Origin of the sequence: Idiomarina sp. T82-3 (assembly GCF_001577655.1) — a bacterium.
Lineage (GTDB): Bacteria > Pseudomonadota > Gammaproteobacteria > Enterobacterales > Alteromonadaceae > Idiomarina > Idiomarina baltica.
The window spans coordinates 1-57,671 of the sequence record NZ_LSBQ01000001.1 but is presented as its reverse complement, the minus strand read 5'-3'; the positions used below and the strand labels follow the sequence as shown (position 1 = coordinate 57,671).

The 57,671-nt window shown below is 48.5% G+C and carries 42 protein-coding genes (1 of these 42 running past the window's edge); 34 read left to right on the top strand and 8 right to left on the bottom strand.

The features are described 5' to 3' along the window. The 7 genes from gspI to AWU56_RS00180 form a co-directional block, all read left to right on the top strand. On the top strand, positions 1–120 hold the 3' portion of the coding sequence (gene gspI / locus AWU56_RS00210; protein ID WP_286681444.1) for a type II secretion system minor pseudopilin GspI. It extends 282 nt beyond the left edge of the window; 120 of the gene's 402 nt are visible here — the last part of the coding sequence; its start codon lies beyond the left edge, outside the window; its stop codon occupies positions 118–120. Continuing rightward, the gene (gene gspJ / locus AWU56_RS00205; protein ID WP_006956919.1) at positions 110–778 is read left to right on the top strand and encodes a type II secretion system minor pseudopilin GspJ; all 669 of its coding nucleotides are present in this window, start codon (positions 110–112) and stop codon (positions 776–778) included. The genes gspI and gspJ overlap by 11 nt, the downstream gene beginning before the upstream one ends. Next, the gene (gene gspK, locus AWU56_RS00200; RefSeq protein ID WP_286681443.1) at positions 771–1,739 is read left to right on the top strand and encodes a type II secretion system minor pseudopilin GspK; all 969 of its coding nucleotides are present in this window, start codon (positions 771–773) and stop codon (positions 1,737–1,739) included. The genes gspJ and gspK overlap by 8 nt, the downstream gene beginning before the upstream one ends. 1 nt (position 1,740) lies before the next feature. Continuing rightward, on the top strand, positions 1,741–2,958 hold the full coding sequence (gspL, locus tag AWU56_RS00195) for a type II secretion system protein GspL (RefSeq protein WP_286681442.1): 1,218 nt from the start codon (positions 1,741–1,743) through the stop codon (positions 2,956–2,958). Next, entirely contained in the window at positions 2,955–3,485 is a 531-nt protein-coding gene (locus tag AWU56_RS00190) for a type II secretion system protein M (protein ID WP_286681441.1), read from the top strand. The genes gspL and AWU56_RS00190 overlap by 4 nt, the downstream gene beginning before the upstream one ends. Next, positions 3,482–4,219, top strand: a complete 738-nt coding sequence (locus AWU56_RS00185) for a type II secretion system protein N (protein ID WP_286681440.1) — start codon at positions 3,482–3,484, stop codon at positions 4,217–4,219. The genes AWU56_RS00190 and AWU56_RS00185 overlap by 4 nt, the downstream gene beginning before the upstream one ends. A gap of 105 nt (positions 4,220–4,324) precedes the next feature. After that, positions 4,325–5,149: a mechanosensitive ion channel family protein gene (locus AWU56_RS00180; protein ID WP_006956914.1), complete on the top strand. Its 825-nt coding sequence runs from the start codon at positions 4,325–4,327 to the stop codon at positions 5,147–5,149. Positions 5,150–5,180: 31 nt separating this feature from the next. Here the strand turns inward: AWU56_RS00180 and AWU56_RS00175 are convergent, their stop codons facing one another. Together AWU56_RS00175 and AWU56_RS00170 are read right to left on the bottom strand one after the other, a co-directional pair. After that, the gene (locus AWU56_RS00175) at positions 5,181–6,455 is read right to left on the bottom strand and encodes an O-acetylhomoserine aminocarboxypropyltransferase/cysteine synthase family protein (RefSeq protein ID WP_286681439.1); all 1,275 of its coding nucleotides are present in this window, start codon (positions 6,453–6,455) and stop codon (positions 5,181–5,183) included. Then, positions 6,452–7,402 carry an alpha/beta fold hydrolase gene (locus tag AWU56_RS00170; protein WP_286681438.1) on the bottom strand — a complete coding sequence of 317 codons (951 nt, stop codon included), beginning with the start codon at positions 7,400–7,402 and terminating at the stop codon, positions 6,452–6,454. The genes AWU56_RS00175 and AWU56_RS00170 overlap by 4 nt, the downstream gene beginning before the upstream one ends. Before the next feature lie 123 nt (positions 7,403–7,525). Here AWU56_RS00170 and xseA point away from each other — a divergent pair, with 123 nt between their 5' ends. The 5 genes from xseA to AWU56_RS00145 all read left to right on the top strand — a co-directional run bounded on the left by xseA (position 7,526) and on the right by AWU56_RS00145 (position 14,977). Continuing rightward, the gene (xseA, locus tag AWU56_RS00165) at positions 7,526–8,845 is read left to right on the top strand and encodes an exodeoxyribonuclease VII large subunit (protein ID WP_286681437.1); all 1,320 of its coding nucleotides are present in this window, start codon (positions 7,526–7,528) and stop codon (positions 8,843–8,845) included. 67 nt (positions 8,846–8,912) lie between these two features. Beyond that, a complete protein-coding gene (gene guaB, locus AWU56_RS00160; protein ID WP_006956910.1) occupies positions 8,913–10,382 on the top strand; it encodes an IMP dehydrogenase in 1,470 nt (489 codons plus the stop codon). A gap of 69 nt (positions 10,383–10,451) precedes the next feature. Beyond that, positions 10,452–12,029 carry a glutamine-hydrolyzing GMP synthase gene (guaA, locus tag AWU56_RS00155; RefSeq protein WP_272977373.1) on the top strand — a complete coding sequence of 526 codons (1,578 nt, stop codon included), beginning with the start codon at positions 10,452–10,454 and terminating at the stop codon, positions 12,027–12,029. A 107-nt stretch (positions 12,030–12,136) separates the two neighbouring features. Then, positions 12,137–14,593 (top strand): ATP-binding protein, encoded by a 2,457-nt coding sequence (locus tag AWU56_RS00150; protein ID WP_286681436.1) that lies wholly within the window; start codon positions 12,137–12,139, stop codon positions 14,591–14,593. Positions 14,594–14,599: 6 nt separating this feature from the next. Continuing rightward, on the top strand, positions 14,600–14,977 hold the full coding sequence (locus AWU56_RS00145) for a response regulator (RefSeq protein WP_006956907.1): 378 nt from the start codon (positions 14,600–14,602) through the stop codon (positions 14,975–14,977). A 31-nt stretch (positions 14,978–15,008) separates the two neighbouring features. Here the strand turns inward: AWU56_RS00145 and AWU56_RS00140 are convergent, their stop codons facing one another. Next, positions 15,009–16,202 carry an endonuclease/exonuclease/phosphatase family protein gene (locus AWU56_RS00140; RefSeq protein WP_416361480.1) on the bottom strand — a complete coding sequence of 398 codons (1,194 nt, stop codon included), beginning with the start codon at positions 16,200–16,202 and terminating at the stop codon, positions 15,009–15,011. A 429-nt stretch (positions 16,203–16,631) separates the two neighbouring features. On the opposite strand from AWU56_RS00140, the gene AWU56_RS00135 reads away from it, so the two are divergent. The 3 genes from AWU56_RS00135 to AWU56_RS00125 all read left to right on the top strand — a co-directional run bounded on the left by AWU56_RS00135 (position 16,632) and on the right by AWU56_RS00125 (position 24,630). Beyond that, the gene (locus AWU56_RS00135) at positions 16,632–19,835 is read left to right on the top strand and encodes a TonB-dependent receptor (RefSeq protein ID WP_286681434.1); all 3,204 of its coding nucleotides are present in this window, start codon (positions 16,632–16,634) and stop codon (positions 19,833–19,835) included. 129 nt (positions 19,836–19,964) lie between these two features. Further along, positions 19,965–23,120, top strand: coding sequence for a TonB-dependent receptor (locus AWU56_RS00130; RefSeq protein WP_006956904.1), 3,156 nt, complete (start codon positions 19,965–19,967; stop codon positions 23,118–23,120). Between the two features lie 118 nt (positions 23,121–23,238). Beyond that, positions 23,239–24,630 carry a Na+/H+ antiporter NhaC family protein gene (locus AWU56_RS00125; RefSeq protein ID WP_286681433.1) on the top strand — a complete coding sequence of 464 codons (1,392 nt, stop codon included), beginning with the start codon at positions 23,239–23,241 and terminating at the stop codon, positions 24,628–24,630. Here AWU56_RS00125 and tadA read toward each other — a convergent pair. Continuing rightward, complete coding sequence (gene tadA, locus AWU56_RS00120; protein ID WP_286681545.1) at positions 24,589–25,086, bottom strand: tRNA adenosine(34) deaminase TadA; 498 nt, start codon at positions 25,084–25,086, stop codon at positions 24,589–24,591. The two genes, AWU56_RS00125 and tadA, sit on opposite strands and share 42 nt — an antisense overlap. Positions 25,087–25,201: 115 nt before the next feature. Between tadA and AWU56_RS00115 the strand changes: the two genes are divergently transcribed. Next, complete coding sequence (locus tag AWU56_RS00115; RefSeq protein ID WP_416361484.1) at positions 25,202–26,464, top strand: amidohydrolase; 1,263 nt, start codon at positions 25,202–25,204, stop codon at positions 26,462–26,464. Next, complete coding sequence (gene mltF / locus AWU56_RS00110; RefSeq protein ID WP_006956900.1) at positions 26,465–27,838, top strand: membrane-bound lytic murein transglycosylase MltF; 1,374 nt, start codon at positions 26,465–26,467, stop codon at positions 27,836–27,838. Between the two features lie 6 nt (positions 27,839–27,844). Here the strand turns inward: mltF and rfaH are convergent, their stop codons facing one another. Both rfaH and AWU56_RS00100 read right to left on the bottom strand, forming a co-directional pair. Continuing rightward, complete coding sequence (gene rfaH, locus AWU56_RS00105; protein WP_006956899.1) at positions 27,845–28,342, bottom strand: transcription/translation regulatory transformer protein RfaH; 498 nt, start codon at positions 28,340–28,342, stop codon at positions 27,845–27,847. Positions 28,343–28,545: 203 nt separating this feature from the next. Then, positions 28,546–28,689 carry a hypothetical protein gene (locus AWU56_RS00100; RefSeq protein WP_006956898.1) on the bottom strand — a complete coding sequence of 48 codons (144 nt, stop codon included), beginning with the start codon at positions 28,687–28,689 and terminating at the stop codon, positions 28,546–28,548. 146 nt (positions 28,690–28,835) lie between these two features. Here AWU56_RS00100 and purL point away from each other — a divergent pair, with 146 nt between their 5' ends. Next, positions 28,836–32,726, top strand: coding sequence for a phosphoribosylformylglycinamidine synthase (gene purL, locus AWU56_RS00095; RefSeq protein ID WP_286681430.1), 3,891 nt, complete (start codon positions 28,836–28,838; stop codon positions 32,724–32,726). A 134-nt stretch (positions 32,727–32,860) separates the two neighbouring features. Next, complete coding sequence (locus AWU56_RS00090; RefSeq protein WP_242603679.1) at positions 32,861–33,364, top strand: porin family protein; 504 nt, start codon at positions 32,861–32,863, stop codon at positions 33,362–33,364. A 33-nt stretch (positions 33,365–33,397) separates the two neighbouring features. On the opposite strand, the gene AWU56_RS00085 is transcribed toward AWU56_RS00090, so the two are convergent. Next, positions 33,398–36,346 carry a zinc-dependent metalloprotease family protein gene (locus AWU56_RS00085; RefSeq protein ID WP_286681429.1) on the bottom strand — a complete coding sequence of 983 codons (2,949 nt, stop codon included), beginning with the start codon at positions 36,344–36,346 and terminating at the stop codon, positions 33,398–33,400. Between the two features lie 211 nt (positions 36,347–36,557). On the opposite strand from AWU56_RS00085, the gene AWU56_RS00080 reads away from it, so the two are divergent. The 12 genes from AWU56_RS00080 to AWU56_RS00025 all read left to right on the top strand — a co-directional run bounded on the left by AWU56_RS00080 (position 36,558) and on the right by AWU56_RS00025 (position 50,133). After that, positions 36,558–36,908 (top strand): hypothetical protein, encoded by a 351-nt coding sequence (locus AWU56_RS00080; RefSeq protein WP_286681428.1) that lies wholly within the window; start codon positions 36,558–36,560, stop codon positions 36,906–36,908. 96 nt (positions 36,909–37,004) lie between these two features. After that, a complete protein-coding gene (locus tag AWU56_RS00075; RefSeq protein ID WP_272977578.1) occupies positions 37,005–37,742 on the top strand; it encodes a YjbF family lipoprotein in 738 nt (245 codons plus the stop codon). Continuing rightward, complete coding sequence (locus AWU56_RS00070) at positions 37,742–38,596, top strand: capsule biosynthesis GfcC D2 domain-containing protein (protein ID WP_286681427.1); 855 nt, start codon at positions 37,742–37,744, stop codon at positions 38,594–38,596. The genes AWU56_RS00075 and AWU56_RS00070 overlap by 1 nt, the downstream gene beginning before the upstream one ends. A 5-nt stretch (positions 38,597–38,601) precedes the next feature. Further along, positions 38,602–40,746, top strand: a complete 2,145-nt coding sequence (locus tag AWU56_RS00065) for a YjbH domain-containing protein (RefSeq protein WP_286681426.1) — start codon at positions 38,602–38,604, stop codon at positions 40,744–40,746. A gap of 19 nt (positions 40,747–40,765) precedes the next feature. Further along, positions 40,766–41,932: a nucleotide sugar dehydrogenase gene (locus tag AWU56_RS00060; protein WP_286681425.1), complete on the top strand. Its 1,167-nt coding sequence runs from the start codon at positions 40,766–40,768 to the stop codon at positions 41,930–41,932. A gap of 74 nt (positions 41,933–42,006) precedes the next feature. Continuing rightward, a complete protein-coding gene (galE, locus tag AWU56_RS00055) occupies positions 42,007–43,029 on the top strand; it encodes a UDP-glucose 4-epimerase GalE (RefSeq protein ID WP_006954166.1) in 1,023 nt (340 codons plus the stop codon). Positions 43,030–43,043: 14 nt separating this feature from the next. Continuing rightward, complete coding sequence (gene pgi / locus AWU56_RS00050; protein ID WP_286681424.1) at positions 43,044–44,546, top strand: glucose-6-phosphate isomerase; 1,503 nt, start codon at positions 43,044–43,046, stop codon at positions 44,544–44,546. Next, on the top strand, positions 44,546–45,301 hold the full coding sequence (cysQ, locus tag AWU56_RS00045; RefSeq protein ID WP_272977572.1) for a 3'(2'),5'-bisphosphate nucleotidase CysQ: 756 nt from the start codon (positions 44,546–44,548) through the stop codon (positions 45,299–45,301). The genes pgi and cysQ overlap by 1 nt, the downstream gene beginning before the upstream one ends. 133 nt (positions 45,302–45,434) lie before the next feature. Beyond that, positions 45,435–47,657 carry a S8 family serine peptidase gene (locus AWU56_RS00040; RefSeq protein WP_286681423.1) on the top strand — a complete coding sequence of 741 codons (2,223 nt, stop codon included), beginning with the start codon at positions 45,435–45,437 and terminating at the stop codon, positions 47,655–47,657. Between the two features lie 23 nt (positions 47,658–47,680). Continuing rightward, positions 47,681–48,166: a serine protease external chaperone gene (locus AWU56_RS00035; RefSeq protein ID WP_286681422.1), complete on the top strand. Its 486-nt coding sequence runs from the start codon at positions 47,681–47,683 to the stop codon at positions 48,164–48,166. Between the two features lie 122 nt (positions 48,167–48,288). Further along, on the top strand, positions 48,289–49,596 hold the full coding sequence (locus AWU56_RS00030) for an alkaline phosphatase (protein ID WP_286681421.1): 1,308 nt from the start codon (positions 48,289–48,291) through the stop codon (positions 49,594–49,596). Positions 49,597–49,734: 138 nt separating this feature from the next. Then, positions 49,735–50,133, top strand: coding sequence for a hypothetical protein (locus tag AWU56_RS00025; RefSeq protein WP_286681420.1), 399 nt, complete (start codon positions 49,735–49,737; stop codon positions 50,131–50,133). A gap of 25 nt (positions 50,134–50,158) precedes the next feature. Here the strand turns inward: AWU56_RS00025 and AWU56_RS00020 are convergent, their stop codons facing one another. Beyond that, positions 50,159–51,334: a DcaP family trimeric outer membrane transporter gene (locus AWU56_RS00020; RefSeq protein WP_272977567.1), complete on the bottom strand. Its 1,176-nt coding sequence runs from the start codon at positions 51,332–51,334 to the stop codon at positions 50,159–50,161. Between the two features lie 158 nt (positions 51,335–51,492). Between AWU56_RS00020 and acs the strand changes: the two genes are divergently transcribed. From acs to AWU56_RS00005, 3 genes are read left to right on the top strand one after another with little or no spacing between them, the layout of a single operon-like run. After that, entirely contained in the window at positions 51,493–53,433 is a 1,941-nt protein-coding gene (gene acs, locus AWU56_RS00015; protein WP_286681419.1) for an acetate--CoA ligase, read from the top strand. Positions 53,434–53,445: 12 nt separating this feature from the next. Continuing rightward, the gene (locus AWU56_RS00010; protein WP_286681418.1) at positions 53,446–54,078 is read left to right on the top strand and encodes a response regulator transcription factor; all 633 of its coding nucleotides are present in this window, start codon (positions 53,446–53,448) and stop codon (positions 54,076–54,078) included. Between the two features lie 51 nt (positions 54,079–54,129). Then, positions 54,130–57,576, top strand: coding sequence for a PAS domain-containing hybrid sensor histidine kinase/response regulator (locus AWU56_RS00005; protein WP_286681417.1), 3,447 nt, complete (start codon positions 54,130–54,132; stop codon positions 57,574–57,576). Positions 57,577–57,671: the final 95 nt, after the last annotated feature.

Sequence of the window (57,671 nt, the reverse complement as noted above, 5' to 3'; positions counted from 1 at the left end):
GTGGTGGCGGTGACTATTGAAGTCACACAGGGGGAGCAGGATTACCAATGGGCGCGACTGACCCAATATGTTCGTAAACCTCAATTAGCCGATACCGACGGAGGCGATAATGCGCTCTGAACGCGGTTTCACCTTAGTTGAGATCATGGTCACCATGGTTATTTTTACTTTGATAGGGCTCGCAAGTTACACGGTGCTCGATCAAATGTCGCGTACCAAAAGCTTGTCAGAAGAATCCTCCGAGCGTATCGAACAACTGCAATTCACTTGGCTGCTTATCCAACAAGACATGCGCCAAGCGGTGCCTAAGCCGACGCGTCCCAATGGTTTAGAAGTCGCACAACAGCTGATTACTAACGACGAACGCATTATTGAATCACAAAGTGGCGTCTTAGGATTTGTGCGCAGCGGTTACGATAACCCTGGCTTAATGTTGCCACGCAGTGAACTTCAGCCGGTGGTCTATCGCGTGCAAGATAATGTTTTACAGCGTATGACCTACCCGTATGTGAACGACCGCAGTGGTGAGCCTGTGGTGCAAGATCTGCTGGAGGGGGTAAAGTCCTTTCAAGTACGCTTTTATCGTTCGTCTCAACAGTCGCAATCGAATCAAGGCATTGAAGCCGGCTGGCGCACCAGCTGGGAAACACCGGATGACTTCCCAGCTGCCATCGAGTTAACGATTAACAGTGAAGACTACGGCGAAATTAGACGGCGCTTTTTAACCGGTGTTGAGCCGGCACAAACGGTCAAGAAAGAGGGTGATAACAATGCGTAAGCAGCAAGGTGTCGCTCTTATTACCGTGTTGTTGGTGATGGCTATCATCGCTGTCATTGCAACGAACTTGGGTACTCAATTACAACGCCAAGTGACGCGCACGGCCAGCTTTGAACAATCAGAACAAAGCTATTGGATGTGGCTAAGCGGCGAAGCCGTTCTCAAGGAAGTGCTGCAACAGGAAATCGAACGCGATGACGGTATCGTTCATGCCAGTCAGAACTGGGCACAACGCGCCGGGCCGTTCCCGGTGGAAGGCGGACAGATAGCTGCGCAAGTAAAGGATTTACGTAGTTGTTTCAACCTCAACAGTTTAGCTGGCACTGAGCAGCAAGGTCTTAGCCTTGAAAAACGCCGCAAGCAGTTTCAACAACTACTCGTCAGCCTAGAGCTTGATGCCTTCCAAGCCGAGAGTTTGGCAGGCGCACTGACCGACTGGCTCGACAGCGACAGTGAACTGTCGCAAAGTGGCGCTGAAGACCCTGATTACGAAGCGTTACCACACCCTTATCAAACCGCCAATGGGTTGTTATTTGATGTCAGTGAGTTGCGCATGATTAAAGGTTTTACGGCTGAAGTTGTGCAACGTATTAAGCCCTACGTATGTGCTATTCCCGGTAACGCAGAGTTACGTATTAACGTCAACACGCTCGATGAAGAGCGCGCGGTTTTGCTGGTGGCGGCGACTCAAGGTAAGCTAACCTTGGATGGTGCAAAACAATTGATTCAAGCACGCCCTGAACAGGGCTATGAAAGCCGCGAAGAATTGCTGCAAGATAGTTTACTAACGGGGGCGCAGGACGGTGAAACCGGCTCGCTCGATGAACTCGCTGTTAGCAGTGAGTACTTTTTACTACAAGCTTATATACAATGGGGGTCGTTAGAGACCACCGCTCGCTCAGTGCTACATGTGACAGCAGGTCAAGCGCGTGTTGTGTACCGAGCCATGGGAGAAGATTGATATGCAAGAACGCTTACTCATCAGGTTACCGGCCTCCGATGCCGAGCCAAGAATAAGTTGGCTGATTTGGCAGCCCTCAGGTGCCGAAGTGATTGCTAGTGGTGAGCTCAATGATCCAGCTGAACTGACGCAGTTAACCGAGCAGGCAAAGCGCTGTCAGGTGACCCTGTTGTGTCCGGGGCAAGCGATTTCGATGCGTAAAGTCACCATTCCTAACAGTGGCAAACGTCACCTCGATAAGCTAATTCCTTATGCGTTGGAAGATGAACTGGCAGATGACATCGATAGCCTGCATTTTGCTTGGGCGGAAAACGGCATTAAAGAAGGCCAGATCCCCGTCGCGGTTGTCCGTCATAGTGAAATGCAGCAGTGGCAGCAATGGTTAGCCGCAGCACATCTTGAAGCCGATGAGTGGGCGGTTGACTACCTGATGCTTCCAGAGCCTGAGAGTGAGCAACAGTGGACAGGTGTGCAAATTGCTGACGACGTACTCATTCGTATGGGACGTTGGGATGGTTTGGCCGTTGAACAAACATTGGCGGACGCCGTGGTCGGGTTAAAACAGAGTGAGTACCCACAAACCAACCAAGTGGTGGCTTATTCCGATATCGCGCTCAACGACAGTGCGCTAGCGCTCGAATTTGCCAACAGTGAACTGCCGATGGTAGCGTTTGCCAAACAGCGGGTGAGTCTCGATATTCGCGGTCAACGGTATGCTCCCAAGCGAGCCAAACGAACCCTTGAAATACGTTGGCAGCCGCTGGCGTGGGCGGCGGGTATTGCGCTCGCAGTGACACTGGCCAGTAGCTGGGTCAAAACGGCTTATTTAAACCACCAAGCAGAGCAGCTACAGCAGCAAGCCGAAACGTTATACAAAAAGACGTTTCCGAATCAAACACGCATCGTTAACCTACGTGCGCAAATGCGTCAGCAATTACAATCCTTAGGTATCGATGATCAAGCCATGCCATCGGCATTAGCGATGCTGGACCAGTTGGCGCCGGCATTTTTACAACAACCACAGCTGAGCCTTGAGTTGCTGCGTTATCAAGATGGCGCACTGCGGATGCAAGCAGTGGCACAAAACTTCTCACAATTCGAGGCCTTCCAGAACCAAGCACAACAACTCGGTTTTGAGGTGCAGCAGGGCGCGCTGAATAATCGTGGTGACGGTGTCGCAGGCACCTTGACTATTGCCTATCAAGGAGGTCGTTCATGAGTCGTCTTACACCATTACTACAAAAACTCACGCAAACGCCCCTAGTACAAAGTGCGCAACAGCGCTGGGCGCAACTTGCGGTACGTGAGCAAAACCTCGTGAAAGGGCTCGGTGCTGTTATCATCGTTGCCATAATCTACTTTGCCATCTGGCAACCCACCTATAGCGCCCAGCAATTAGCTGAACGGCGCTTAGAGGGGCAACAGCAACAGTTACTCTGGCTGCGTGAACAAGTGGCACGCTATCAGTCATTGTCTGCAACCCAAGCACAATCCGAGGTCAGTGGGTCGTTGTCGCAGCGCGTCAACGAAGCGGCTGCCAGCAATAAGATCCAAATTGCACGGATGCAGCCGCAAAACAATGGACTCATCGTCAGTGTCGATGAAACCTCGTATCAACAAGCGATGAGCTGGTTATATGCGCTTGAACAGACCTATCAATTGCAAGTGACAACACTCGATTTAGCGCGATTAGACGAGCCCGGCAAAGTACGTGTGCGACAAGTGTTGGTAACGGAGAAATCATGAAGAAGTGGTTGTGGTTAATTCCAGTCTATCTCATTGCACTGATTGCCTATATGCCGGCGGCAGTGGTGCATTGGTTGCCAATGCCAGCCGGCATTTATGTTGAGCAAGTATCGGGCACGTTATGGCAAGGCCGGATTGGTTATGCGGTGGTTAATCATACCGCTTTTCATAACGTCAGCTGGTCACTGGCACCGAGTCAGCTGATTACCGGTCAACTCGGCTTTTCAGTGACGGTACCGAGCAAAAATAATCCACTGGCCGCGCAAGCATCAGGCAGTGCGTCATTGAGTTCGATTGAATTGACTCAACTGCGTGCGACAGGTGAGTTGGCGCCGCTGATGCAACTGGTTAATTTTAATATGCCACTAAAGACAGAAGGACAATGGCGTATCGCATTAGAAAATTATGCACTGAATGATCTGTCGGGCGCCAAGCTTTGTAGTGCATTAAAAGGAAACGCGTCAGGTTCGAACATTCGGGTACTGGTTAATCACCGCTGGGAGACGCTGGGTGATTTTCCGCTGAACCTTGGCTGTGCACAAGCCGGGGCAGTAGCACTGTCGATGGCCGGAGAGAACAGCTTAGGTCTTAATTTCGAGGGCACGGTGAGCCCCAGCTCAATACGTGTGAATGGTACGGTGCAACCCAATCCCAGAACGCCCGAGGGACTGGCAAAAATGTTGAGTTATTTAGGACGACCGGATAATCAGGGACGTTATCGTTTCTCAATTTAGTGGTTGTTGACTTGCCGAGATAAAAATAAATCGTTAATCTGAACGCATCTTCAAGAAATCAGATGCTATATATAACCGTATCTTTGCCAACAAAAGGACATTTTGATGCAAGCTATAATTGATTGGATTAATAATAACCAAGACATGCTGATCGAATATTCGATCAAAGTGATTGTCGCGATTGTTATTCTGTTTGCCGCTTCAATAGTGACGCGTATCCTCGCCTCAATCATGCGCAAAGGGATGCAAAAACGGCAGGTCGACAATGCTGTTATCAGCTTTTTAACAGCCATTGTTAAATCACTGATTTTCATCGCCGCATTGATGGTCGCATTGAATCAAATCGGTGTTGAAACCACATCGTTTATTGCCATATTAGGTGCTGCGGGTCTTGCCATCGGTTTAGCATTGCAAGGTTCACTCTCGAACATCGCGTCGGGTGTATTATTAATCATGTTCCGTCCCATTCGTTCGGGTGAGTACGTGGAAGCCGCAGGAACAGCAGGTACGGTTGAAGAAATAAATATCTTCCAGACCATCTTAAAAACACCGGATCGTAAAGTGGTCTATCTACCGAACTCACAAGTGATTGGCAGCGCCATTACTAACTACAACCGTGAACCGATCCGTCGTATCGATTTAGTGATCGGTGTCAGTTACAGCGCTAACTTGCAAAAAACCAAAAAAGTATTAATGGAGGTGCTCAAAAATGACGAGCGCATCTTGCAAGATCCAGAGCCGGTCGTGACCGTTACAGCACTCAATAGTTCTTCGGTGGACTTCAATGTGCGCCCGTGGACTAAAACCGAAGATCACTGGCCAACGCGTTGGGACTTACTCGAAAAGATTAAAGATCGGTTAGATGAAGAAGGTATTGGTATTCCGTTCCCACAAATGGATGTCCATATCAAGAAAGAAGACAAAGAATAAGATGATTAAACGGGGCGTCAGCCCCGTTTTTTCATGCTTGCTGTAAGGCTTGCTCGATATCCGCAAGGATATCATCAATGTGTTCGATCCCCACGCAAAGACGTATCGCCTCAGGTGTCACACCAACCGCCGCTTGTTCTTTTTCATTGAGCTGACGATGAGTGGTTGAGGCAGGATGGCACGCTAAACTTTTCGCATCACCAATGTTGACCAAACGTTTGAACAACGCCAATGCGTCGTAAAAGCGCACGCCCGCCTCAAAGCCACCTTTGATACCAAAGGTCAGTAGCGAAGCAGGCACACCGCCATTAATGTATTTCTGCACCCGTTGGTAATAGGCGTCATCTTCAAAGCCGGCAAAACGAACCCACTCAACCTGTGGATGCTCACGCAAATACTCAGCCACTTTTAGTGCGTTTTCGCAATGACGCTCGATCCGCAGCGGTAGCGTCTCGAGCCCTTGCAGGATTAAAAACGCATTAAACGGTGAAATCGCCGCACCGGTATTGCGCAGTGCGACGGTTCGTACACGCGCAATAAAAGCAGCGGCTTCAAATGCCTCGGTATAAACAATGCCATGATAAGCCGGCTCCGGCTGACTAAACTGAGGGAAACGGTTTTTATGTTTAATCCAGTCAAAACGACCCGAGTCAACAATCAGGCCACCGACCGAGGTACCATGGCCACCGATATATTTGGTTAACGAGTGCACGACAATGTCGGCGCCAAAATCGATGGGCTTACAGAGCACTGGTGAAGCCACTGTGTTATCAACCACTAACGGTACGCCTTGGGCATGAGCGACCTCAGCGAGGCCTTCTAAATCCGCCACATTACCTGCCGGGTTGCCAATGGTTTCGCAATAAACGGCTTTGGTGTTGTCATCAATGAGCGCAGCAACCGCTTCTGCCGTATCATTCTCAGCAAATCGCACCTCAATGCCAAACGAGGGCAGCATATGGCGGAACAACGTGTAGGTGCCCCCGTAGAGCTGCGGTGTAGTGACAATGTTATCGCCCTGACTGGCGAGCGTGATCAGTGCATATTCAATCGCGGCCATCCCCGATGCAACAGCCAGCGCCGCGATCCCGTGTTCGAGTTCGGCAACGCGCTGTTCAAGCACATCATGAGTCGGATTCATAATACGTGAATAGATATTACCCGGTACCGTTAAATCAAATAGATCGGCACCATGCTGAGCGTTATCAAACTCAAAAGCGACCGACTGATAAATCGGTGTAGCAACGGCCTTGGTGGTTGCATCGGTGGTATACCCGTGATGAATCGCTAACGTTTCGTCTTTCATAAAATATCCTCGGTCAGGGGCAATTGAGTACCCCGTGTCGTCTTAAGTTGGGGTAAAAAATGGCGCACAACAGCGGCGTAGTCGGCTACGTTCTTAATAAAGCCGTCGTGACCAAAAGGCGTATCAATCAGGGCGAGCCCACGGCAATCAGGTAATGCTTCTTCTAGCTGATGCATCAAGCGCGGTGGCGCAATAATATCGGATTCAAAGCCAACCAGTTGTACCGGTACGGTGATGCGTGATGGGTCGATTCGGTACTCGTTTAAAATAGGCGTCAAATGGGTAAACAAGCTCTGCGCATGCTGACCATGGCGCTTAAGTAACTTTTCACCTTGCGCTAATAAATAGCTAAAGGCTTCGTCGCCGTCATTAAAACGCTGTTCAAATTCGTCCGCGCTGCGGTAAGTCAACATGGCAAGTGCCCGCGCCAACACGACGCCTTGCTGGGAACAATCGGCTTGTTGCAGTAACGCTTGCTGAAATAAGCGCAGTGCTGCCGATTGCACCGAAGGTTGATGAGCCGCGCCAATAACGACCAGTGAATCGGGTTTAATGAGCCCATCCTGAACCAATTGCAAACCGAGCACGCCGCCAAACGAGCCGCCCAACCAGGCACCTGGTTGTGTTAAACCGAGTGAACGCAATACGCTGGCATAAGCCTCAGCGTGCTGGCCCAGTGAAATAGGTTCGGCTGGTGTATCAGAGCCGCCCACACCACCGAGGTAATCTAAACTGATCACTTGCAGCTCAGGGTGCGGCGCAAACAGCGGATGCAACGATTGCCACCATCCATGACCATCTAAACGCCACAGTTGACCGCTGGCGCTGATACCGCCTTGCACAATAATCGTATGTTCGGGCTTTGCGTCAATATTGCCAAAACGAAAGCCTTTCACCCGTCCATAAGGTGTTTCTGTATAAAAGGAGCGTCCTACCGGAAAAACCATGATGACCTCAACGCCGATTAATGGATGAGTTCAATTTAGCAATACTTACGTTTAACCGTCAAGATGTTTAGACGTCCAAATGTGATATGGTAGCACGCACTTCGGGTGTGCTATGATTTGCCCATGTCGATATATACCGTCACACAACTCAACAGCGATATCCGCAAGGCAATAGAGCAGGGCTTTGGACACGTATGGTTGATGGGCGAAATCTCCAATTTTGCCGCTCCAAACTCGGGTCATTGGTACCTCACCTTAAAGGATGAACGCGCCCAGATACGTTGTGCCATGTTTCGTGGTAATAATCAGCGCGCCAAAGTACGCCCGCAAAATGGCTTACAAGTATTGGTGCGTGGAAGGGTGACGGTGTACGAGCCGCGCGGCGACTACCAACTCATTGTTGAGCACATGGAAGAGGCCGGTATCGGCTTGTTGCAGCAGCAGTTTGAGCAACTCAAAGTAAAACTAGCGGCCGAGGGCTTATTCGCGCAAGAGCGCAAGCGGCCACTACCTGAACATATCCGCCGCGTTGGTGTTATCACGTCGCCGACAGGCGCAGCTATTCAAGATGTGTTAGCGGTGATGAAACGCCGCGATCCGAGCGTCGATGTCATTATTTACCCGACCGCCGTGCAAGGTGACGCCGCAATACCGCAAATAAAAAACGCATTACACACTGCGTTTCAGCGTAATGAAGTTGATGTGCTGATAGTAACCCGTGGCGGTGGCTCGTTAGAAGACCTGTGGTGTTTTAATGATGAACAGGTCGGTCGCTTATTATTAGACGCCCCGATGCCTGTTATCAGTGCAGTTGGCCACGAGGTTGATTTTACCATCTGTGATTTTATCGCCGATTTGCGAGCGCCGACACCGTCGGCAGCCGCCGAGCAGGTGACCCAAGATCGTAGCGCTCAAATCAACCGTTTACAGCAGTTGCAACAGCGTTTGGCGACCGGCCAAAAGCGCCGTATAGAGCGTCAACACAGCTTACTACAACAACTACAAATTCGACTGAATCAACAGCATCCGCAACGACAGCTGCAACAACAAAGCCAGCGTTTAGATGAATTATTAGCGCGTGTGTATCGCGCCGAGCAGCGAACCTTGGTTAATCAGCAACAACGACGTCAGCATGTTATCCAACGCTTGCAGCAGGTCCACCCGCAACGTGAATTGTCGCGCGCTCAACAAAAGCTCTCGCAGATTCAGCAACGTATACCGGTAGTCGCTGAAGCATGGCTCAAACAACAGCACCAACGGCAACGCGCCTTACTGCATGCATTAAACTTAGTGAGCCCACTGAATACGCTTGATAGAGGGTACGCTATTGTGCGAGATGAAGAGGGCCATGTGATTACGCAGCCTGAGCAGACGCAAGCAGAGCAAAAGCTCAGTGTTAAAGTGGCAGGTGGTGAATTTAACGTTAGAAAGTGTTCAGAATAAGTTGCTAAAATAACCATTATCGAGTAAAATCCACGCGCAACATGAATCCAGTCACGGAGTGTTGCAAATGCTGCGAATCGCCCAAGAAGCCCTTACTTTCGACGACGTCCTGCTTGTCCCAGGGCACTCAAACGTATTACCGCATCAAGCGGATCTCAAAACCCAATTAACGCGTGGCATCACGCTCAATATCCCGTTGGTTTCAGCAGCGATGGATACCGTCACAGAAGCACCACTCGCTATCGCGCTGGCGCAAGAAGGCGGCCTAGGGTTCATCCACAAGAATATGACACCTGAAGATCAAGCAGCACACGTACGCAAAGTGAAAAAGTACGAGAGTGGCATGGTCAATGATCCGGTCACCGTGAACCCCGACACCACCATTGGTGAGATTAAAGCATTGACTGCCGAACACGGCTTCCAAGGCTTTCCTGTAATCGAGAAAAACGGCGACTTGGTCGGCATCGTGACCGGTCGTGATACACGTTTTGAGGACGATGATTCTAAGCCGGTAAAGGAAGTGATGAGCGATAAATCACGCCTAGTTACGGTACATGAAACCGCGCAAAGCGATGAAATCTTGCAGTTAATGCATAAGCACCGCATCGAAAAAATTCTCGTGGTCGATGATGCCTACAAATTAAAAGGCATGATCACCCTCAAAGACTTTGAAAAAGCCGAAAACAAACCGAATGCCTGTAAAGATGAACTCGGCTCGTTGCGCGTAGGTGCAGCGGTTGGTGTAGGTCCAGGTACCGAAGAGCGCATTAAGCTGTTAGTTGAAGCGGGCGTTGACGTACTGCTGATTGATACCTCGCACGGCCATTCAGAGGGTGTGTTAAAACGTGTCCAAGAAACCCGGAAAGCCTATCCGAACTTACAAATCATTGCCGGTAACGTGGCAACGGCGGCAGGTGCGAAAGCCTTGGTAGATGCCGGCGTAGACGCAGTTAAAGTTGGTATTGGTCCAGGTTCTATTTGTACGACACGCATCGTCACAGGTTGTGGTGTGCCACAAATCACTGCGATTAGCGACGCGGCAGATGCGCTGAAAGGCACTGGCGTACCCGTTATTGCAGACGGGGGTATTCGCTTCTCTGGCGATATTGCTAAAGCCTTAGTAGCAGGCGCGCACTGTGTGATGGTGGGTAGCATGTTAGCCGGTACCGAAGAGTCACCAGGCGAAGTCGAACTGTATCAAGGGCGTTACTACAAATCATACCGTGGCATGGGCAGCTTAGGCGCGATGAACCAGCGTAACGGCTCATCGGATCGCTATTTTCAAAATAGTAACGAGGCTGAGAAGCTCGTACCTGAAGGTATCGAAGGCCGGATTGCCTATAAAGGCCCTATTTCGGCGATTATTCATCAGCAGATGGGCGGCGTACGCTCAGCGATGGGCTTGACCGGTTGCGCCAACTTAGAAGAGATGCGCACTAAGCCACAGTTTGTCAAAGTGACTGCGGCAGGCATGGGTGAGTCACACGTACACGATGTGCAAATCACCAAAGAAGCGCCAAACTATCGCAGTTCTTAATACCGATTTGTGAGCCGCCGCTAAGGCGGCTCTTTTACTTTTAGTTTTACCTGTTACTGGGACCCAACAATGAGCAGAGATATCCACGACCACCGAATTTTGATTTTAGACTTCGGTTCTCAATATACCCAACTAATTGCGCGCCGTATCCGTGAAATTGGCGTTTACTGTGAGCTGTGGGCATGGGATGTCGACGAGCAAGACATTAAAGACTTCGACCCTAAAGGCATCATCCTTTCAGGTGGACCAGAAAGCGTCACCGAAGCCGGTTCTCCTCGCGCGCCAGACTATGTATTTAAGGCGGGCGTCCCTGTCTTGGGCGTGTGCTATGGCATGCAAACCATGGCGCATCAATTGGGTGGTTCAGTGCAAGGCTCACTCGAACGTGAATTTGGCTATGCCCAAATCGAGCTCGTAACAGAAAGCCCTTTATTTGAAGCGATCGAAGATGCGGTCAGCGAAGACGGCAAGCCATTGTTGGACGTGTGGATGAGCCACGGTGATAAAGTCGAAGCCATTCCTGAGGGTTTCCACACCGTTGCAACCACTTCGTACTGCCCATATGCGGCCATGGCGGATGAGTCACGTCGTTTCTACGGTGTTCAGTTCCACCCAGAGGTCACCCACACGCGTCAGGGCATGCGTATGCTCGAGCATTTTGTCAGCGGTATCTGTGGTTGCGAAAAACAATGGACGCCCGCACAGATTATCGAAGACGCGATCGAGCGTATTCGTGAGCAAGTCGGTAGCGATAAAGTGATTTTGGGCTTAAGCGGTGGCGTCGATTCATCGGTAACAGCGATGTTGTTACACCGTGCAATTGGCTCACAGCTCACCTGCGTGTTTGTTGATAATGGCTTATTGCGTTTAAATGAAGCCGATCAAGTCATGGAAATGTTTGGTGACCACTTTGGGTTAAACATTATCCCCGTCGCAGCGGAGCAACGCTTCCTAGACGCGCTGAAAGGCGAAGCGGATCCAGAGAAGAAACGCAAAATTATCGGTAATACCTTTATTGAGATCTTCGACGAGCAAGCGTCTCAGTTGACCGAAGTCGACTGGCTGGCGCAAGGCACCATCTACCCCGATGTCATTGAGTCAGCAGGTTCAAAAACCGGTAAAGCACACGTCATTAAATCGCATCACAACGTAGGTGGCTTGCCCGAGGATATGAAACTCGGTTTAGTTGAACCATTGCGCGAGCTGTTTAAAGACGAAGTACGCAAAATTGGTCTAGAACTCGGTCTGCCTTATAACATGCTTTATCGTCATCCGTTCCCAGGGCCGGGTCTGGGTGTGCGCGTATTGGGCGAGATTAAGAAAGAGTACTGTGACTTATTGCGCCGCGCCGATGCGATCTTTATTGATGAGTTGCACAAAGCCGATTGGTATCACAAAGTAAGCCAAGCATTTGCGGTGTTCTTACCCGTACGCTCGGTCGGTGTTATGGGCGATCAGCGCAAGTATGATTGGGTTGTTTCACTGCGCGCAGTCGAAACTATCGATTTCATGACCGCACGTTGGGCACATTTACCGTACGAATTATTGGAAAAAGTGTCGAATCGTATCATCAACGAAGTCGACGGTATTTCGCGAGTCACCTACGATATTTCGGGCAAACCGCCCGCCACGATAGAGTGGGAATAACACAGTCATCGAAGCCCGCGACTCGCGGGCTTTTTTATGCCATTGCCGAACTAACAAAAAGTCGGCATAGTAGCGCTTATTCGTAGTTACTTGTTAAGCGGTATAAGATGGATCGAAACCGTTCGTTAAGTCAGAGTCTTTGGCAGGCATTTAGGCGCTATGCACTGCTACCCATGATTATGGTGGAGCTGGCGCTGATAACTATTTATGTAGTGACCAATCAATGGGTAACACAGCAAACCAAACAAGAACTCGTCGAAACGGCTTTATCTGAATCAACGCAAATAGCCAAACGCCAAGCAACGGTCGTGGATGCTCAATTGGCCTCTGTACAGGACCAACTGACTCTTTATCGTGAATCGATAGCTGCGGTGCTTGATGACCCTCGGATCACATGGCAAGGGCATGAAGCGTGGACGCAGGGAGCGAACGGACAGTCCTTTACGCAGGAGGCACTGAGCAAAGATGGGATTGCTGCCTTCTATTCATCGCTGACACCATTGCCTCAACAGAATCTCGACCGTATCGAACAATTACATCTACTAACTCCAGTGATGCGGCAAATGGTCACTGAAGATAGTTGGGTACAGCAGGTCTACTTTAATACACACGATAGCCTTAACGTTATTTATCCGTTTATCGATGTTGGTTCACAATACGCGGCCGACGTAAACATTCCTAAGTTTAATTTTTTCTATCTCGCTGATAAAAAACACAATCCCGAACGCAAGCCTGTTTGGACACCCGTTTACCTCGATCCTGCGGGACAAGGTTGGATGTTATCGGTGATTGCACCGGTCTATAAGGATGATTCTTTGGTAGGAGTCGCGGGCGCCGATGTCACCATCGAAAAGCTCGTTAACTATCTAACTCACACGCGCGTGCCGTGGGACGGCTTTGTGGTACTCGCCAGTCAGTCGGGGAAGATTCTTGCCTTATCGGAACGAGCGCAACAGCGCCTTGATATTACTGTGCCTAAAAGCGTTGCAGTAAAACACGCAAAGCAAGATGAAATCGGTTACCAAAGTGCCGCTTTGTCAGATATTAAAGGCGCTGAACATCTTTTGTCGCTTTGGCAACATGATCATGACAGCTTAGAAGCTATTGCGTTGGGTGGGATGTCTTATATTGCCGCCTGGCACCCTGTCGCAGAAACGGATTGGCAGGTTTTGGTATTAGTGGAAGAGGAAAAGCTACTTGCACGTACCAATAGCATTTACCGGCAAACTGAATTGCTCAGTCTGATCCTGCTTGCAGGACTCGTGATTTTCTACTTACTGTATTTTCAATTTGTAAAAAGTCGCACATATCGCTTCAGCCAGCGATTAAACCGTAATCTGAAAAAGTTATCCGATGCGTTGGCACAAACCGGTCGACAGGAATTCGAACTTACGATTCCCGATCTCGAAGCGCCGGAACTGAATCGGCTCGCTTTACAAATTACGCAAGTCGCTGAGCAATTACGCAGCAACCTATTTAGTTTGCGAAAGAATGAAGCGCGATTAAGATTTGCGCTAGAAAGCAGCGGTGAGTCGCTTATTACACAATCAATAGAACACAATCGAGTCGAAGTCACTGATAACTTCGAAGAGATATCTCAGCGTCCAGAACGAGTGTTTAACCTTGATGAGTATTCGAGCTGGATTCATCCCGACGACCGTGAAAAGGTCAAGGCATTACGACTGCATGCTCAGCGTACTAAACGACCATTGAGCGCTGACTACCGATTGCAACGAAAGGACGGTAGCTACGTGTGGGTGCAAAGTCGCGGCCAGGTACTCGAAGACGAAGCATCGGGACAAGCGCTGATTATCGGCACCCTGACCGATATTAGTGAGCGTAAGGCAATCGAGCAAAACCTCAGGGCTGCCAAGGATGCTGCTAATGAGGCAAACCGTGCTAAATCAAAGTTGTTGTCGTCGATTACGCATGAAATAAAAACACCATTGACGACCATACTGGGTATTGCAGATATTTTGCGCTTCAAGTTAGCGGATGTCGGGCAGAGAGATTCAATCAGACGTTTAATCAGTGCAGCGGAGCATTTAAATCATTTGGTTGATGATATATTAACGCTGTCGAAGCTAGAGTCTAAGTCACTTACAGTAACGATGGAGCAGGTCGTTCCACAATTTTTGATTGCTGAGACGATCGACTGGTTTAGCGAAACGCTAGAAACGTCAAAAATACAGGTTCAATGCGAGCTATTGCCAAACGCTATTGAACTGAAAGCCGATCCGATACGTTTTAAACAAGTACTCACTAACCTGTTGTCTAATGCGATTAAGTACAGTCCTAAACATTCGAAAGTAAAAGTGATTGAAGCCCAAACAGAAGAGGTGTACACAATAACGGTTAAGGACGAAGGTTGGGGGATTCCGCCGTTATATCGCGCTCGTTTATTTGAAGCATTTAATCGGTTTGGACGTGAACAAACGTCGGTGGAGGGAACTGGAGTCGGTTTGGCCATTTGTCGTGAGTTGATGCGCCTGATGGGAGGCGAGGTCAGTTATCAACCTCTAGAACAGGGAAGTGCGTTTACTATATCGTTTCCCATGAGGTGATTAGAAATGAAACGTTTAAAGCGTGCACTGGTTATCGATGATAACACCACGAATTTAATGGTGCTAAAAGAGCTCATTGAAATGATCGGTGTGCCACAAGTTATCGCAGAAACGAATCCTGTTTATGCATTGAATATTTTAAAAAAGACGCCCGTTGATTGCGTGTTAATCGATCAGAATATGCCACAGATGTCCGGACTCGAGCTATACAGCGAACTCAAACAGGTGATGCCTAGTATCCCCGCCACCTTCATGGTGAGTGCTATCGATGACTCCGAATTAAGAGAAAAAGCCCGCGCAATAGGAATGGTGGGCTTTATCAGCAAGCCGTTTAGGTATGAAATTATCGAGCGCATGTTGCGCGACTTGGATGAGCGTTTGTAGGCCAAGCCGTTGTGCTTGGCCTATGCCTCGATCACTCAGGTAGCTCGATATCGAGCCACACGAGACGGTGGTCAGAAGAAGCATCCCGTTTTTTCATCAATTCATAACCTGGTTCACCCTGAACCGGCCAAAAAATCCCCGCGTCTTTCACAATTAAGTCGTTAGAAGGCAGTACATAGTCTACCCGTTTACGCCACGCGGCGGTGTGATATTTAGATCCCTCAATATCCGGTGAGTGATTTGCGCCGCCCTCACTCATTGGCATCACATCGTTGACACGCGGATGTTCTAATAACTGAGTCATAGCACCATCCACGCCGCTCGCACCGGCTTGCGCGTTGAGATCGCCCAGTACTACAAAAGAGCCATTGGTAGCGATACCACCACGCTGACCTTTGTCATCGTAAATGTAGTTATCAGCGCCAGGGGTCAGATAGTCACGCACGAAACGAATTTCGTCGTAGTTCTTCATGCCATTGCGGTTCTCTGGACCGTCAAACGCTGGCGGGGTTGGATGCTGAGCTAAAACATGTACAACTTTACCACCTATTTGAACCGGGACATCCCAATGAGACTTTGAGCTCAGCGGGTATTGCGCCATAGCCTCATCGCTGTACCATGGCTCATTCGTTGGCTTGCCTTCTTCATCGTGTACATAAGGGACATGGTGACCCGGCATGTCTTTCCACAAAAAGTGTTGGAAAGTGCGAATTTGTTCTCTCAGTATCGGGTACTTTGATAAGATCACCATACCGTACTGCCCTGGATACCAACCAAAGCCCCAAGCATCATTGCCCCGGCCGGTGGCTTTGCCATCCCGGTTGAGGTCAAACGCAGAAGGGGAACCGGTATTGACAGGTGCGGTGTAAACATAAGGGTACGAAATAGGTTTAAGACTATTTTGCGATTCCCCTAAATAACTGTTTAAAAATACGTCAACCCCTTGTTCTTGGGGGACGTAGTCAAACTCGTTGAGAAGAATAATATCCGGCCGAACGCGCTGGATAATCTCTGCGATGCCACGAATTTGGGCATTGTTTTCCTGCAAAACTCGCGGTAACACCGATGCATGAGTGTTGGGAAGTTCTGAGTTTGGAAGGTGGTTGCTGGAGTCCATACTGACGTTGAAAGTCGCGATACGTACGGAGTCTTGCGCTAAAGAGAAGTTTGAATAAGTCATTATTAAAAGCAACGAGAATACAAAGATACTACGCATAGAATTCATCTGAAACCCTGCAAAATGGAACGATACGACAACACGGAAGAATAAAGGTTCCCTAAACACTAGGCAAGCGCATAAAAATTGATTAAAATATGTCACATATCTGACACGAAAATGTCGCAGAAGCTTAATGAATTTAAATGTTCTTCACAAACAGCCCGTTTTAAGCCGCTGCCGTGAAATTTTTCACGCAGTCAGCTTTCCCGTCTTAAACCGACGGTTATACCGTGGTTCATTAAGCGTTGCTAACTCGTTTTTATGTAAAGTAGAACGTCCAGCATCCCATCTCAGTTTTTTCTGCACACCCCTCAGTGTCATCAAGTTGTCATATTCCAGCGTTATAAATGCGCACTCAAAATTTAGCTCATTTGCTAGTGAGCTTGCTGTACCAAAACCATTAGTACGTTTAATTACAACCTCAGGGATAACTCAATGAAATTCAACTCCAAGGTGAGTCGTATTTCTGCTGCCATCGCGTTAGCAGTAGGAATGTCGACGAGTGTCATGGCTCAAGAGACCTCATCGTCAATGCGCGGTGTGATCACAGGCCCACAAGGAAACCCAGTAGCGAACACTAAAGTTATCGTTACCCATGAACCGACAGGGACTGTGAACGAGTTTGTCACTAGCGCTGACGGTACCTTTACTGCGAAAGGTCTGCGTGTAGGTGGTCCTTACACAGTCGTTATCGATTCAGACAAATACCAAGACGCAGAGCTTGATAATCTTTATCTTGCTTTGGGTGATACCTTACGTGTGACAAGCCAACTGAAAAATAACGACATGGAGCGTATTTCAGTATCTGGCTCAGTTATCATGACCGAAAGCGGTGGCGCGAGCAGTAACTTCGGTGAAGAAACCATCGATAACATGCCAAGCTTAAGCCGTGACCTTAAAGACATCGCGCGTATCAACCCATTGGTTTCTATCCGTGGTAATGGCGAAATGTCGATTGCAGGTGGTAACCCACGCTCAAACAGCATTACTGTTGACGGTATCGGCCAGAACGATGACTTCGGTCTAAACTATGGCGGTTACCCAACGGAGCAGCCACCGGTTTCATTGAGCTCAATCGAACAAATCTCAGTTGACGTGGCACCTTTCTCAAGTAAGAAAGGCGATTTCTCTGGCGGTACAATTAACGCAGTCACTAAATCAGGTACTAACGAGTTTGAAGGCGAGTTCTTCTACGAATACTCTTCACCTGACATGAAAGGCGATTCAAAGCGCTTAAACCGTATTACCGGTTCTTCTGGTAATGACCAAGGTTTCCGTGAATACGAAACCGTTGACGTTGAGCCGATTCAAAAGACTTCAACCTTTGGTATGGCGCTGAGCGGCCCGATCATCGAAGACACCTTGTTCTTCTTCACCAACTATGAAGAGTGGAACAGTAAACTCGATTATCAATACGGCTTCCAGGGTAGCGGGGCGAGCAACGAATTCTACACGACACGTGAGAACTTCGAAGAGTTCCTAAGTATTTTGGAAAACACTTACGGCGTCCAAGATTCACTGCCAGGCGCGCCAGAAGATAAAGACCGTAAATGGTTAACTAAGTTAAGCTGGAACGTAAACCAAGATCACCGTCTTGATTTAACCTATCAGTGGCAAGATAACTCAGACATGCGTGGTCACTCAAGTGGCGGTAACACTGTCGTACTTAACTCACGTATTTATGATTATCACACGCGCATGAGCAACATCAGTGCACGTCTATACAGTGACTGGTCAGCAAACTTCATCACCGAAATGGGTATTACCTATAAAGATGTTGTGTCTGATTCAATTACCAACGCTGACTTTGGCGCAGTAAAAGTTGAAGAGTTCTTCCGCGGTCCTGCGTACGAATTCGGTGCTAACCAATACCGTCACGCGAACAAAGTTGAGAACCAGAACCTGACCTTCAACTTTGATGCGACCTACCTATTAGGTGAGCATGAGCTTGCTTTCGGTGCTGAGTATGAGCGTCTGCGTTTATACAACAAGTTTGTTCCTGAGAGTTTAGGTGCATGGGAATTCGATAGCTTTGATGGATTCCAAAACCGTGAAGTCGGTAACTACAACGGTACTTATGACTTCTCGTACCAGAACGCTTATACCGGTAATCCAGAAGACGCTGCGTATGATGCGGTTCGTTACACCACAGCACTATACGTAGAAGATACCTTCTACCCAACGCCTGATCTTGAGTTAACAGCGGGTGTTCGTTATGAGCGTTTGTCATCAGATGACAAACCGACGTTGAACCAAAACTTTGTTGATACCTATGGTTTCACTAACCAAGAAAACCTTGATGGTATGGACATCATTTTGCCGCGCGTGAGCTTTAAGTACTACTTAAATGACGACGTTACTTTACGTGGTGGCGTAGGTCGTTTCTATGGCGGAGTACCAAACGTTTGGTACAGTAACCCGTTCACTAAGGACGGTATTACGTTAGTATCTGCGAACAGCGATTTTATCAACGATTACTTCGCTAACAGCTCAGATCCAGCGGATTTCACTCAAGTACCACAAGCCATCAAGGACTCGCTAGAGCAAGGCGCAGGTAGCACTAACTACACTGACCCTAACTTTGAACTGCCAAACGACTGGCGTGCTCAGTTGGCTGCTGACTACAGCTTCGATATCCCGATGGTCGGTAACGATTTCCGTGCGACAACATCATTGCTATACATTCGTAAGCAAGATGAAGCCGTATGGTTAAATACAGCGCTTGAACCAACAGGAACCGCGGCTGACGGCGAACGCATCATTTACGATACGATCTACAGCGGTAACCGCTCGGATAATTTCGATATCATGATGACTAACGCTGAAGATCATGGCCGTAGCTACATCTTTACTCAGTCATTGGCGAAGCAGTGGGATAATGGTCTCAACGTGACCATGAGCTATACGCACCAAGACGTCGAAGAGGTTTCTCCAGGATCTTCTTCACAGGCTCAGAGTAACTACCAGCATTATGTAGCTAAATCGCGTAACCAACCGTTCTCGGCTCGTGGCGACTATGAAATTGAGCACAGCTTCAAAGTTACCGTGGGTTACGAAAAAGAATTCTTTGATGGTTACAAAACTAACATCAACTTGTTCTACGAGCGTCGCTCAGGTCGTCCATTTAGCTACACCATGAGCATGTATCAAGATGGCGATTTCGGTGATACGCGCGACTTCTACACGCAGTCAGCTTATCTTGCTTACATCCCTTCTGGTGCAGACGATCCAAATGTCGACTGGGACAACTCAGTCTCTTGGGATGAGTTGAGTGCAGTGCTTGACCGTGCTGGTATCGCTCCAGGCGGATACATCATGGATCGCAACAGCGGTACTCAACCATGGGTCACCAATTTGGACTTAAGCATTAAGCAGCAAATCCCAGGTTTTGCTGAAGGTCATCGTGGTACCTTGTACTTCACCATCGATAACCTTGCAAACCTATTGAATAGTGACTGGGGTGTTGAGAAACGCTTAGGCTATCCACAAGTCGATCTTTATGATTTCGGTGGCTTGTCTGATGATGGTAAATATCAAATCGAACGCTTGTTCAACGGCTATGCTCCGCAGAACTACGACGAATATGATATTGGCGCATCATCATGGTCTGTCAAACTCGGCGTACGCTACGAGTTCTAAGGCTCAGAGCCCCTCAATTTTGTTGAGGGGCTTTTTTTTGATCATGTCACAGAACTGACACGATCACGGATTACACTTCACGGACTGAATTACATAACAACAGTGTTGAACTAACGGGGATGAACACACATGTTTAACTCAACTTTTAAGCGCACCGCTTTGGCCGCTGCCATCGCAATGACTGTATCAGGTGCTGCGCTTGCACAAGACACCTCATCAAGCATTCGAGGCGTCGTAACCGCAGAATCAGGTTCTATCATTAGCGGTGCAACTATTCAGTTGCGTGATGAACGCACTGGCTCAGTTAAAACCTTAACGACCAACGCGCAAGGAACATTTTCATCACGAGGCTTGCCAGTGGGTGGCCCATACACGTTGATGGTTAAAGGTCCTAACGGTCAAAGCCAAGTCATCGAAAACGTTTACCTCACGTTAGGTGACTCAGAAACCGTGAATGTAGTTCTTGAACCTCAAGATATTGAAACAATCAGTGTAACGGGTGCGGCGCCAACTAATGCGTTGTACGGCAGTAATAGCCCAGCGGCAAACTTCAATCTTGCAGACTTGCAAGACGCGCCGGCCGCTAACCGTGACCTAAAAGACGTAGTGCGTATCGACCCACGTATCTACATCAACGAAACGAATGCAGGCGACATCCAGTGTGGTGGTGCAAACCCGCGTTTCAACAGCTTGACTGTTGATGGTGTGCGTATGAACGATAACTTTGGCTTGAATTCAAGCGGTTATCCAACAGAGCGTATGCCTTTCTCTTATGATGCAATCGAACAGGTTGCAGTCGAATTCGCACCGTTCGATGTACAATACGGTGGTTTCACCGCATGTAACATCAACGCTGTCACCAAATCAGGTGACAATGAAATGTTCGGTGGAGTGTTTTTTGATTACACCAACGACTCTTTACAAGGCAGTAAGCTTGAAGGCGACAGCATCAACGTTGGCGCATTCAACGAAAAACGCTACGGCTTTAATGTCGGCGGCGCTATTTTAGAAGACAAACTATTCTTCTTCACCTCTTATGAAAAGCTCGAAGGTTCTGACACCTTTGACCGCGGTCCAGAAGGCACCGGCGTAGCATCACCTGTATTAGGTGTTTCTGCAGCGGACGCGGAGCGTATTCGCCAAATCGCGATCAACAACTACAACTACGATCCCGGCACGTTCCCTGCGAGCTTGCCAGTGGAGGACGAGAAGTTCTTAGCTAAGTTAGATTGGTATATCAATGACGCACACCGTGCATCATTTACCTATAACTACAACGATGGTTTCTCGATTGCTGAATCAGACGGCGACGCAGATGAGCTTGAGTTCTCTAACCACTTCTATGAGCGTGGTTCTAAGTTCACTTCATATGTTGGTGAGTTCTTCTCTGACTGGACAGACAACTTCTCTACTGAAGTACGTGTGGGTTACTCAGAGCTAGACGCACGCGTTAACCCATTAGGCGGCACCGAGTTCGGTGAAGTACAAATCGGCGTTAACGATGCAACCGTCTACTTAGGTGCAGACGACTCGCGTCACGCAAACAAATTGAAGTATGACACGACGTTCTTCAAGTTAAAAGGGACTTACCTTGCCGGTGATCACATCATCTCCGCAGGTATCGAGCAAGAGAAATACGACGTTTATAACTTGTTCGTACAAGAAGCGGAAGGTGAATACCGTTTTGGCTCTATCGACGATTTTGAAGCCGGTACACCAAGCCGTGTAATCTATGAAAGCGCAGCAGGTACGAATAACCCAACGGATGCGGCAGCAGAATTCTCTTACGCTGTAAACACGGCATACGTACAGGACGAGTACTACTACGCGCCAATGGATATTACGTTTACTTATGGATTACGTTATGACTGGTACACTAGCAGCGATAACCCAGTAAACAACCCATTGGTAGAAGACCTTTACGGTTTCTCTAACCAGCAAAACATGGACGGCCAAGACTTGCTGCAACCACGTTTTGGTTTCAACTGGTTTGTGAGCCCACAGTTAGAAGTACGTGGTGGCGTTGGCTTGTACTCAGGCGGTAACCCGAACGTATGGATCTCTAACAACTATTCAAACAACGGTGTTACTCAGTATGAAGCGAACCTATTCGGTGACTTCTTCGCGGGCGGTAACACCTTGTTCAACATTCCTCACACAGGCGAAGGTCGTCCAATCTACGACATTCCACAAAACCTGTTTGACGAAGTCGCTAATGCGAACGGTGAAGGTCCAATCAACACCATGGATCCAAACTTCGAATTGCCAAACGAGTGGAAATACGCGTTGGGTGCAACTTACACGTTCGATAATGACTACGTGTTGTTGGTTGACTTCTTACACACTGAGAAGAAAGACGCAGCCGTTATCTACAACCTCGGCTTAGAGCAAACAGGCACAGCGCCAGATGGTCGTCCTATCTTTAGCGAACTTTCTACCGACGGTCGTGACCAAGGCGACGATTTCTTGTTAACCAATGTTAAAGGTGATTCAGGTTCACAAACGACTGTTTCACTGGCATTGAACAAATCATATGACTTCGGTTTAGACTGGAGCTTTGCATACGCTTACAACCGTGCGAAAGACGTGAACCCAATGACCAGCTCAGTGGCGTTCTCTAACTACACCAACTTAGCAACGGCGAACCCACAGAACCCAGGCGTGTCGACCTCTAACTACGAGATCCCGCACCGCTTCACGTTCCGTGCAACGTACACTTCAGAAATCATGGGTTACGAGAACACTATGACCTTGTTTGCTACGCGCAACGAAGGTCGTCCATACTCGTTCACTATGTCTGACGGTGCATTCGGTGATGTTGCGTACCAAGGTCGTCAACTACTTTACGTACCGACCGGTATCGACGATCCTAACTTTGTCGCCGGCATGGATGGTGACGGTAATCCGTTCGACTCACAAGCGTTCTTCGACTTCATCAACTCACAAGGATTGGGTGAGTACGCGGGTGGTATCGCACCACGTAACGAATTCAACTCTAAGTGGTGGACCAAAGTTGATTTACGTGTTGAACAACAACTGCCAGCATTCAGCAACGACCACGAAGCATCAGCCTTTTTCGTTGTTGAGAACTTAGGTAACTTGTTGAACGACGACTGGGGTGTATTATACGAAGCAAGCTTCCCACGCGCTGTGACGGTCGCTGATGTGAGCATCAACGATCAAGGCCAGTACGTATTTGAAAGTTTCCGTGACCCACGCGTTCAATCACGTGCAGGTGCGCCTTCATTGTGGTCAGTACGTGTAGGCTTCGAATATAAGTTCTAAGTATGTCCTAAGACATCGTCAAAGGCCGCTCATTTGAGCGGCCTTTTTATTTTCATATCTTGCCGCTTACCGCTAATTCCGCTAACCTCGCTCAATCACTTATTAGATAAAAACCACTATGGAACTGAGCTGGACCAGTTTACTACCTTCACTACTTGCCATCATTTTTGCTATCGTTACGCGACGCGTTTTATTGGCGCTTATTGGCGGTATCTTACTCGCTAATATCATTCTGTTTTGGCCCTCGTTTGAAAATATAGCGCAGGGGACTGGGTGGTCCAGTTGGAGCACACTCACCGATAGCAGTAATATGCTGGTCTGGTTCTTTACACTTGGAATCGGTGCTTTGTTCGGTGTGCTGGAAAAGGGCGGTACCTTTAAACAGTTCGTACAAAAGCTTGAGCAACGCCAGTGGGTCGAAAATAAGCGTAGGGCACGAATGATGACCTGGATATTGGGTGTGGTGGTCTTTATCGAGTCCAATGTCACCATTATGATAGCCGGTACGACCTCGCGTCCGCTCTACGACCGCTTGGGTATTTCGCGCGAAAAACTCGCCTACATCGTGGATTCCACCTGTGCCGCTATTTGTATCTTGATTCCGCTGAATGCCTGGGGTGCGTTTAACCTCACATTGATCGCCAAACAAGGCGTTGAAGAACCCTTGTGGGTATTCATTCAGTCTTTAGGCTTTAGCTTTTATGCCATTTTTGCCGTATTACTGGCGTTAGTGGTGGCATGGTTTGACTGGAATATTGGCCCAATGAAAGCGTTCGAGCGCAACGCACAGCCTGACCGCGTATCAAAACATAACTGGGGTGATGAGGGTAAAAGTAAGCCAAGCTATGGCAAAGGCACCGCTGTCGTTTTAATCTCTCTGTTGAGCCTCGTGGTGATGGTACCGGTGATGTTATTAATTACGGGCAACGGTGTGTTGGTTAAAGGCGATGGCACCTTAAGCGTGTTTATCGCCATTTATACGGCACTTGCCATTGCGATCGTTGGCACTAAGTGGGTGCGCAACACGAGCATTATTACAATCATCAAGGCAGCCTTGCAGGGCGCGTGGAACATTTTGCCACTCGCGATTATTTTATGGTTATCGATTACCTTAGGCGGGTTAACTCGCGATATGGGAACGGGCGAATTTCTAGCATCGATTCTTGATGGTAGTATTCAAGTTTGGATGTTGTTGCCGCTGATATTTGTGCTGGCGGCATTAACGGGCTTTTCTATCGGTTCAAGCTGGGGTACCTTTGCCATCATGTTGCCGCTGGCGATCCCTATCGCAATGTCGTTGAATTTGCCGTTGGCTCCTTTTATCGCTGCGGCAATTTCAGGCGGTATCTTTGGTGACCATGCGTCGCCGATTTCCGACACCACGATTATTGCCTCCATGGCGTCAGGCACCGAGCATATCGACCACGTTCGTACGCAATTACCTTATGCGTTGCTGGCGGGTGGCGCGTCAATCGTTGCCTTTGCTATCACCGGCGCTGCTATCGGTTGACGCCTTCTTTCGGCGAGCCCTGAAAAATTGGCGTAGGATATCGCCACAGGGCTCGGCTAACACGCCAGACGTTACCTCAACACGGTGGTTCATTGAGACATGGTTGAGTACTTCAATTGCCGTGCCTGTCGCACCAGTTCGCGGATCGGGAGCACCAAAGACTAGACGTTTAACACGCGCATGAGTGATCAGCCCTGCACACATTGCACAGGGCTCTAAAGTGACGTACAACGTAGAGTCAATCAGACGGTAGTTATCCACGTTTTTTCCGGCAGCGCGGATCGCTTGTGCTTCGGCGTGGGCACTGGGGTCCGATAAGGTAATGACTTGGTTGTAGCCCTCGCCAACGATCATGTCGTTAAGTACCAGCACCGCTCCAACCGGCACTTCATCCTCGTCAGCGGCTTTATGCGCCAACTCAAGGGCACGTTGCATGTAGATTTCATCAGTTGTCATGGCAGCGATTTTAGCGCAGACTAAGATGAATGACATCCACATTTTGCGGCCAAACCCTATCGCGGGGAGAACAACAATGAAGCACTGGGCATTTGCACTAACAACGGCAGCGGTGATGAGCGTATGGGCATCTCCAACGTATGCACAACAGCAGTCACCGGTGATGATTGACAGTACCCTGGAACAACAAGTGATTGATTGGCGTCGTCATATTCACGCGAACCCAGAGTTGAGTAACCGTGAATACGAAACCGCCAAGATGGTGGCCAACCACTTGCGCGAACTTGGATTAGAAGTAAAAACGGATATCGCCCACACCGGTGTGGTGGGGTTATTAAAAGGCCGTGGCGATGGCCCCACGGTGGCATTACGCGCAGATATGGATGCCCTACCAGTCACTGAAAAAACCGAACTGCCATTTAAGTCCACGGTTAAGTCAACTTATCGCGGCAAGGAAGTGGGCGTCATGCATGCCTGTGGGCATGACACGCACGTTGCGATGTTAATGGGGGCGGCCGAAAAGCTCGCCAGTATGCGCGATGAGCTTAACGGCAACGTACTGTTTATCTTCCAACCTGCAGAAGAGGGGGCGCCAGAAGGGGAGGAAGGCGGTGCTGAGTTGATGCTCAAACAGGGCCTGTTTAGCGACGTGTTCCCAGACTATAAACCTGAGCGTGTTTTCGGAATTCACGTTTGGGCAGGTTTCCCAACCGGTCATATTGGTTATCGTAAAGGCCCATTAATGGCGTCATCGGATAAATTTGAGATCACCGTCAAAGGCAAACAGACTCATGGCTCGCGTCCGTGGGCTGGGGTTGACCCGATTGTGACCTCAGCGCAGATTATTAATAGCGCGCAAACGATTATCAGCCGTCAAACCGATATTACAAAAGCACCGGCAGTCCTCTCATTCGGTATAGTCGAGGGCGGTGTGCGAAACAATATTATTCCCGATGATGTCACCCTGATCGGCACCATAAGAAATTTTGATATGGATATCCGTTCGGATATCCATAATCGTCTGACGCATACAGCGGAAACCATTGCCGAGGCAAATGGCGCTGAAGCGGACGTTAAAATCGATCTAGGTTACCCTGTCACGGTTAATAACCCTGACCTTGTTGAGGAAATGCTGCCTATTACGCGCGAGATCGCTGGCGCAGACAACGTTAAAGAAGTGCCATTGGTCACAGGCGCTGAAGATTTCTCTTATTATGCGTTAGAAGTACCCGGCATGTTTGTGTTTTTGGGTGTAACACCCGAGGGGCGTGATATGGCGTCAGAGCCGAGTAATCACTCGCCGTATTTTTACGCTGATGAGAAGGCGCTTAAAACGGGTGTAAACCTCTACGTAAACTGGACTTTAGAGTCATTGTAGATGCAGTTAAATGCGGTAAAGTGGTGTTATGGGGTGCTCTTAGCAACTTTTCTAATAGGGTTGCAAGGTTGTACACCCCAACCGACACCCAATCAGCTAGACATAGTGAAAGAACGGCAAGTGATCCGTGTCGGGACACTGATGAATCCGACGAGTTTTTTCTATGACCATGAGCGCGAGCAAGGCTTTGAGTATGAGTTAGCGCAGCGTTTCGCGAACCGTATGGGTGTCGAACTGCAGATAGTACCTCGCTTTGATGTCGCCGATCTTTTTACGCTATTGCAACGGGGAGAAATTGATATCGTTGCTGCGGGGCTCGATGAAACCGCCCAGCGGCGCGCTTTATTTCGATTTGGTCCTCCTTACGATGAGATAAGCCACAAGCTTATTTTTAAACAGGGGTCCAGGCAACGACCTAGAGACTGGGCACAAGTCGATGATGGTGAAGTTGTCGTCGTGACGGGTAGCTCACATGAAGAGTTTTTACGTTCAATTGAGGATGAATTCCCCAAGTTAAAATGGCGTTCAACCAGCGAACATGATGCTGTTGAGTTAATGCGAATGGTCGATCGCGAAGAAATCGACTATACCATTGCAGATAGCAATCAATTGGAAATCCAACGGCGAGCTCACCCGGGGCTCAGTGTTGCTTTTACAGCCCAACGTGAGTTGGCAGTCGCGTGGGCAATGAAAGATATGCCGGATGACTCTTTGTATGCGGCGGTTATCGAATATTTTGGCGAAGTTCGAGAAAGTGGTCGCTTAGCTTACATCAAAGAAAAGCACTTCGGTCACGTCAAACAGTTTAACTATGTCACGACGCGGTTGTTTATTGATGCGGTCGAGCAACAACTTCCTAAATATATTAATTTATTTAAACAACACTCGGGCAAGCTTGATTGGCGTCTACTTGCCGCTATTTCATATCAGGAGTCATTATGGAATCCTCGCGCCGTATCACCGACGGGCGTTCGCGGTATGATGATGTTGACTCTACCAACAGCTAAAGCGATGGGCGTACAGAGTCGTTTGAATGCCGAGCAGAGTATCCGTGGTGGCGCGCGCTACTTTGAACGTATGCTGCAACGTATCCCCGCTCGTATCCCCGAGCCCGATCGCACGTGGTTCGCCTTAGCTGCCTATAATATTGGTTTTGGGCATTTAGAGGATGCGCGTGTATTAACACAGCGGCAAGGGGGCAACCCCGATCGTTGGCTGGATGTGAAGAAGCGGTTGCCACTGTTGCGTCAAAAGCAGTTTTATCGTCAAACTAAATTTGGGTTTGCACGCGGTGATGAACCCGTCACCTATGTCGGTAACATTAGGCGTTTCTATGACACGCTAAAATGGTTAGATAAGCAAGGACGATTGTGAATGGGTTCACTGAATTTGCAGTTCGCTATACGACATGGACGCTTTAACCTCTTTTTGCATCCACTCTAGCAGCACAAAGCAACGAGACTCGCCATCAAGCGCAACGACTTTCGCAAGAAAACCCTTGAACGGTCCTTCGGTAATCTCGACCTGGTCACCCACTTCGGGGGCTTGAGTTTCCGCTGAGGCCTCCATGCCCCGTATTGAGTCTATCCATGACTGCGGAAGCTTTGGTATTCGATCGCCAAAACGTACGACCGAATGAACGCCATAAGTGCTTCGCAATTTGTAAAACTGCGTCGCTAATTCATCAGATTGTACAAAAATGTACCCAGGAAACATGGGTTCGGTGCGAACAGTACGCTTCCCGCGCAATATACGTTCGACAGCAAGCTTGGGTCCAAAGCTGTTGAACCCTTGACGAGCTAGGTTTTCTAAAGCGCGGTCTTCCTGACGCGGCTTTGTCTTTAGAACATACCAGCCATCGTTTGCCATTGAATCCATACGCAAAACCCTATGTGTTTCATCTGACCAAAAAAGTCTATCGCTACTACAAGCAAATTTACAAAACTTTAAAGATTATATTAGTTAACGTAAAAAGTTGACGTCAAAAATCGTGAAAAATGCATCTAGAATATAGCATTGATTCTAAAAGACTCATATTGAATCCATCAAGCCACTACGATAATGCTAATGCTCTTGAGACATTAACGCTCGATTTTAGGTGTGCCTTCTTTTTTGACTAAACGAAACCACTTTTCTCTGCGCTCAATAATTCGTTTACGACGAGCGCGGACAACAGCACGGCGGCGAGCATCATTGGCGGTCTTATTAATTCGGCGTTGTGACATACAAGACTCCTTTGCAGGTGGAACTTGATCCTAGCAGATCACTTCCTAAGCTGTCACTTAAAAAGCCAAAGTCAAACATGGCAGGCAGAGGGATTTTTCGATATAATCGCCGCGCAAATTTTACACAAGCGTTGGAGACTGTTGTCGTGGAAATCTTTCGTGGTTCACCTGCCTTATCGGCGTTCAAAATTACAAAAAAGCTTGAACAACTCAAACATGCGGGGATCCCCATAAAGAGTTTATATGCAGAATATCAGCACTTTATTCACCTTCGTAACACACTCTCTGACGCGCATCACGACATTCTCAAGCAACTGCTAACCTACGGCCCCACCGCTCAACAACAATCACCCAGCGAATCCAGCACGCTTATTCTAGTCGTCCCACGTCTTGGTACTATTTCGCCTTGGGCATCAAAAGCAACCAACATTGCCCATAACTGCGACATTAAAGAAGTCCATCGTATTGAACGCGGCGTTGCGTATTATCTAGACGGTGACTTATCCGCCGAGGAGCAAAAACAAGCTGCACTCCTTTTGCATGATCGCATGACTGAGAGCGTGCTGTATCACATGAGTGATGCAGAAAAGCTGTTTCAACAAGCCGAGCCAGCCCCATTATCCAACGTCGATATTCTTGCCGAGGGCCGCTCAGCGCTAGAAGACGCCAACGTATCGCTCGGTCTAGCGCTTGCTGATGACGAAATCGATTATCTATTAGAAAACTTCAAAAAGTTAGGGCGTAATCCAAACGATATCGAGCTGTACATGTTTGCGCAGGCAAACTCTGAACACTGTCGTCACAAAATCTTCAACGCGGATTGGACCATTGATGGCGAGGCACAGCCTAAATCGCTCTTCAAAATGATCAAAAACACCTTTGAGGTCACGCCAGACTATGTGTTGTCGGCATACAAAGACAACGCCGCGGTGATGGAAGGACATGAAGCAGGGCGCTTTTATCCAGCGCCCGAATCGACCACCTACAGCTACAATCACGAACCGATTCATATTTTGATGAAGGTCGAGACGCACAATCACCCGACAGCGATTGCTCCTTACGCCGGTGCCGCAACGGGGTCAGGGGGTGAAATCCGTGATGAAGGCGCCACCGGTATCGGCTCAAAGCCCAAAGCAGGCTTGGTGGGCTTTAGCGTATCTAACTTAAACATTCCTGGCTTCAAACAACCGTGGGAAGAAAACTACGGCAAGCCTGCGCGTATCGTGAGCGCACTCGATATTATGATCGAAGGTCCGCTCGGTGGTGCCGCATTTAACAATGAGTTTGGTCGCCCAGCGCTAACCGGTTACTTCCGTACTTATGAGCAAACCGTGAATAGTCATAATGGTCGTGAGGTGCGCGGTTATCATAAACCTATTATGATTGCCGGTGGTTTGGGTAATATTCGCGAGGCACACGTACAAAAAGACGACATCCCCGTGGGTGCCAAACTGGTGGTACTGGGTGGTCCTGCGATGAACATCGGTCTGGGGGGCGGCGCTGCGTCGTCAATGGCATCGGGCGAGTCAGCAGAAGACCTTGATTTTGCTTCCGTTCAGCGCGACAACCCAGAAATGGAGCGGCGTTGCCAAGAAGTGATCGACCGGTGTTGGCAACTCGGTTCAGATAACCCCATTGCCTTTATTCACGACGTGGGTGCCGGTGGTTTATCCAATGCCATGCCAGAGCTCGTCAGCGACGGGGGGCGGGGCGGCCGCTTCGAACTACGTGACATACCCAACGACGAACCCGGTATGACACCGCTGGAAATCTGGTGTAACGAATCACAAGAGCGCTACGTGATTGCCATCGCTCCAGAAAACATGGCGCGTTTCGAGCAAATTTGTGAGCGCGAGCGTGCCGAGTACGCCGTAATTGGTGAAGCGACCGAAGAACTCACCATCTTATTAAATGATGCGAAATTCAATAACCAGCCGATTGATCTACCGCTCGACGTGCTACTCGGTAAGCCACCCAAAATGCACCGTGATGTCAAACGTCAACAAGCGGCTGGCGAAGCGCTTAAACTCAACAGCATCGATGCCAACGAAGCTGCAGAACGCTTGATGCGCTTACCAAGCATCGCCGAGAAGACGTTCTTAATTACTATTGGTGACCGCTCGGTCACCGGCTTGGTCGCGCGCGATCAAATGGTCGGTCCGTGGCAGGTACCGGTCGCCGATGTGGCGGTCACCGCCGCCTCGTACGACACCTATCATGGTGAAGCCATGGCGATGGGCGAGCGCACGCCATTAGCCTTGCTAAACTATGGCGCTTCTGCGCGCATGGCAGTGGCTGAGGCTTTGACTAACCTTGCCGCTGCTGATGTCGGTGAATTAAAACGCGTTAAATTGTCCGCAAACTGGATGGCCGCCGCCGGTCACCCCGGTGAGGATGCTGGCTTATACGAGGCGGTAAAAGCCATCGGTGAAGAACTATGCCCTGCATTGGAAATCACCATTCCGGTAGGTAAAGACTCCATGTCGATGAAAACCCAGTGGCAAGAGGAAGGCGAAGACAAAGCCGTAACCGCACCACTGTCATTGGTGATTACCGCCTTTGCACGGGTCAACGATGTACGTAACACCGTGACACCGCAACTGCGTCTGGATAAAGGTGATACCCACCTGATTGCTATCGATTTAGGTCAAGGTAAGAACCGGTTAGGTGGTTCAGCGTTGGCACAAGTGTACAAGCAACTGGGTGAACAAACCCCCGACTTAGACGACGCAGCGCAGTTCAAAGCATTTTTCGAAACACTGCAACAGCTGATAGCCGAAGGGCGTATTCTTGCGTATCACGACCGCTCCGATGGCGGTTTAATGACGACCTTGGCTGAGATGGCGTTTGCCGGTCACTGTGGTGTCCAAGCCGACTTGAGCGATTTGGGTGATGAAGCCTTAGCGGCACTGTTCAGCGAGGAGCTCGGTGCGGTCATACAAGTGACGGCCGATCAGCGTGAACACGTACTCTCTGCATTCCAAAAAGCAGGGCTTGAGAACGCGGTCCATATCATTGGTCAGCCCACCGAGCGAGACGAGATTAAACTGACCTTTAATGGTGACACCGTTATTGATTCATCGCGCACGCATTACCGTACGTTGTGGGCCGAAACCACGCATCAAATGCAGCGGTTACGTGATAACCCAGTCTGCGCCGATGAGGAGTTTCAGCTGAAACAACGGGTAGACGACCCAGGCTTGCAAGCCGATTTAAGCTTTGATGTGCATGAAGATATCGCAGCCCCCTACATTGCTAAAGGCAGCGCACCGAAAGTGGCTATCTTGCGTGAGCAAGGTGTGAACTCGCATTACGAAATGGCCGCCGCCTTTGACCGTGCAGGTTTTGAAGCCGTCGATGTGCACATGAGTGATATTTTAACAGGGCGTGTCACCCTTGATGAGATGCAAGCACTCGCTGCCTGCGGTGGCTTCTCATACGGCGATGTACTGGGTGCCGGTGAAGGTTGGGCCAAATCCATCTTATTTAATCAACGCGCTCGTGATCAGTTCGAAGCGTTCTTTAACCGCGACAATACGTTAGCGTTAGGCGTGTGTAACGGTTGTCAGATGCTTTCAACACTGAAAAGCCTGATTCCGGGTACTGAACATTGGCCGCGTTTTGTCACCAACCGCAGCGAACGGTTTGAAGCGCGCTTTAGTTTGGTTGAAGTACAAGCGACAAATTCGGCGTTCTTTGACGGTATGCAAGGCTCGAAAATGCCGATTGCCGTATCTCATGGTGAAGGGCGTGCCGAATTTGCCGCAGCCGATCAACAAGCACAACTTGAGCAGGCGGGTCAGGTAGCATTACGCTATATCGACAACTGGGGCGACGTGGCAGAGCAATACCCTGCCAATCCTAACGGCTCGCCTAATGGCATTACCGCGGTCAGCAGTCGCGATGGCCGGGTGACGGCTATGATGCCGCACCCCGAGCGTGTATTCCGCACTGTCGCGAACAGCTGGCATCCCGATGAGTGGGGTGAGGATAGCCCATGGATGCGCATGTTCCGTAACGCACGTACGCGTTTCTAACAAGCGGGTGAATAAAAAAAGAGCAAGCCATTGAGCTTGCTCTTTTTTTTGCCTTTTCAAAACATTTACGCCTGCGAGCCTAGCCAAATATCTGAGGAACCGCATAATAGAATTAAGACTCAACAGGAGGCAGTATGATGAAACGTATTATAGCACTCACAGGTATCTTAGCCGCATCGGTTGCGCTCACTGCACACGCAGAAGACCGTAACTATGTCAGCGGTGGTTACAACGATTTTGGTGATTCAGACTTTTATATTAAAGCATCACGTCAAATCGATTCACATTGGGTGATTGAAGGTGAGGCGTTTGATATTGGTGATTTTGGTACGCGTTTAGGCGGCCAATATTTGTTGAGCAACAGCCCGTTGTTCTTGAAAGGCGGCATGAGCCATTACGATTTTGGTAATACCGATGACACGGGTGGCTACGTGGGTATCGGTACTGAAATCGGCTTAAGCACGCAAGCAACAGCCATGTTTGATGCAACCTACGACTCAGCACTAGACGGTTATGCGTCAGTGGGCGCCAAAGTGCGTTACAACTTCGATCAGCGTTTCGCTGCCGATATCGGTTTCCGTGGCAATTTCGACGATATCGACAACGAATTCCGCGTGGGTATCACCTACAAATTCTAAGGTTTCCACTCCGAGCAAGGTGGTTTGCGGGGCTTAACGGCCCCGCTTTTTTATCCAACCTTGCTTGACTCCACCCAAGCCTGCCAGTAACAGCAGCATCAACCAACCTGTACTACCACCACTACTGCCGCCATCTGAACTACCACCACTACTGCCGCCATCTGAACTACCACCCGTTGTGGTCGTTGGTGCCGCCGCAACATCGATAGTTTCCTCTAAGGTATCCGTATTACCGGCAGTATCAGTGACGGTGACCGACACGGTATAAGTGCCTTGCTCACTAAAGCTTAAGCGCGCAGAGGTCAGATCCTCGTTACTAATAGTGACGGAGCTATCACTAACGGCCCATTCCGTTGTATCGATCGTTAAGGTACCCGAGGTTGTAATCGTTGCAGTCGTTGCACCGCCGGCGCGAACGTTGGAAGGCGAGAAGCTCATCGCATCGACAGCAATCGGTTCAATCGCCTCAATGGAGACACTCAGGGTTTCCATAACGGAATTGGCGTTGCCGTCGTTAATAGTCGCCACAAAGTCATATATACCTGGCGCTTGCCCCGGAATATCAAACTCAAACACGTTGCCATTGCTACGCGCTGGCTCAAACACCACGTTGTCGCGGCCTGGTAAGCGTTGCTCAACGGTCAGGGTATCGTAGAACGAAGTATCGCTCGGCTCATTCAGCGTGACGGTCAAAGTAAACTGCTCATCCTCGAGAATGGTGTCGCTACTTGCGGTAAAGCTTAAAATCGCAGGCTGGTTGTTACTATATGCACGAATCGGAATCGTCACATCGGGTGCACCTTGAACACCTAAGTCAGCAACAATAGTTACTGTACCTGTATCGGCGATACGAGTTGCATCACCTTCAACGCTGAGAGTAATGACGTCACCTTGTGGTGTGGTGGTGCGGTTGGTTTGAGTCACCGTTAGGTTATCAATGCTGACATCACCGCCGATAGAATAGGTTGGCGTAATATCCGTAGGTACATTGACTAACTCAGCAGATAGGCTAACCGCTTCGTCCGATACAATCTCATAGCCTTGTGTTAGGTAACCTGTGACGGGGGTGTCGTTGCTCGTAGGACCTTCCCACCAAATCATGCTCGATACGCTGTATTCAGAGAAGTTAGTGTTTACTAAGCGCAGTGGCATCTGAAACACATTACGTTGGTCGGTATCCGCCAATTCAGCCGCAATCGCTGCCTGAGAACGCTTCGGCGTAATAGTCAGCGTCCGCTCAGCACCACTCCCCGATACCGAGAAGTCAAACCACTCACGCGCTTGGGCGATGCCTTCACTGATACTCGGGCGACCCATGGATTCGTCAAAGTAAGTCGCGAGCTCGATATTTGCGTTAAGAATACTGTCGTCGCTTAATAGTACGGTGAACGATTGTGTCTGTTCGACGCCTGCTAAGAGTACGTTATCGTTAGTAAAAATAAATTCGTTACTGGTACCGTTAGATAACACCGAGGCAGAAAACTCGCCCATCAATTGATAGCCATTATTGGTTGAGGGCGCTAACACGCAGAGGCCTAGATTACCCGGTTGAATAGTGCCGGTAAGTGTTGATTCACTTATGACTTGGCCATCGTCAATTTGCTGCTGAGTAAAGTAGCGGTTGCTGTAACAGTTGCGGTTTAACACAACATAGTCACCGTTTGACTGGGCTGGCAACTGTAATTGGAGGGCTGAACCATCAACGCTCAGCCCAATATTACGATAATCGTCCCACTGTTGAAACCGGCGCGTCCATGGGGTCGTCAATGTCGTGGCGTGAGCTGCATTGGCTGCATCAACGTTAGCATCTGATTTGCCGGCGGGTGTACCGTTAACATCTAGGTCGGGGCTCGAGTATAGCGCTTCGCGATTACAAGTACCGTTAGGGGCAATATCTCGACAGCTCGAACCGTAGGCCATGATGGTATAAAACTCTCCTTCGGGATCAACATAGCCATAAGGTATATGATTGTCGATTTGAGTCCCGGCGCCCTGCTCATTATTATCGAGCGTGTAGCGATCATGGAGGAGGCCGATATTATGACCTAACTCATGAGGGAACGTGCCCGAACCTAGGCATTGGTATGTTGTAAATGCCACATGGAAGTCAGGCGACACACCAAAAAATGTATTATCGGCGGCAATGTCGGTAGCAACATAGGCTTGACCACAGACCGCATCACTGACGCCAATATAATGAATAACGTCTGCATTGTATTGATCGCGAAGCCGCTTTGCTGCGCCGCTATTGACCAACTGATCGAGTATGTCTTCGGAAGCCGCACCGACAAAATCATCGCGAGTCGCAGGCAAAACGATAGGGTGTGCGCCGACAATACGGTGACTTAAACTAAGTTCAGATTGTTCAAAAACGAAGTTTGTAACGGCATCCGCATATTCGATGTCAGCATCAAATGCCGCATTATTGTCTGCCATATAAGCAGGTAGGCGAGGGTCAAACAAAATGAGTGTGTCGATACTACTGTCGGATGGCGCTTCAGTGCTGATAGCCGTCGGTTTAAGACGTTGATCCGAGGCGGCGCTTTGCCAATTAATCGTATCGAGGGAGCGCTGTTGAGCAGTATTTGTCGGCATGCGTAGTGGTTCTGGATACCCCTGATTCAGTATTTCTCGGTGTGTGCCCTTAGCCGACTGGTATACCTTTATCCAAGTCCCTGCATCATTTTGCACCGTGTAAAGGGTTTGTTCGGCAGTGTGGTATAACGTACCTGCAAAGGGGACAAGCGTTCCATCAGGTGTGTGTTTACTCAGCACATAAAAGCCACGTTGAGGGTGACTTCCTTCAGCGACAACGAGTTGTCCAGTCAGATTAGGCCAATCTAACGGCAGTGCACTGCCAATCGATAGTTGTTGCTGAGCAAGGCGCGTGTGAAGGAGGGGAGACGCGTGTTCTTGGGCGCGCACTGCCGGGTTATATAGTACGCTTGAAAGCGCGAAAGAAATCGCCAATAATAGTTTCATAAAGTCAACTCAAAACGTTTACATTATGTTAGTTTCGCTCAAATATGACTTATGATCAATGTTGTGAAAAAAACGTGTAAGCTCTGTAAAATAATTTGCAAACCAAACTAAAACTGCTAACGTATAAAGTAATCGTTAATGAGTGCTGTACAGCATTAACTGATTGGCCAATCGATTAAGTTTTTAGCAAGTGTACACAGAGGTGTAATTTATGAAAAAGTTAACAGCATTATTTGCTGCTGCGCTTCTAGCCGCAGCACCAGGTATTGCATCAGCACAAGCCACTGGTAGCAATGGTGGTAGTGTTGCTCAAACATCTGGTGCTGGCGCTGGTTCAGGCGCAGGCGCTGCAGGCGCAGCTGGCGCTGGCTTTGGTGGTTTGAGCGCCGGTGCTATTGGTGTTATCGCAACGAGCGTCGTTGTTGGAACAGCAGTAGCTACAGACGGTGGTGCAGACGATGCAGAAATCGATGACGGAGACAACGGTGGCACGCCTCCGACTACGAATACAAATACGTCAACAACAACCACGACTTCTACAAATACATCGACCAACGGTTAATTATTTGGGAAGTATGGGCTAAAACCGCTGTGAGAACAGCGGTTTTTTTATGTCTTTTGTCATTAGAAATTAACGTAACAAAGATGGAACATCTTTATGGGTATCGCGTTTCCCTGTAAACGAAGTAAAAGGTTTTTCGCTCTACTAATTGTCAGTGGGCTGCTGTCCGCATGTGGGTCACGAGTTTCGAGTGTTGCCGATACGGTGAAATTCGCATTTTCGGGACCTCAGGACGTAACCTTGACCGCTTCGCAAATAAATCAATTAAACTATGCTACAACGTACGCAACGTTAAGCGGTCAACCTAGAGCCGCGATAGTACTGACGTTTATCGATCACTCGGCAGCGTACGGACAACAAACGCAGTGGGCCGCTCAAGATGATGAAATCATATTGTTACGCAACGGACGTCTGTATGGGACACGCAACTTGCGCGACGAGTTTAGTGCCGTAAAGTATGATGTGCTCGGTATCGAGAGTGCTCAAACGGATCCTTTAAACTGTTATCTGCGCAGCGCGCAAGCCCCTCAAAACTGTGCTAAATCCTGGCAAGCGACGGCAACCGTTACTTCCGATTTTCGTGATATTCGCTACGATCTAACGAGCCAGATTAGCGAGGTGAGCCATGAATCGGTCGCACTCTCGAATGCCACGTTAGATGCAGTAAAAGTCACTGAGACATTGACGGTAAAAGCCCAGCACGGTGGTTCGCATAAATACAAGAATACGTATTGGTTTGCTCATCATCAGTTAATCAAGAGTGACCAACAGCTGGTGCCAGAACTTCCGCGTCTGACGACTGAGTCAATCAAGATGATAGGTGGGCTTGAATAATGATGAATCGTATGTTCCAAACGTTAGTCGCCGGGTTGTTAATTGTGTCGTTTACAGCTTTAGCACAGCAACATCATCCCGTCACGTTGACTTGGAAAACCGCAACTAGCGAACATAATTACACGATTAATCCAAATGCGACGTTGGGTGACTTCTTAGCACAACAAGTGAACGATCCGACCGTTTACAACTGGGCTGCCTCGCGACTTGTTTCTGATGATCTCACTCGGCAAGTAGAGCGCGAAAGAACTGCAGTGCTAGCTGAATTAAACTTACAAAAACAAAGTGCATTGAGTTCGGGTGAGTCAGAGCGAGCGGCAGCGTTAAATGATATCCGCAGTTGGCTAGCAGCCTTACCGTTAGCGGGATCGCACTTCATCGGTGTTCCATTTTATCAGTTACGGGCCCATAAGAACTTTAATCCACAAATGCAGTTACCTAAACAGCGCACGCAGTTAACGCTGGTTTCGCCCAAGACTCAGCATGTTATAAAAGCAGAGGTGGTTGGCGCCGTCAATTCACCAATTTTAGTTGAACCTGGAACTGACTTGGGAACCGCTTTAGAACGTGCTCAGCCCAATCCACATGCTTTAGATAGTCGTGTTTGGCTTATCAAACAAAATGGAACCGTAATTCACATGCCTGCTGCGGTTTATAATCAAAACCAAGCTGCGGTCTGTTACAGACATGAAACGGCACTGCCATGGATCGATGTCGAGCAGTGGCAAGGCATTGATTGTTGGCCAGATGAGGCAGTCAATGAGGGCGACATAATCTTTGTGGGATTAAAGAATGCAGTAAACCTCAATAAACGAATAAGCCAATTACTTAAACATCGAGCGATATTTCAATGAGTTCTATGAAAACGGTGAAACATATAACCCCACTATTTTTGCTATCGGCCGTGTTCTCGGTAACGAAGGTGCAAGCGCAAGATATCAGTGAGCATATGATTGGACAGCCAACGCAAAGTGACTTTGGTGGCGTTGGCTTAATGCAAATGCCCACGGCTCGAATGGGGCGCTCAGGTGAGTTCACATTATTTTATTACGACAACGAAGAATATCGTCGTATGGCATTTAATATGCAGCTTTTCCCTTGGTTTGAAGCGACGATTCGATATAACGACATTCGTACACGCTTATACAGCTCATCTCCAGAGTTTAGTGGCGATCAAACTTATAAGGATCGAGGTGTCGATGTTAAATTTCGTTTGTGGGAAGAGTCGAAATGGATACCCGAATTAAGCGTTGGATTACGTGACCTTGCTGGAACGGGAAAGTTTGCCGGCGAGTACATCGTTGCCTCAAAACGCTATAAGAACTTTGATTTTACTCTCGGATTAGGCTGGGGGAACCTAGGCACAAACGATAATATCTCTAATCCATTTTGCGAAGTCACGGACCGCTTTTGTAATCGACCTGAGGGCACCACCGCACGGGGCGGCACGTTTGAGACGGATAAGTGGTTCCGAGGAGACACGTCGCTATTTGCTGGCGTTGAATATCAGACGCCATGGGATCCTTTATCAATAAAAGTGGAATACGAGGGGAATGATTACTCGGATGAAGTGTCTGGTACGCCAATTGTACAAGACAGCCACTTTAATTATGGTGTGCATTATCGGGTGACTGATAACTTAAACGTGCAGTTAAGTTATGAACGCGGCAACACATGGATGTTCGGGTTTAACCTACGTGCGAACTTTAATGATATTAAGCAATATAAAAAGCGTGAGCGCAAACGCGATAAGTCAGACTTTGCTGATCGTCCGGTCGATATGCAGCAAGTCGACACGGATAAACTCGTCACGGATTTACGCGCCGAGGGCGGTTGGCTGAGCCACAATATCGCGCTTTCAGACGATGGTAAAACGCTTTCGTTAACCGGTTACCCTATTGGCTATAGTAATCAAATGGAGGCGTTGGATAGATCTTCTCGCGTTTTACTGACAGAACTTCCTGACTCGATTGAGCAGTATCAATTTATCGATAGAGTTCTGGGTATGCCGATGAGTCAAACTAACGTTGACGCTGTAAAGCTTGAAGATAATGTGAAGCAGCGTTACTTAACAAAACATGATGATATCTATCGGCTGACGGAAGTAAATGAGTCACAGGATAACACGCTATATGATCGACCGTTCGAGCTTGGTTGGCCGCGTGTCAGTGCTCGTCCTTATTTAGTCCAGAGTTTTGGCGGTCCTGAAAACTTTTACATGTACCAGCTGAGCGCCGACATACAGATGAATTGGCAGTTAGCCAATAATTTTGTTGTAACCGGCGCTCTGGGTGTAAATCTACTGACCAATTATGACGAATTTAATTTCTTAGTCCCTGGCTCAGATGAGGCACCATTGCCTCGGGTACGTACCTATATTCGTGAGTACGTCACTTACTCTGATGTATGGCTAGATGATCTGCAAGCGACTTATATCAAGCAATGGAATCAAAATTTGTATACCTCAGTTTATGGTGGGTATTTCGAACGAATGTTTGGTGGTGTCGGGTTCGAGACCCTATACAATCCACTCAATCAGGGCTGGGCGATTGGTATTGATATTAACTATGCAAAGCAGCGCGACTTTGATAGTTATACTGGCTTCCGCGATTACTCGGTCGTGACCGGACATGTGACGGGCTATTGGAAAGTACCCAAGCTTGATGATGTTCTTGTGAAAGTGGCATTGGGACGCTTCTTGGCCAAGGACGTCGGTGTGCAAGTGAACTTCGAGAAGAAATTCGATAGTGGTATTATCGTTGGCGCTTATGCCGCGAAGACTGATGTATCGGCAGACGAGTACGGTGAAGGCAGCTTTACTAAAGGCTTCTACTTAAGTATTCCGTTTGACTTGATGCAGATTTATGACTCGGTTGGTCGTGCCAGTTTTGGCTGGACACCGCTTACACGCGATGGCGGTCAAATGTTGATGCGTTCACAACGTTTATTTGGCGTGACCGAGCCGCGTAACCGCTACTATACCGAATCTGATTTATATAAGTAGAGCGAAGAAGGCGAGAGAAGTGAAAATTACAGTTGCAGGAACAGGCTATGTCGGTCTCTCCAATGCGGTGCTACTGTCGCAAAATAACGAGGTGGTTGCCTACGATATCGATCCCGAGAAGATCGATTCTATTAACCGTAGGCAAGCACCGATTGTGGATACAGAATTACAGCAGTATTTAACGGAAAAACCATTATTTCTCAACGCCACGAATGATGCAGCAGAAGCATTTAGTGACTGTGATTGGGTGATTGTAGCTACGCCGACAGATTATGATCCGATGACGAATCACTTTAATACCGCGTCGGTCGAAAGTGTCATTCAGCAAGTTATTACAGTCAATCAGGATGCAGTCATTGTGATTAAATCGACGGTGCCTGTAGGTTATACTGAGAAAATAAAACGCCAATTTAATACCAACAATATTATGTTTTCACCTGAGTTTTTACGTGAAGGTAGGGCGTTGTTTGATAACTTATATCCTTCACGTATTATTGTAGGTGAACGCTCCGAGCGGGCAAATTTATTCGCGGGCTTATTGCAGCAAGGCGCGATTAAGCAAGATATTCCAGTTTTGACAACCGATAGCACCGAAGCAGAAGCTATCAAACTATTTGCGAATACCTACTTAGCAATGCGTGTTGCCTACTTTAATGAACTTGATACATATGCCGAAGTCCACGGCTTAGATACGCGGCAAATCATTGAGGGAGTTTGTCTCGACCCTCGAATTGGTGATCACTATAATAATCCAAGCTTTGGTTATGGTGGCTATTGTCTACCCAAGGACACCAAGCAACTCCTCGCAAATTATCATCAAGTTCCGCAAACGCTGATACAAGCGATAGTCGATGCGAATACAACGAGAAAGGACTTCGTAGCGCACCAAATCGCTGCCAAACAACCCGAACACGTTGGTATTTATCGCTTGGTGATGAAAACCGGGTCTGATAATTTTCGGGCTTCCGCTGTGCAAGGAATCATAAGCCGTTTGAAGGAACGTCAACTTAATGTCGTTATCTATGAACCGGTGCTCGAAGAGGAAAACTTTTTGGGATGTGAGGTTATTCGTGATCTCTCAGTATTTAAAAGTAAAGCGGACTTGATTGTGAGTAATCGTCTTACCGAAGAACTCTTCGATGTTGCAGATCGCGTTTACACCAGAGATTTGTTTAATGCCGATTAAACATTAATATCATTTGATAATCTTTCTAGTGAAACAGACATACGCTAATAACTATAGTTTTAAAAGGCCGGTGAATGAATAAGAGTATCCTATTAACAGGTGGCACAGGTTATATTGGCTCCCACACAACCCTCGAACTTTTAAATAACGGCTATGAGGTGGTAGTCATTGATAATCTCTCAAATAGTAGCCGTGAGAGTTTAAAGCGCGTTGAGCAATTGACACAAAAATCCGTGACCTTTGCACAGGTCGATGTGCGTGACGCAGAGGCATTAAACCAAGTATTTGAGAACCATAATATTCAGTCTGTGTTGCATTTTGCTGGCCACAAAGCGGTCGGTGAAAGTGTGGAAAAGCCCATTCAATATTACCAAAATAATGTCGCGGGTACGTTAACGCTGTGTGAGGTGATGGCGCGAAATAATGTATTTGAACTGATTTTTTCATCGTCAGCTACAGTTTATGGAGCAAACGCGCAATCGCCAATTAGTGAGTCAATGCCGATTGGTGCAACGACAAATCCGTACGGAACCAGCAAATATATGGTGGAGCGGATGCTGATGGATCTAGCCGCTTCGGATCCTCGTTGGCGCATCGCTACATTGCGCTATTTTAACCCAGTCGGTGCACACCGATCTGGCCAAATAGGCGAAGACCCCAATGGTATACCGAATAATCTCGTGCCTTTTGTCAGTCAGGTCGCTGTAGGTAAACTCGATCAGTTACAGGTATTCGGTAATGATTATGATACGACCGATGGCACGGGCGTTCGTGATTATATTCATGTTGTCGATCTGGCGTTAGGACATATTGCGGCATTGCGTTATATGGACAGTCACCAAGGTTTTGAGGCCTTTAACTTAGGCACAGGTAAAGGCTACTCAGTCTTGGAAGTGGTGGACGCTTTTGAGCAACAGTCTGGATTGAATATCCCCTATACGGTTGCGCAGCGTCGACCGGGTGATATTGCAAAATGTTTTGCAAACCCAGAAAAGGCGAGCAAGCTGCTAGGTTGGCAAGCCAAGTGTGAATTAGCAGAAATGATGCGAGATACTTGGCATTGGCAGTCGCAGAACCCGAATGGATACGACCAATAAGCGATAGACTCATCATGTTAAAAATAAAAAGCACTGACTCAAACCGCACACTGCTCTCACTTGACGATAGTTATTTATTTGACGACGTTCACGATTGGCGTGCGCAACGCCTTACCGAGATTGACCTTAAACCGGCAAAGCAGCAACTGGTTATTGGCGAATATAAGAACGTGACAGAGGGTCGAAAGGTCACTCATACGTTGTGTAGAAGCCGTGCGGCCATTGAAGCACTTCAACAACCCACTCATTCTTTTACAGCGATTGTAAACAAAATTCGCTCGAGTCAGTGGCTGGGTGTCACGGGAAAACCCATTACCGACGTTGTAAATATTGGTGTCGGAGGATCGGATTTAGGTCCTCAAATGGCAAGTTTTGCACTCAAAGAGTTTGATGATGAATCGTCTTCAAGCGCGGTTGATGTCCACTTTGTCTCATCGATGGATGGTGGGCAGCTATACGCAGTCCTTCCTATCGTTGATCCAGAAACCACGTTATTTGTAATTGCTTCAAAATCATTTGGCACGATAGATACGTTCGCGAATGTGGACACCGTAAAGTGCTGGGTGAATCATGTCATGTCCGAGTCAGCTTGGCTGGAGCACCATGTCATTGGTGTGTCTTCTAATAAGGAGAAAATGACGGCTTACGGTATACCTGAACATCACCAGCTCAGCTTTGACGAAGGCGTAGGCGGGCGTTTCTCGCTGTGGTCCACGATAGGTCTCAGTATTGCAGTGTCTATCGGTATGGCGCCATTTTGTAAGATGTTAGCCGGTGCGTTAGCGGTGGACGAGCATTTTTTAACTGTACCAGATAACGACAACGTACCTGTTCGATTGGCGTTAAATGGTGTCTATTTACGTCAGCAAAAGGGCATCAATAATTTAGCAATTTTGCCTTATGATGGGCGTTTACGCATGCTGCCTTCCTATCTTCAGCAACTGGATATGGAAAGTAATGGTAAGCAGGCCACACGTGACAATAAATCTTTGCATCAGCCGACAGGACCCATTTTATGGGGCGGATTTGGTCCAAATGGGCAACATGCCTTTTATCAACATTTACATCAAGGCTACGATGATTTTGCGGCTGATTTCGTACTGGTTCTTAATCGAAGTGCTACGAGGTTTTCTCCACAAGTAGCAGCCTCTTTGCAACAGCAACAACGGCTCTCTGTGGCAAACTGTCTAGCTCATCGACGCTTGCTGTGGTGGGGGGACAAAAGTGTTGAATCGCCGCGTGATAATTACCCGGGGAGTCATGCATCGAATCTTCTTCTCTTAGATGAATTGACGCCAGAGAGCTTTGGCGCATTGATAGCAGTGTACGAACACAAGATATTCATTCAAGGACTGCTGTGGGATGTTAACTCCTTTGATCAACCGGGTGTTGAGAAAGGTAAAAAGTACGCCCTCTCAGTGCTAGATGCGCTCTCGGATAATCAGAATGAAGACTTCGACGATGTGACTAACGCGTTGATAGATTATTATCGCCAGCATATAAATAGAGACAGCTAATGTTTAAACGCGACGTGATACGCATTGCGCGAGAGGCAGGGGCGGCTATCATGCGGGTAAAGCAAGAGCATTCGCTTCAGATTTCAACGAAAGCTGACGAGAGTCCAGTGACCCAGGCTGATTTAGCGGCGCACCATGTGATTGTCGATGCCTTGCGAAAACTAGCAACAACATACCCTGTGATATCGGAAGAGTGTTGTGATATTTCCTGGAGCCAACGCAAAAACTGGCATCGTTACTGGTTAGTTGACCCCCTAGATGGCACGCAAGAATTCATTAAAGGCAACGATGAATTTAGCGTTAATATCGCGTTGATCGAGCAGGGAGTTCCCATTTTAGGGGTTGTCTATGCACCTGCTTTAGATGATCTTTACTACGGTGAGCGCGATGTCGGCGCAGAGCTTAATGGACAATCGATTACTGCGGTTACTCGAGTGCCAGAAACACTACGTGTGATGATCTCACGTTCACACCCTTCTGAAGAAACCTTAACTTGGCTTGAGCAACTCACGGTGCCTTATGAGACGATTGCAGTGGGAAGCGCACTCAAACTGTGTTGGATTGCAGCGGGCAAAGCAGATTTATATCCTCGCCTAGGGCCCACCAGCGAATGGGATATCGCCGCCGGTCAAGCTGTATTACTATCAGCAGGGGGTGTTGTAAATAAAATTAACGGAGAACCCTTGCGGTATAACCAAAAAGAGTCCTTCTTAAATCCGTCGTTTATCGCTAAAACAAGGGCTTATGTCATATAGTTATGAGAATATGAAATATTAGTAACAACTAATTTACAAAATGTTACATTTTGTTCGATTTGGGGGTTACTAAATATTAACAACTTGGTGTAGGATTGGTGGTCCTGGGTAAAAACACAACAACGAGGTTCCCATGACAACCAAATCTTTCAAGCTGGCCTCTCTGTCAGCAGCAGTGCTTTTAGGCCTCACGGCATGTGGGGGCAGCGATGATACAAACTATGCTCCCGAGGTGAGTGGGCAAAACATTGCGTCAGCACAACAGTGGTCTCCAGTTTCTGGTTCTGTGACCGCTACTGATGCGAATAACGATAATCTAACGTATAACGCAAGAGTTGTTGTTCCTGAAAATTCTGAAGCCCCCGGAACGGTTTCGATTGATAGTAGCGGTCACTTCACTTACTTCCCGCTTACACTGGATCCTGCAACGATTGAAGTGTTAGTAAGTGATGGTGAGTCAACATCGATTGCAAAAATCGAAGTCCAACATGTCGATGGTGACCCGCTTGCCTATCAACAATGGCACCTGCGTAACACCGGGCAATTAGCGTTTGTGCAGAGCGAAGCATTCTTCGACTTCCTGATTAACAGTTTCGGTTACACCCAAGAGCAAGCTTACGACTTGTTCCTAGACCCAACCGTATCAATTGCAGGTAATGACATGAACGTCATTCGTGCATATGCCGAGGGTGCTTATGGCCAAGGCATGATGGTGGGTGTCGTGGATTCAGGTGTAGAAATTAATCACCCTGATCTGCGCGCTAATATCGCAGCAAATAAATCGCTAAACTTGGTTGCTGATGCAACAAATAAGTCGGATCCAACCAGTTCGGCGGTGTTGGGTGACCACGGTACTTCAGTCAGCGGTTTGATTGCCGCAACCGCAAACAATGGTATTGGCGGCCGTGGTGTAGCGCCTCAAGCAAAAGTATTTGGCGTAAATTATCTAGGTGGTAGTGGCACGCAAACTACACTTAACAATGGCTTAAGTCACGGTATCCCCGGTAGTGGAGTGAGTGAAAGCGATCCTGTCATCGCTTATAACCGAAGCTACGGAATTTCTGTACCTTTTGCACTTTATGCCTCAGCAACTGACGAAGCTTTTGCAACTTACTCAATGTTAAACCTCCGTAACGGATTGGGTGCTGTAAACGTTAAGTCTGCGGGTAACTCGTTTGATGACACGGGTTCAGCAGGGTACTTTTCTGATATCTGTAGTGCAACTGGTGCGATAGAATTAGGTTTGAGTTGCCTAAATGGTAACTTGGATCCAAGTAATGCGAGCTTTTTTAACGTTTCGGTTGCAGCTGTTAATGCGGACGGTACACACACAAGCTACTCAACAGCGGGTTCAAATATTTTCATATCAGCACCGTCAGGTGAGTTTGGTGAGTTAGAACCAGCCATGGTTACCACTGACCAATCAACCTGCTTACAAGGCTATTCAAGCTTTCCTTACGGTGACTCGCTTGATGGTCAGGTGGGAGTGCCTGGATATTATGCCGGCATCCAGTCGTTCAATGCTCCAGGCCATCCAGAGAACGTGTCGTGTGACTACACCAGTACGTTCAACGGTACGTCGTCTGCGGCACCAAACACTACCGGTGTGGTCGCTCTCATTGGTTCCGCCAACCCAAGCTTAAGTGCGCGTGAAATTCGTCATATCTTAGCAAGCACAGCGACCGTGATTGACGAAGCTGATCCAGGTGTTGTCTTGACCGTCGGTGATGGCGAGTTCGTTGCAGACGCTGGCTGGATAGAGAATGCCGCAGGTTATAACTTTAACCTAAAATATGGTTTTGGTCGTGTTAATGCCGGTGATGCGGTTCAAATGGCTAAAGAAATGAGCCCTGGCGCACTGGGTCCACTTACGACTTCAAATTGGGTTGACGTTTCTCCAGAAGAGCCAGTTGAAGTACCTGATAATAATGCAGAGGGCGCAACATACACCTTTGATATGGAAGCGGGTATCACCCTTGAAGGTTTAGAGTTTGAACTGACTGTAGCAAACGACGATTTTGACGGTTGCTCATTGTCAACAGCAGGTAACGACATCGCAATCGAGGTGACCTCTCCTGCGGGTACCACAACTCAATTGCTAACAGGTCGTCAGGCACTTAACGTCGGTGCGGATGCTACCTGTAGCGAATATATTCTTGAAGACACGCGCTTCTTAGCAAATGCCTTCTATGGCGAAGACGTAGGCGGCACTTGGACTATCCGTTTAGTCGATACTAACGGCGAAGATTTAATCGCTGACGGTCGGGCGTTAGGTGGCGCAGCAGAAGACACGTTCGCTAATAACTCTACACCTACACGCTTAGAAGCTGTTTCAGTGCGTGCCTTTGGTCACTAATAATTGAGCGCTAGGAGAATAACATGAAAAACGCATTATTAATCACAGCAGTGGCGCTCGGCGTGGCTTCGACCAGTGCGATGGCACAGGACGACGGAAAGTTGCCACACCGCGCAAAAGCGGAAGCGCCTACTAAAGCATTTAACGTAGGTAATGATTACAAAACCTATCGTTTTACCAAGTTACCAGAGGGCGCTGCACCAGTGCTCAAAGGTCGTGGCGATGTACTACTTGCTGGTACCGAGATGACTAACAGCATTACCGGTAAGCCAGCGTTGGTATCGGGTATTATCTCTGTATTAATGAATACCCACGATGCAGACGCCGTTGCTAACCAACTGGGCTTAACTGTTGAACGTGTTTACCCACGTTTAGACTTAGTACTTTTCAAGGCCTCTGAAGGCACTGAAATGCTGGCGTTACGTAATTCTATTAAGGCAATTGAGGGCGTTAATGGAGTTGACGTAGAGATCGTTGAAGAACGTATGACGCCAGATGTATTGAGATAATTTGACAAGGACTGTGTACAGGCTCAAATAGAGATTCCCTGGTGTTTTGAGTCTGACTACATACATTTGTCATAATTTCTCTGCTAAGATTGGCCCCACTAATAGTTAGTGGGGCCTTTTTTATGAAACGAACTTTGATCGCCGCAAGCTTAGTCGCTTGTTCTTTTTCTGCCGCAGCTCAGACTTCAACTGAAGAACCTAATATTATCTATATCATTGGTGATGGTATGGGCTTTGAATATATCAGCGCCTATCGCTATGCAATGTCTGATCTTGAGACGCATACTGTCGCACCGATTGAATTTGATGCTATGCTGACTGGCGCTGCAACGACTTACCCAGAGGACAAAACGTGGGTAACCGATTCAGCAGCGGGCGCGACAGCATTAGCAACAGGTGAAAAAACATATAACGGTGCAATCGGTGTAGATAACGATAAGCACCCACTTAAAACCATTATGGAAATGGCTAAGGACAACGGTTGGGCAACGGGTGCTGTTTCGACCTCTCAAGTCAATCACGCGACTCCTGCATCCTTCTTCAATCATCACCCCTCACGCTACGAGTATAATGAAATCGCTGACTTGATAGCTGAGCAAGTTGTTAATGGTCATCCTTCATTTGACGTGCTGTTGGGCGGCGGACGGAGTTACTTCGAGCGCGTAGATAAAAATTGGTTTGAAATTTTACCTGACTATGGACTAACAATTACGACCGATTTAAATTCGTTGGACGAAATTGACGAAACACCTGTTTTGGGTACGTTCGCTCCAAAAGGCTTGCCTTTTGCGATTGATGGAGACGTCAATGCTTTAGCAAAAATGACTGATGCAGCGTTACGTTTACTTGAGCCAAAAGAAGGCTCATTTGCCCTTATGATTGAAGGCAGTGAAATTGACTGGTGCGGTCACGCTAATGATATTGCCTGTGCGGTACACGAAATGGATGGCTTAAATCGCGCTCTTAAGGTGGTACGAGAATTTCAAGAGAAGCACCCAAATACGTTAGTGGTGATGACGGCTGATCACTCCACCGGTGGACTAACATTGGGCCGTGACGGTGATTATGCCTGGTATTCCGACCGAGTAATGAACATCGAGTCATCGATTAGCTCAATGGTTTCTGATCTGCTTAAACTGGATACTGAGAAGTGGGCCGGTTACGTAGCAGACAAAGTGAACTACGATATGAGTGAAGAGTACATTGATGAGTTGATGTCAGCTGCCGACGAAGATGAGAAAGATCGCAAGGATGCATTGCATGACGCCTTGGTCTACATTACCGGCGACATAACAGGGACCGGCTGGACAACGAGCGGTCATACCGGCGTTGATGTGCCAGTATTTGCTCGCGGTCCTCATAGTGAGGCGTTCCGTGGCTACATGAACAATACAGATATCGCAAAAGCCTTAATCGATATCGTCAAATAGATACTCGGTAAATACCGGTTTTGTGACCGCGTGTATCCTAGTGGGTATGCGCGGTTTTTTTGTAAATAACCTTGATATATACTTGCAAATGAGAAACGTTCGTATTTAAATGGTGTCATCCGTTGAGAGGGAGTAGCTATGAACGTGTTCCGACAGCAAGAATTATTGTATCAACAATTGCGTCAAGGCTCGGGGTATTTAAAACGTGCCCAGTGGCAAGACGCATGCACGGTGCTTAACGATGCGCAAGCCACCGCACTTGAGTTATCCCATGTGCTTTGGTTTGCGAGTAACGCTCAACAGCACTATGCCACAGCAGTCATGCTCGGCTGTGGTGCATATATACATTTAGATGACTTTGAGCATGCGTTGCGTTTGATTCAAACCGCTACGCGACAGTTTGATAGTTGGCTGAGTGATAGCTCGATGCATGAGGCGAGAAAAACCTTATACGCGTGCAGAGCGCAGCTGATTAAAGCATGTCGTCATGTGCATCAAGTCGCTGCCGTGCAGGCACAAAAAAGCAGCACTGAATGAGTGCGGCTTAGTCATAAATCCACGCTTAAAATGCGTATTTTGCCATGAACTGTAAGCGGTTAAGATCACCGTCAAAACCGGCTTCTGTTTCACGCTGTGCTTTTGAAATTTCTGCACCAAACGTCAGATTCGAAGCGGCACTATACATGACGTTAAAAGCTAACCGTTGAGAGTACTTGGTCGAACTACCACCAACCCATGCCTCGGGGTTATCGGCCCAGCCACGTGAGTAAATCACGTTCGAGCGAATTTTGTCGGTCCAAAAATGACGGTAAGCAAACGAAATACCAGTTGAATCGATCGCTTCTAAATCGCCGTTGCCATTAATCACAGCACCATTCCATTGGTTCAGCGCAAGGTAACGACCTAAACCTGACCCGGTTGTGATTGATGCGCGAATGTCGTCCATACCAAAGCTATATTTCGCGCCTAAACTCACGCCGTAACCAAATTCAGTTTCGTCGTCGCCATCACCGTTGACGTCATAGGTCAGCTGACGTAAGAGCGTTGATGCCTGCCAAGTGAGGTTATCGCTCTTGCCTGAGTATTTTAAGGTCACATCCGGCATAAAGCCGTCGCTCGAAACGATACGTCCATTACCATTCGCAATGGTATCAGTGACTGTGGTTTCTGGATTTTCAATCGATACGCTGAAGCCGCCAGAGGTATAGCGGATCTGCGCTTGACGGTTAAAAACGATACCGTCCGTTACCCCGATGAAGTCAACTGACTCACCCAAAATGTTCAGATCTTGGAAGTTTGACCAGGTTTGACCAAAGGTCCAATTTTTGTATTTGATGAACGCGTGACGCAAGCGCGGATTATACGAGTTCGAGATACGTTGATCGCCGTCTGGGGTCAATTGGAAATCCATTTCAACATGGCCGGTCAGTACTTCACCGTTATCGAGTTTCGTTTTTGTGCTGAGGAAAAAACGTGACTCACGTGCACTGAAATCAGTGACCATATCGTCGCCATTACCGCCTACTGGCGTCAGGCTTGGAATATATTGTTGGCGCGCAATGCTGCCACTGGCTGGCGCTTGACCATCGGTGTAGTCAGAAACCATTAAGTCGAGTTTTACGTATCCACCAAAAGATACGTCAGTGTCTGCTGCTTGTGCGCTGATTGATGCGGTGCCAAGCGCCGCTGCAATAGCTGCAGATAATGCAATAGATTGTGTAGAGCGTGCTTTTGCCATGGTGTTCTCCCGTGTGAAAGCCGTCGTTATTGTATTATTCACGTCAGTAATTCTCGGTAATTGGTCAGTTTTTAGCAATCTAGACTATGGTCTAATAGTGTTAATAAAGTGTAGTACGTACAACAGTTACCATCTTGCGAATAAAGGAGGAAGAGGTAATGTCGCAACTGTACAAAGTTCCAGAAAACATAAAAAACACCGCGAAAATTACAAACGACGATTATTTGGAAATGTATCAAGCGTCGATTAATGACCCAGAGGGTTTCTGGCGAGAACAGGGTAAACGAATCACGTGGTTTACTCCATACACCAAGGTCAAAAATACCTCTTTTAGTCCGGGTAACATCAATATTAAGTGGTATCAAGACGGTACGCTTAACGCCTGTTATAACTGTATTGACCGCCATCTTGCCGATAAGGCCGATAAAACAGCCATCATTTGGGAGGGCGACGACCCGAGTGTCGATAAACACATTACGTATCGCGAGATGCATAAAGAAGTTTCCCGCTTCGCCAATGGACTGAAGAAGCTGGGCGTTGGCAAAGGTGACCGTGTGGCGATTTACATGCCGATGGTGCCTGAGGCGGCTTATGCCATGCTAGCGTGTGCGCGTATCGGTGCGGTGCATTCGGTCATTTTCGGTGGCTTTTCTCCGAATGCTATTGCTGATCGTATCAACGACTGTGGTGCTAAGGTGATTATCACCGCCGATGAGGGACGTCGCGGTGGTAGCACCATTGGCCTTAAGAAGAACGTTGACGCAGCGCTCGAAGACGACGCCTGCCCGACTCTGGAGCATGTTGTCGTTAGCCAAGTCACCGAAGGCGTTGTGAATTGGACTGAGGGTCGCGATGTATGGTGGCATGAGCTCATTGCCGACGTCAGCGAAGAATGTCAGCCGGAAGTCATGGATGCAGAAGACCCACTGTTTATTCTTTATACATCAGGCTCTACGGGTAAGCCGAAAGGCGTGGTGCACACCACCGGTGGCTACATGGTGTGGGCTTCCATGACCCATGAATACGTCTTTGATTGTCACGACGACGATATTTATTGGTGTGCGGCGGATGTGGGCTGGATTACGGGTCACTCGTACATTGTTTATGGGCCCTTTGCGAACGGCGCAACCTCATTAATGTTTGAAGGCGTACCGACGTATCCGGGTGTCGGTCGTATTGGAGAGATCGTCGATAAACATCAAGTATCGATTCTTTATACAGCGCCAACGGCGATTCGTGCGCTGATGGCAAAAGGCGATGAAGCTGCGAAAACCTCAACACGTGAATCACTCCGTGTACTGGGCAGTGTGGGTGAGCCGATCAACCCAGAAGCATGGGAGTGGTATCACAAACGCATTGGTAACGGTCAGTGTCCGATTATGGATACGTGGTGGCAGACTGAGACCGGCGGCATCATGATTACGCCGTTGCCAGGCGCGACCGATTTAAAGCCAGGCTCAGCGACGCGACCTTTCTTTGGTGTCAAACCGGCGCTGGTCGACGGCGAAGGTAACAAACAAGAAGGCGAGGCTGAAGGTGGCTTGATCATTGAGGACTCATGGCCGGGCCAAATGCGTACGCTGTGGGGCGATCACGAACGCTTTGAGCAGACCTATTTCTCGACCTACAAAAATGTCTACTTTACCGGTGATGGTGCCAAACGCGATGCCGATGGCTATTACTGGATTACCGGGCGCGTCGATGATGTCTTGAACGTTTCAGGTCACCGCTTAGGTACTGCTGAAATTGAGAGCGCGTTGGTTGCACACAGTGCGGTCGCGGAAGCGGCTGTCGTAGGCTTCCCGCACGATATCAAAGGGCAGGGCATTTACGTTTATATTACGCCGGTCGATGGTGTTGAGGTGACCGATGAACTGACCAAAGAGGTACGCAACTGGGTACGTTCAGAGTTAAGCCCGATTGCGACGCCGGATATCTTGCATTGGACGAAAGGTTTACCTAAAACACGGTCAGGAAAAATCATGCGTCGTATCTTGCGCAAGATCGCAGCTAATGAGTTTGATAATTTAGGTGATACCTCTACGCTTGCCGATCCAAGTGTGGTAGATTCTTTGATAGAACATCGTAAGAATCAATAACCTAAAGCGCTCATGGCAAAATTTCTAATAGCAGATGACCACCCGCTGTTTCGCGAGGCGCTTCAACGCGCGCTCGCGAACCATTTCGAAGAATTGACGCTGCGTGAAGCCGAGGATTTAGACTCGACACTCGCCGCGCTTAATGAAGACGATGACGTGGATCTTCTGCTGTTGGACTTACACATGCCGGGTAGCGGCGACCTGTATGGTCTTATTCGGGTGCGGGAAGATTATCCAATGCTTCCCGTTGCCATTATCTCGGGTTCTGAAGATGCATCCATCGTGGCTAAATGCATCGGTTTTGGCGCCCTGGGATTTATCCCCAAATCACTTCCTTCAGCGCAAATAGCCGAAGCCATTAGCACCATACTGGATGGCGATACTTGGGTCCCAAAGGACAACCGTGACCGACTCGATGGTATTTCAAACGAGGATCAAGAGCTGGCGCGTAAAGTTTCAGAATTAACACCTCAACAATATCGCGTGCTGCACTTTCTACACGAGGGACTACTCAATAAACAAATTGCGTATCAGCTCAACATCACTGAAGCGACTGTTAAAGCGCATATCACCGCCATCTTCCGTAAGCTTGGGGTTTATAGCCGTACGCAAGCTGTCCTAGTGGCTGAACGTTTGCAATTGTAGACTGCGCACGATGCGCAAGAAAATCACGATGCAATTACTGAGGATTCACCCATGACTTGGATACTCGTACTGGCCTCACTACTTTATGTTGTGTTTCTTTTCGCCATTGCGAGTTGGGGTGATAAAACGAACTCATGGGCGAACAAACTGAGTCATCGCCCGTTTGTTTATGCCATGTCGCTTGCGATTTACTGCACCAGTTGGACCTATTACGGCGCGGTGGGTAATGCGGCTGTTGATGGTTGGGCATTCTTTCCTATTCTGCTCGGTCCGATTTTGCTGTTTACCTTTGGTATCCGAGTGCTGAAAAAGCTCGTGTCGGTGAGTAAGCAGCAGAATATTACCTCGATTGCCGACTTTATCTCGTCACGTTATGGCAAGAAGCGGCGGTTAGCCGTGGTGGTGACCTGCATTGCAGCGCTTGCGATTGTGCCTTACATTGCGCTGCAGTTAAAAGCGGTTGGCTTGAGCTTTGCGGTGCTAACCGAAAGTGATTCGATCACCAGTGAGTTTTCTCTAAAAGAGCTTGGCGCAGCTGCCTTGATGGCGCTATTTGCTATGCTATTTGGTACCCGTCATGTCGAGGTGACAGAGTACCGCAGTGGTATGATGTTAGCGATTGCGGTTGAGTCGATGATAAAGCTCACTGCGCTCACAGCCGCGGGTATTTTTGCCTGGCATTTACTGAGCGAACAGCCTAGTTTCGATTGGACTCAAACATTTTCGGCGAGCGTGAATCCACATTGGAGTCTGGCGAGTTTTGGCTCTTTTGAATTTATCGTACAAACCTTTATGGCCGCTGGCGCGATACTCTGCTTACCGCGCCAATTCCACGTTGCTGTGGTCGACAATGTTGATATCAAACATTTGGGTACTGCACGGTGGGGCTTTCCTGTTTACTTAGCGCTGACAGCGTTGGCCATTGTGCCGATCGCTTTGGCGGGCAGTTTGTTGTTGCCCAACTATCAAGATGGCTCCACGTTTGCGTTGCAACTTCCACTGTTAAAAGACCAGCTTTGGCTCTCGCTGATTATCTTTATTGGCGGCATCTCTGCGGCCACTGCGATGGTGATTATTGCATCGGTGACACTGAGCACCATGATTACCAACGACGTGATCATGCCGATCTTGTTGCAGCGTGAGTCGCGTTTGCCACTGCGTGAGCGGCGCCGCGAGTATGACCGTAGTTTGCTTCTTTTTCGTCGTGTGGCGATTGGCGTCACCATGGCATTGGCGTTTCTTTGTTATTACTTTTGGGCGGCACGCACTAATTTAGTCAGTATTGGTTTACTTGCCTTCTCTCTAGTTTTACAGCTGTTGCCCACGCTCATTGGGGCACTGTATTGGCGGCGTGGTCATGCCCGAGGTGTCTATGCGGGGCTCGCTGCCGGCTCAATTGGCTGGATAGTGAGTGTATTGATACCACTCTACAGCGATGCGTTGCTCTCCGACGTTGAGATCATCACCCGTGGCACGGTAATTTCGCTGTTGATGAACAGCTTTGCCTATATTGCCTTCTCGTTGCTGTCGCGGCCACGATTAGTCGATCGCATTCAAGCGACTGCATTCGTAAAACCACGTGCATCTTTACCCGATAGTCCGCTGCATAAAAACCGGTCAGCGACTAACGCGGATATGTTGCTGCTGCTGAAGACTTTTTTAGGGGCGGAGCGCGCGCAACAACTGATGCGGTACTACCAAGCACCCAACGAATCGGTGTCCTTGCGTGCTGAAGCCGTTGCCGACCAGAACTTAATTAATTACGTCGAACGTGCGATTGCGGGTGTTTTAGGGTCTGCGACGGCGCGCTCTTTAGTCGAGGCGGCATTGCGCGATAGGCAACTCAACCTTGAGGAAGTGGTTCACTTCTTTGATGACACCACCCAAGCGTTACAAACCCAGCAGTCGATTCTGTTTAGTTCGCTAGAGAACTTAGCGCAGGGCATCAGTGTTGTTGATTCGGAGTTGCGCCTGGTCGCGTGGAATAAACGCTATACCGACCTATTCGACTATCCAGAAGGTATGGTGAGACCGGGTCAGCCGATAGCGACACTAATCCGTTATAACGCCGAGCGAGGCGAGTGTGGTCCCGGTGAAGTCGAAGAGTTAGTGAGTAAACGCTTACGCTACATGCAAATGGGTTCTGCGCACCGGTTTATTCGTCGCCGCGCCGACGGTCGCGTGATTGAAATGGTAGGTAATCCGTTACCAAGTGGTGGATTCGTAACCAGTTTTACCGATATTACCGAGCACGTAGAAACTCAGCAAGCGCTCGAGGATGCCAATATCGACCTTGAGCAACGCGTCGATACGCGGACGCAAGAGATCCGCGAAATCAACCAAGAGCTCACCGCTGAAATTGATCGACGCCGTGAAGTTGAGAAAGAACTGAAAAAGGCAAAAGCAGAAGCTGAGGCGGCAAACGCATCAAAAACGCGGTTTTTAGCACTAGCTAGTCACGATATCTTGCAGCCACTCAACGCGGCACGACTGTATCTATCGGCGGTGAATGAGGATGAGCTATCAGAACGCAATCAAGGCTTGTTGGGTAAGTTAGATACGGCGTTGGGGTCTACTGAACACTTGTTATCGACACTGCTCTCGATTGCAAAAATGGACCAAGGAGCGCTTAAGCCACAGTTTAAACATGTGATGTTAAGCAGTGTTTTAAAACCGTTGATTGAAGAGTATCACGTCCTGGCGGAGCAGCGACAACTTGAGTTCCGGGCGTTTTATGTGGATCGCCCGGTGTATACCGATCCAACTTATTTGCGCCGTATTGTGCAGAATTTTTTGTCGAATGCCATTAAATATACGCCTAAGGGTAAAGTGTTACTCGGTGTACGTAAGCGGGGTGACTACTTACAAATCGCGGTGTGGGATACCGGGCCGGGCATCGCTGCTCAGCAGCAGAACAAAATCTTCGACGCTTTTTATCGGATTCAGAACCAAACGGTGGATGGTGTTGGCTTGGGCTTGAGTGTTGCGCAAAGAATGAGTGAGCAGCTCGGCTGCGAACCGCAAATCCGCTCGGTTGAGGGTAAAGGCTCGTGTTTCTCGGTGACGATACCCTTAGGTCATCACGCACAAGTGGTCGCCAAACGCACCGAACAAACGGACCAAACACCGACAGCGGAATTGAGCCTGCTTGTGGTCGACGACGATAAGGATAACCTCAGTGCTGTTAGCGCACTGCTAGAAAAGTGGAACTGTCGCGCGGTAACCTGTCGCTCTTACGCAGATGCTATTGCCTATGCAGAGGCCAACGAGCCGTTAGACGGTCTGTTGCTTGATTACCAACTCGGCGGTGACGACGGCATTCAGCTGGCGAGCGCGCTCCGTACCATTTGGCAGCGTGACTTACCCGGTGCACTGGTCACCGCCATGCGCGATGACCACGTGAAGCGCAACGCGCGCCAAGCCGGCCTGCACTTCATGCCCAAACCAGTCAAACCCGCCGCCCTCAAAGCCCTCCTAAAATACATCTCCTCGCGGTAGGTCGCGCATTTTGCGCGACGATGCACAAGCCCACCTGATGAAAGTATCGGGTCGTACGCATCGCAGTAGGTCGCGCATTTTGCGCGACGATGCAC

Coding starts and splice junctions, on each gene's coding strand:
- gspJ (WP_006956919.1), top strand. CDS start 110: ATGCGCTCTGAACGCGGTTTCACCTTAGTTGAGATCATGGTCACCATG.
- gspK (WP_286681443.1), top strand. CDS start 771: ATGCGTAAGCAGCAAGGTGTCGCTCTTATTACCGTGTTGTTGGTGATG.
- gspL (WP_286681442.1), top strand. CDS start 1,741: ATGCAAGAACGCTTACTCATCAGGTTACCGGCCTCCGATGCCGAGCCA.
- AWU56_RS00190 (WP_286681441.1), top strand. CDS start 2,955: ATGAGTCGTCTTACACCATTACTACAAAAACTCACGCAAACGCCCCTA.
- AWU56_RS00185 (WP_286681440.1), top strand. CDS start 3,482: ATGAAGAAGTGGTTGTGGTTAATTCCAGTCTATCTCATTGCACTGATT.
- AWU56_RS00180 (WP_006956914.1), top strand. CDS start 4,325: ATGCAAGCTATAATTGATTGGATTAATAATAACCAAGACATGCTGATC.
- AWU56_RS00175 (WP_286681439.1), bottom strand. CDS start 6,455: ATGAAAGACGAAACGTTAGCGATTCATCACGGGTATACCACCGATGCA.
- AWU56_RS00170 (WP_286681438.1), bottom strand. CDS start 7,402: ATGGTTTTTCCGGTAGGACGCTCCTTTTATACAGAAACACCTTATGGA.
- xseA (WP_286681437.1), top strand. CDS start 7,526: ATGTCGATATATACCGTCACACAACTCAACAGCGATATCCGCAAGGCA.
- guaB (WP_006956910.1), top strand. CDS start 8,913: ATGCTGCGAATCGCCCAAGAAGCCCTTACTTTCGACGACGTCCTGCTT.
- guaA (WP_272977373.1), top strand. CDS start 10,452: ATGAGCAGAGATATCCACGACCACCGAATTTTGATTTTAGACTTCGGT.
- AWU56_RS00150 (WP_286681436.1), top strand. CDS start 12,137: ATGGATCGAAACCGTTCGTTAAGTCAGAGTCTTTGGCAGGCATTTAGG.
- AWU56_RS00145 (WP_006956907.1), top strand. CDS start 14,600: ATGAAACGTTTAAAGCGTGCACTGGTTATCGATGATAACACCACGAAT.
- AWU56_RS00140 (WP_416361480.1), bottom strand. CDS start 16,202: ATGAATTCTATGCGTAGTATCTTTGTATTCTCGTTGCTTTTAATAATG.
- AWU56_RS00135 (WP_286681434.1), top strand. CDS start 16,632: ATGAAATTCAACTCCAAGGTGAGTCGTATTTCTGCTGCCATCGCGTTA.
- AWU56_RS00130 (WP_006956904.1), top strand. CDS start 19,965: ATGTTTAACTCAACTTTTAAGCGCACCGCTTTGGCCGCTGCCATCGCA.
- AWU56_RS00125 (WP_286681433.1), top strand. CDS start 23,239: ATGGAACTGAGCTGGACCAGTTTACTACCTTCACTACTTGCCATCATT.
- tadA (WP_286681545.1), bottom strand. CDS start 25,086: ATGACAACTGATGAAATCTACATGCAACGTGCCCTTGAGTTGGCGCAT.
- AWU56_RS00115 (WP_416361484.1), top strand. CDS start 25,202: ATGAGCGTATGGGCATCTCCAACGTATGCACAACAGCAGTCACCGGTG.
- mltF (WP_006956900.1), top strand. CDS start 26,465: ATGCAGTTAAATGCGGTAAAGTGGTGTTATGGGGTGCTCTTAGCAACT.
- rfaH (WP_006956899.1), bottom strand. CDS start 28,342: ATGGATTCAATGGCAAACGATGGCTGGTATGTTCTAAAGACAAAGCCG.
- AWU56_RS00100 (WP_006956898.1), bottom strand. CDS start 28,689: ATGTCACAACGCCGAATTAATAAGACCGCCAATGATGCTCGCCGCCGT.
- AWU56_RS00090 (WP_242603679.1), top strand. CDS start 32,861: ATGATGAAACGTATTATAGCACTCACAGGTATCTTAGCCGCATCGGTT.
- AWU56_RS00085 (WP_286681429.1), bottom strand. CDS start 36,346: ATGAAACTATTATTGGCGATTTCTTTCGCGCTTTCAAGCGTACTATAT.
- AWU56_RS00080 (WP_286681428.1), top strand. CDS start 36,558: ATGAAAAAGTTAACAGCATTATTTGCTGCTGCGCTTCTAGCCGCAGCA.
- AWU56_RS00075 (WP_272977578.1), top strand. CDS start 37,005: ATGGGTATCGCGTTTCCCTGTAAACGAAGTAAAAGGTTTTTCGCTCTA.
- AWU56_RS00070 (WP_286681427.1), top strand. CDS start 37,742: ATGATGAATCGTATGTTCCAAACGTTAGTCGCCGGGTTGTTAATTGTG.
- AWU56_RS00065 (WP_286681426.1), top strand. CDS start 38,602: ATGAAAACGGTGAAACATATAACCCCACTATTTTTGCTATCGGCCGTG.
- galE (WP_006954166.1), top strand. CDS start 42,007: ATGAATAAGAGTATCCTATTAACAGGTGGCACAGGTTATATTGGCTCC.
- pgi (WP_286681424.1), top strand. CDS start 43,044: ATGTTAAAAATAAAAAGCACTGACTCAAACCGCACACTGCTCTCACTT.
- cysQ (WP_272977572.1), top strand. CDS start 44,546: ATGTTTAAACGCGACGTGATACGCATTGCGCGAGAGGCAGGGGCGGCT.
- AWU56_RS00040 (WP_286681423.1), top strand. CDS start 45,435: ATGACAACCAAATCTTTCAAGCTGGCCTCTCTGTCAGCAGCAGTGCTT.
- AWU56_RS00035 (WP_286681422.1), top strand. CDS start 47,681: ATGAAAAACGCATTATTAATCACAGCAGTGGCGCTCGGCGTGGCTTCG.
- AWU56_RS00030 (WP_286681421.1), top strand. CDS start 48,289: ATGAAACGAACTTTGATCGCCGCAAGCTTAGTCGCTTGTTCTTTTTCT.
- AWU56_RS00025 (WP_286681420.1), top strand. CDS start 49,735: ATGAACGTGTTCCGACAGCAAGAATTATTGTATCAACAATTGCGTCAA.
- AWU56_RS00020 (WP_272977567.1), bottom strand. CDS start 51,334: ATGGCAAAAGCACGCTCTACACAATCTATTGCATTATCTGCAGCTATT.
- acs (WP_286681419.1), top strand. CDS start 51,493: ATGTCGCAACTGTACAAAGTTCCAGAAAACATAAAAAACACCGCGAAA.
- AWU56_RS00010 (WP_286681418.1), top strand. CDS start 53,446: ATGGCAAAATTTCTAATAGCAGATGACCACCCGCTGTTTCGCGAGGCG.
- AWU56_RS00005 (WP_286681417.1), top strand. CDS start 54,130: ATGACTTGGATACTCGTACTGGCCTCACTACTTTATGTTGTGTTTCTT.